This window comes from uncultured Butyricimonas sp., assembly GCF_959596855.1.
GTDB lineage: Bacteria > Bacteroidota > Bacteroidia > Bacteroidales > Marinifilaceae > Butyricimonas > Butyricimonas muris.
Window position 1 is genome coordinate 230686 of sequence record NZ_CAUFYA010000001.1, and the last position, 57671, is coordinate 288356.

Annotated in this window: 50 protein-coding genes, 1 tRNA gene and 1 riboswitch (2 of these 52 only partly in view); of the genes, 28 read left to right on the plus strand and 23 right to left on the minus strand. The window is 43.3% G+C overall.

Annotated features, from left to right (window positions below; all coding sequences use genetic code 11):
• A protein-coding gene (locus tag Q5866_RS00865; RefSeq protein ID WP_303178149.1) for a glycosyltransferase crosses the window boundary here: on the plus strand, positions 1-600 show its 3' portion. The gene continues 129 nt to the left of window position 1, outside the view; only the last 600 of its 729 coding nucleotides appear in the window; the start codon falls outside the window, past its left edge; its stop codon occupies positions 598-600.
• A complete protein-coding gene (locus tag Q5866_RS00870; RefSeq protein ID WP_186974874.1) occupies positions 597-1208 on the plus strand; it encodes a lipid-A-disaccharide synthase N-terminal domain-containing protein in 612 nt (203 codons plus the stop codon). Before Q5866_RS00865 ends, Q5866_RS00870 begins: the two co-directional genes overlap by 4 nt.
• On the opposite strand, the gene Q5866_RS00875 is transcribed toward Q5866_RS00870, so the two are convergent.
• From Q5866_RS00875 to Q5866_RS00885, 3 genes are all read right to left on the minus strand, one after another.
• Positions 1158-2768 (minus strand): glycosyltransferase family 39 protein, encoded by a 1611-nt coding sequence (locus tag Q5866_RS00875; protein ID WP_303178151.1) that lies wholly within the window; start codon positions 2766-2768, stop codon positions 1158-1160. The genes Q5866_RS00870 and Q5866_RS00875 overlap by 51 nt on opposite strands.
• A 79-nt stretch (positions 2769-2847) precedes the next feature.
• The gene (locus Q5866_RS00880; protein ID WP_303178152.1) at positions 2848-3969 is read right to left on the minus strand and encodes a nucleoside recognition domain-containing protein; all 1122 of its coding nucleotides are present in this window, start codon (positions 3967-3969) and stop codon (positions 2848-2850) included.
• A 32-nt stretch (positions 3970-4001) separates the two neighbouring features.
• Complete coding sequence (locus Q5866_RS00885) at positions 4002-5012, minus strand: porin (RefSeq protein WP_186974871.1); 1011 nt, start codon at positions 5010-5012, stop codon at positions 4002-4004.
• Positions 5013-5196: 184 nt separating this feature from the next.
• Between Q5866_RS00885 and Q5866_RS00890 the strand changes: the two genes are divergently transcribed.
• The gene (locus tag Q5866_RS00890; protein WP_303178154.1) at positions 5197-6846 is read left to right on the plus strand and encodes a glycosyltransferase family 39 protein; all 1650 of its coding nucleotides are present in this window, start codon (positions 5197-5199) and stop codon (positions 6844-6846) included.
• Between the two features lie 186 nt (positions 6847-7032).
• Here the strand turns inward: Q5866_RS00890 and tsf are convergent, their stop codons facing one another.
• The 9 genes from tsf to Q5866_RS00935 all read right to left on the minus strand — a co-directional run bounded on the left by tsf (position 7033) and on the right by Q5866_RS00935 (position 17955).
• Positions 7033-7851 carry a translation elongation factor Ts gene (gene tsf, locus Q5866_RS00895; RefSeq protein ID WP_099291323.1) on the minus strand — a complete coding sequence of 273 codons (819 nt, stop codon included), beginning with the start codon at positions 7849-7851 and terminating at the stop codon, positions 7033-7035.
• Positions 7852-7958: 107 nt separating this feature from the next.
• Positions 7959-8738, minus strand: coding sequence for a 30S ribosomal protein S2 (gene rpsB / locus Q5866_RS00900; RefSeq protein ID WP_303178156.1), 780 nt, complete (start codon positions 8736-8738; stop codon positions 7959-7961).
• Between the two features lie 92 nt (positions 8739-8830).
• Positions 8831-9217: a 30S ribosomal protein S9 gene (gene rpsI, locus Q5866_RS00905; protein ID WP_099291321.1), complete on the minus strand. Its 387-nt coding sequence runs from the start codon at positions 9215-9217 to the stop codon at positions 8831-8833.
• Positions 9218-9223: 6 nt separating this feature from the next.
• Complete coding sequence (gene rplM, locus Q5866_RS00910) at positions 9224-9679, minus strand: 50S ribosomal protein L13 (RefSeq protein WP_099291320.1); 456 nt, start codon at positions 9677-9679, stop codon at positions 9224-9226.
• 361 nt (positions 9680-10040) lie between these two features.
• Positions 10041-11048 (minus strand): hypothetical protein, encoded by a 1008-nt coding sequence (locus Q5866_RS00915; RefSeq protein WP_303178158.1) that lies wholly within the window; start codon positions 11046-11048, stop codon positions 10041-10043.
• Positions 11049-11112: 64 nt separating this feature from the next.
• On the minus strand, positions 11113-12717 hold the full coding sequence (locus Q5866_RS00920) for a thiol-activated cytolysin family protein (protein ID WP_099291318.1): 1605 nt from the start codon (positions 12715-12717) through the stop codon (positions 11113-11115).
• Between the two features lie 39 nt (positions 12718-12756).
• Positions 12757-13857, minus strand: a complete 1101-nt coding sequence (locus tag Q5866_RS00925) for a thiol-activated cytolysin family protein (protein WP_255301926.1) — start codon at positions 13855-13857, stop codon at positions 12757-12759.
• Between the two features lie 332 nt (positions 13858-14189).
• Positions 14190-14391: riboswitch (cobalamin riboswitch) on the minus strand.
• 510 nt (positions 14392-14901) lie between these two features.
• On the minus strand, positions 14902-15708 hold the full coding sequence (locus tag Q5866_RS00930; protein WP_303178161.1) for a DUF4249 family protein: 807 nt from the start codon (positions 15706-15708) through the stop codon (positions 14902-14904).
• Between the two features lie 6 nt (positions 15709-15714).
• Positions 15715-17955, minus strand: a complete 2241-nt coding sequence (locus Q5866_RS00935; protein ID WP_303178162.1) for a TonB-dependent receptor — start codon at positions 17953-17955, stop codon at positions 15715-15717.
• Between the two features lie 117 nt (positions 17956-18072).
• Between Q5866_RS00935 and hemW the strand changes: the two genes are divergently transcribed.
• The 4 genes from hemW to Q5866_RS00955 all read left to right on the plus strand — a co-directional run bounded on the left by hemW (position 18073) and on the right by Q5866_RS00955 (position 22955).
• Complete coding sequence (hemW, locus tag Q5866_RS00940) at positions 18073-19194, plus strand: radical SAM family heme chaperone HemW (protein WP_303178164.1); 1122 nt, start codon at positions 18073-18075, stop codon at positions 19192-19194.
• 184 nt (positions 19195-19378) lie between these two features.
• Positions 19379-20824 carry an asparagine--tRNA ligase gene (asnS, locus tag Q5866_RS00945; RefSeq protein ID WP_303178166.1) on the plus strand — a complete coding sequence of 482 codons (1446 nt, stop codon included), beginning with the start codon at positions 19379-19381 and terminating at the stop codon, positions 20822-20824.
• Between the two features lie 16 nt (positions 20825-20840).
• Positions 20841-22331 (plus strand): RNA polymerase factor sigma-54, encoded by a 1491-nt coding sequence (gene rpoN, locus Q5866_RS00950; protein ID WP_099291313.1) that lies wholly within the window; start codon positions 20841-20843, stop codon positions 22329-22331.
• Between the two features lie 18 nt (positions 22332-22349).
• Entirely contained in the window at positions 22350-22955 is a 606-nt protein-coding gene (locus Q5866_RS00955) for a phosphatase PAP2 family protein (RefSeq protein ID WP_222621127.1), read from the plus strand.
• On the opposite strand, the gene Q5866_RS00960 is transcribed toward Q5866_RS00955, so the two are convergent.
• Both Q5866_RS00960 and Q5866_RS00965 read right to left on the minus strand, forming a co-directional pair.
• Positions 22942-23403: an SPOR domain-containing protein gene (locus Q5866_RS00960; protein WP_303178168.1), complete on the minus strand. Its 462-nt coding sequence runs from the start codon at positions 23401-23403 to the stop codon at positions 22942-22944. The two genes, Q5866_RS00955 and Q5866_RS00960, sit on opposite strands and share 14 nt — an antisense overlap.
• 10 nt (positions 23404-23413) lie before the next feature.
• Entirely contained in the window at positions 23414-23818 is a 405-nt protein-coding gene (locus Q5866_RS00965; RefSeq protein WP_303178170.1) for an SPOR domain-containing protein, read from the minus strand.
• Positions 23819-23931: 113 nt separating this feature from the next.
• Here Q5866_RS00965 and Q5866_RS00970 point away from each other — a divergent pair, with 113 nt between their 5' ends.
• Complete coding sequence (locus Q5866_RS00970; RefSeq protein WP_099291310.1) at positions 23932-24735, plus strand: peptidylprolyl isomerase; 804 nt, start codon at positions 23932-23934, stop codon at positions 24733-24735.
• Between the two features lie 203 nt (positions 24736-24938).
• Here Q5866_RS00970 and mutS read toward each other — a convergent pair whose 3' ends face one another.
• Positions 24939-27557: a DNA mismatch repair protein MutS gene (gene mutS, locus Q5866_RS00975; protein WP_303178172.1), complete on the minus strand. Its 2619-nt coding sequence runs from the start codon at positions 27555-27557 to the stop codon at positions 24939-24941.
• Positions 27558-27772: 215 nt separating this feature from the next.
• Between mutS and deoC the strand changes: the two genes are divergently transcribed.
• Positions 27773-28657 (plus strand): deoxyribose-phosphate aldolase, encoded by an 885-nt coding sequence (gene deoC, locus Q5866_RS00980; RefSeq protein WP_227216959.1) that lies wholly within the window; start codon positions 27773-27775, stop codon positions 28655-28657.
• Here the strand turns inward: deoC and Q5866_RS00985 are convergent.
• Complete coding sequence (locus Q5866_RS00985) at positions 28654-29367, minus strand: RDD family protein (RefSeq protein ID WP_303178175.1); 714 nt, start codon at positions 29365-29367, stop codon at positions 28654-28656. The two genes, deoC and Q5866_RS00985, sit on opposite strands and share 4 nt — an antisense overlap.
• Positions 29368-29455: 88 nt before the next feature.
• Here Q5866_RS00985 and Q5866_RS00990 point away from each other — a divergent pair, with 88 nt between their 5' ends.
• Genes Q5866_RS00990 through Q5866_RS01015 form a run of 6 tightly spaced genes read left to right on the plus strand, consistent with a single transcriptional unit; the run spans position 29456 to position 35420 of the window.
• Entirely contained in the window at positions 29456-30415 is a 960-nt protein-coding gene (locus Q5866_RS00990; protein WP_303178177.1) for a stage II sporulation protein M, read from the plus strand.
• Positions 30402-31283 (plus strand): hypothetical protein, encoded by an 882-nt coding sequence (locus Q5866_RS00995; protein WP_303178178.1) that lies wholly within the window; start codon positions 30402-30404, stop codon positions 31281-31283. Before Q5866_RS00990 ends, Q5866_RS00995 begins: the two co-directional genes overlap by 14 nt.
• The gene (locus tag Q5866_RS01000; protein ID WP_303178180.1) at positions 31267-31953 is read left to right on the plus strand and encodes a DUF4129 domain-containing protein; all 687 of its coding nucleotides are present in this window, start codon (positions 31267-31269) and stop codon (positions 31951-31953) included. Before Q5866_RS00995 ends, Q5866_RS01000 begins: the two co-directional genes overlap by 17 nt.
• On the plus strand, positions 31950-33107 hold the full coding sequence (locus tag Q5866_RS01005) for a hypothetical protein (protein ID WP_303178182.1): 1158 nt from the start codon (positions 31950-31952) through the stop codon (positions 33105-33107). Before Q5866_RS01000 ends, Q5866_RS01005 begins: the two co-directional genes overlap by 4 nt.
• Before the next feature lie 4 nt (positions 33108-33111).
• Positions 33112-34089: a MoxR family ATPase gene (locus Q5866_RS01010; protein ID WP_303178184.1), complete on the plus strand. Its 978-nt coding sequence runs from the start codon at positions 33112-33114 to the stop codon at positions 34087-34089.
• On the plus strand, positions 34089-35420 hold the full coding sequence (locus tag Q5866_RS01015) for a DUF58 domain-containing protein (protein WP_303178186.1): 1332 nt from the start codon (positions 34089-34091) through the stop codon (positions 35418-35420). The genes Q5866_RS01010 and Q5866_RS01015 overlap by 1 nt, the downstream gene beginning before the upstream one ends.
• A 14-nt stretch (positions 35421-35434) precedes the next feature.
• Here the strand turns inward: Q5866_RS01015 and Q5866_RS01020 are convergent, their stop codons facing one another.
• From Q5866_RS01020 to Q5866_RS01035, 4 genes are all read right to left on the minus strand, one after another.
• Positions 35435-37795 (minus strand): RND family transporter, encoded by a 2361-nt coding sequence (locus Q5866_RS01020; protein WP_303178187.1) that lies wholly within the window; start codon positions 37793-37795, stop codon positions 35435-35437.
• A 50-nt stretch (positions 37796-37845) separates the two neighbouring features.
• Positions 37846-38175: a nucleotide pyrophosphohydrolase gene (locus Q5866_RS01025; protein WP_186974856.1), complete on the minus strand. Its 330-nt coding sequence runs from the start codon at positions 38173-38175 to the stop codon at positions 37846-37848.
• Between the two features lie 58 nt (positions 38176-38233).
• Positions 38234-38686: a D-aminoacyl-tRNA deacylase gene (gene dtd, locus Q5866_RS01030; protein ID WP_303178190.1), complete on the minus strand. Its 453-nt coding sequence runs from the start codon at positions 38684-38686 to the stop codon at positions 38234-38236.
• An 85-nt stretch (positions 38687-38771) separates the two neighbouring features.
• Positions 38772-39995 (minus strand): PLP-dependent aminotransferase family protein, encoded by a 1224-nt coding sequence (locus tag Q5866_RS01035; RefSeq protein ID WP_099291296.1) that lies wholly within the window; start codon positions 39993-39995, stop codon positions 38772-38774.
• Positions 39996-40330: 335 nt separating this feature from the next.
• Between Q5866_RS01035 and Q5866_RS01040 the strand changes: the two genes are divergently transcribed.
• Together Q5866_RS01040 and Q5866_RS01045 are read left to right on the plus strand one after the other, a co-directional pair.
• Positions 40331-41407, plus strand: a complete 1077-nt coding sequence (locus Q5866_RS01040; protein ID WP_303178192.1) for a hypothetical protein — start codon at positions 40331-40333, stop codon at positions 41405-41407.
• Positions 41408-41655: 248 nt separating this feature from the next.
• Positions 41656-41727, plus strand: a tRNA-Arg gene (locus Q5866_RS01045).
• A 40-nt stretch (positions 41728-41767) separates the two neighbouring features.
• Here the strand turns inward: Q5866_RS01045 and Q5866_RS01050 are convergent.
• Positions 41768-42319 (minus strand): RNA polymerase sigma factor, encoded by a 552-nt coding sequence (locus Q5866_RS01050; protein ID WP_099291294.1) that lies wholly within the window; start codon positions 42317-42319, stop codon positions 41768-41770.
• Between the two features lie 122 nt (positions 42320-42441).
• Between Q5866_RS01050 and Q5866_RS01055 the strand changes: the two genes are divergently transcribed.
• The 10 genes from Q5866_RS01055 to Q5866_RS01100 all read left to right on the plus strand — a co-directional run bounded on the left by Q5866_RS01055 (position 42442) and on the right by Q5866_RS01100 (position 56173).
• Positions 42442-43602 carry a FecR family protein gene (locus tag Q5866_RS01055; RefSeq protein ID WP_303178195.1) on the plus strand — a complete coding sequence of 387 codons (1161 nt, stop codon included), beginning with the start codon at positions 42442-42444 and terminating at the stop codon, positions 43600-43602.
• A gap of 85 nt (positions 43603-43687) precedes the next feature.
• Entirely contained in the window at positions 43688-47071 is a 3384-nt protein-coding gene (locus tag Q5866_RS01060; protein WP_303178197.1) for a SusC/RagA family TonB-linked outer membrane protein, read from the plus strand.
• Positions 47072-47095: 24 nt separating this feature from the next.
• Positions 47096-48592, plus strand: a complete 1497-nt coding sequence (locus Q5866_RS01065) for a RagB/SusD family nutrient uptake outer membrane protein (RefSeq protein WP_186974852.1) — start codon at positions 47096-47098, stop codon at positions 48590-48592.
• Positions 48593-48598: 6 nt separating this feature from the next.
• On the plus strand, positions 48599-49411 hold the full coding sequence (locus Q5866_RS01070) for a DUF4843 domain-containing protein (RefSeq protein WP_303178200.1): 813 nt from the start codon (positions 48599-48601) through the stop codon (positions 49409-49411).
• A gap of 19 nt (positions 49412-49430) precedes the next feature.
• A complete protein-coding gene (locus Q5866_RS01075; RefSeq protein ID WP_292264921.1) occupies positions 49431-50954 on the plus strand; it encodes a PKD-like family lipoprotein in 1524 nt (507 codons plus the stop codon).
• 30 nt (positions 50955-50984) lie between these two features.
• Positions 50985-52091 carry a thioredoxin domain-containing protein gene (locus Q5866_RS01080; RefSeq protein ID WP_303178202.1) on the plus strand — a complete coding sequence of 369 codons (1107 nt, stop codon included), beginning with the start codon at positions 50985-50987 and terminating at the stop codon, positions 52089-52091.
• A 152-nt stretch (positions 52092-52243) separates the two neighbouring features.
• Positions 52244-53218 (plus strand): polyprenyl synthetase family protein, encoded by a 975-nt coding sequence (locus Q5866_RS01085; RefSeq protein ID WP_227216990.1) that lies wholly within the window; start codon positions 52244-52246, stop codon positions 53216-53218.
• Between the two features lie 13 nt (positions 53219-53231).
• Positions 53232-53678 carry a dCMP deaminase family protein gene (locus Q5866_RS01090; protein WP_099291286.1) on the plus strand — a complete coding sequence of 149 codons (447 nt, stop codon included), beginning with the start codon at positions 53232-53234 and terminating at the stop codon, positions 53676-53678.
• Between the two features lie 2 nt (positions 53679-53680).
• Positions 53681-55276 carry a S41 family peptidase gene (locus Q5866_RS01095; protein WP_303178206.1) on the plus strand — a complete coding sequence of 532 codons (1596 nt, stop codon included), beginning with the start codon at positions 53681-53683 and terminating at the stop codon, positions 55274-55276.
• 3 nt (positions 55277-55279) lie between these two features.
• On the plus strand, positions 55280-56173 hold the full coding sequence (locus Q5866_RS01100) for a DNA/RNA non-specific endonuclease (protein WP_303178208.1): 894 nt from the start codon (positions 55280-55282) through the stop codon (positions 56171-56173).
• 11 nt (positions 56174-56184) lie between these two features.
• On the opposite strand, the gene Q5866_RS01105 is transcribed toward Q5866_RS01100, so the two are convergent.
• Both Q5866_RS01105 and Q5866_RS01110 read right to left on the minus strand, forming a co-directional pair.
• Complete coding sequence (locus Q5866_RS01105; protein WP_292265648.1) at positions 56185-56676, minus strand: TlpA disulfide reductase family protein; 492 nt, start codon at positions 56674-56676, stop codon at positions 56185-56187.
• Between the two features lie 49 nt (positions 56677-56725).
• The gene (locus Q5866_RS01110) at positions 56726-56932 is read right to left on the minus strand and encodes a hypothetical protein (RefSeq protein WP_099291282.1); all 207 of its coding nucleotides are present in this window, start codon (positions 56930-56932) and stop codon (positions 56726-56728) included.
• A gap of 152 nt (positions 56933-57084) precedes the next feature.
• On the opposite strand from Q5866_RS01110, the gene Q5866_RS01115 reads away from it, so the two are divergent.
• Positions 57085-57671 carry the 5' portion of a tRNA-dihydrouridine synthase family protein gene (locus Q5866_RS01115; RefSeq protein WP_303178211.1) on the plus strand. It continues 376 nt past the right edge of the window, so the window shows 587 of its 963 coding nt (coding positions 1-587); the start codon lies at positions 57085-57087; its stop codon lies beyond the right edge, outside the window.

Here is a 57671-nt window from a genome sequence, read left to right on the forward strand (position 1 = left end):
TTTGTAAACGACGGCTCAAAAGATGATAGTGAACGCCTTATCCGGGAGGTTTGCGGTAGAAACGAGGGATTTTTCTTTTTGAATCTCGCTAAAAACGGGGGATTGAGTGCTGCCATGAAAGCGGGGATAGACAATTCTTTTTCCAAGTGGGTGGGATACATCGATGCCGATTTGCAAACGACACCCGAGGATTTTAATAGCCTGTTGGAACACGCGGACGAGTTCGAGATGGTGATGGGCATCCGTACCGGACGGAAAGACAGTTTCGTCAAAAATATGTCTTCCCGTATCGCCAACGGGTTCCGCCGAATGATGACGCATGACGGGGTGGAGGATACCGGATGCCCGTTGAAAGTGTTGCGCACCGATTACGCGAAACGGATTCCTTTCTTTACCGGGATGCATCGTTTCCTGCCGGCACTGATACAGTTGCAGCACGGGCGGGTAAAACAAGTTCCCGTGCGCCATTTCCCGCGTATCGCCGGAAAATCAAAATATAACTTGGCTAACCGCTTGGTCGGTCCTTTCAAAGATTGTTTTGCTTACCGTTGGATGAGGAAACGTTATATTAACTATCAAGTGGCTGAAAACAATCTATGATTTACGTTGTCGGATTTCTCGCTCAAATTTTCTTTTCCGCCCGGATATTACTGCAATGGATATTGTCCGAGCGGGCTAAAAAAGTAATCTCCCCGGCGATATTCTGGCAATTGAGCATATTGGGTTCTTATCTGTTATTCATCTATGGCTGGTTGAGGGATGACTTCGCTATTATTTTCGGACAAATCATATCCTATTATATTTACATCTGGAACCTGAACAAAAAACACCAGTGGAAATGGTTGCCTCTGGTTTTGCGTACAGTGCTTTTGCTTACGCCCGTTGCGGCAATCATTTACATGATAGAAGACGCGAGCGCGTTTGTCGACCAGTTCTTCCGGAACGAGAAAATTCCTTTGTGGTTATTGCTTTACGGTTCGATGGGACAGATTATATTTACCCTTCGTTTCGTTTACCAGTGGATTTATTCCAAGCGCAAAGACGAATCCCTACTCCCGCTTGGTTTCTGGGTAATCAGCTTATTCGGTTCATTGATTATTGTTTCATACGCCATTTATCGGCACGACCCGGTCTTGATACTTGGGCAATCCACGGGTTTACTGGCTTACGGTCGCAACATTTGGCTCTCCCGCAAGGGTAGTTGCTAATTGTTCGCCTTGTGACGGGTGTACCAGATAAAAGATTCCTATTTTCTCGTAATGTACGGTTTCAAGCCATGTCATTATAGCTTCCGAACGAGCCACATCCCGTTCTTTTAGGAAAATCATGCAATCCCCTTGCTCGTACACCTTGAACAAAGAATCCTCGTCCGATATCTTTATCGGGTCTTCATGTAGATAAACATCCATATTTTCCCCGCTACGGAAACGGTAGTAATAATAGTGGTCGATATCTTCCTCTTCGCAAATTTCATGAGCTTTTTCAGCCATTTCGGATAATCCTATATTTGAATTGAGCCGCGGCAGGGCAAAGCCCCCGACAAACAATGTTCCCAATATCCCTAAGGCGGCAGTGTTTATCGCTTGGTATAATTTTTTCTTCACTAGCAGCGAGAAAGCGAATAGACTGAAGACGAAAAGTACACCTATCGCCATGAAAATAAATATGGAGTGCGGGTACTCGAACTTGTTATGGATTGCCAAAGCGACAACGGGGGCAATCATGAACGCGACGACCGGGATATACACTGCGAAAGCAATCCGTTTTTCTTTTATTTTAGGGAGCAACAATACAGTCAGATAAGTGAAAAACGGGAACAGGGGTAACATATAAATATCGAGCTTTGCGCTGAACATGGATAAAAGCACGAAAGACGAAACAATTACGGTCAGGAAAAACTTCTCCTTGTCCGTGGTGAGCAGTTTTTTACGGAGGGCAATAATGATGGTTGCTATATATAAAAGTGACCAAGGGGCAATGGAGTACCAAATCGTGATTCCGTAATACCAGAATGCCTCTTTATGATGGAATGAATCAATAGCCCGGTTGACGGTCTGGTTAAAAAGCAGGTTATTGAGATAGGCGTTTCCGCCTTCTATATACACGCACCCGAACCATATGGCACATAACCCCAGAAGAATACCCCACGCGCTCCATCCCAGATAACGCCCGAACTGCCGGATTTCTTTTTTCACGATTAGGAATACCGTGATTGAAACGACGGGAACGATAAACCCGACAGGCCCTTTCGAGAAAATAGCCAAGAAGATATAAATTGGTAGCAAAAAACGGTCAATCGGTCGTCCTTTGCCGGAATATTGTTTGTAGAACGTGTACAAAGCCAGCAAGATAAACATGCACATCAGCATATCCATGCGCAACACAAGCCCGGAGCCGATAAAGAATGCGCTCGTGTAAAGCATCAATGAAGCGTTCCACCTTGACCGGGGGGTAGTATCCTCTTCCACCCATTTGTTCATCACGTGAATGGAAACCAGTGCCGGGATGATTGAAAACAGGGAAAGCACCAGCATGTGATATTCGCCGAAAATCCATTTACACAGCATGATAAACCAGAAATACAAGGGTGGTTTATCCGCGTATACTTCTCCTTGGTTATAGAAAGTGAAGAAATGCCCCTCTCGTAAAGCCTCGTCCGCGATGCTCAAGTATTTTAACTCGTTGTTGGGCGTAAAATCCCGAAACAACAACACGGGTAAAACCAAGGCGAATAACAAAAAATATGGATACGGCTTTATATTTTTCATGTCTGTTCGCGTAAGTAATATACGTGTTACGGGAAAGCTAACGAAAAGGTTCTCACAACCTTTTCGTTAGCTTTTCATATTACAATAATTGGAAAAGTACATAAACCCAATGCGCGATAACACCGGCAACAAGTCCGCCGATAGTGTGTGCGACGATGGCCTTTGATGTTAGCTGGCGGAATCCCAGGGAATCCAGCATAGCGGTATGGGTACTTAAATAACCGCTCCAGCACATCCCGATAGCGGTAAACACGGCAATAGCGTTACCGTCAATCCAGCCTTGAGCCGCGAAATTAGGTACAAGACCTAGGGCTGCGCCCACAGCTCCAAGGGCTGTGATGGGGAATGCAACAAGGTGGGGGTCCTCGAAACCGAAAAGCCACTCGAAAAGAATATTTACTTTACCCGCCAGATAGGGAAGAAGTTCCGTTCCTTGATAAGCGGCTCCGGTGTATCCTTCTGCGGACGGTCCGAAAGTTAATATCATCACGAACGTGGAGATAACCAATACCCCCGGGATAATGGCGATACCGATATCTACTCCCGAGCGTCCCCCGTCAAGCAAGGCGTCCAAAATACGCAAGAAAAGAGTTTTATTCGAATTATCCGTATTTTCCTCCACTTCCACGATTTCAGTTATCGCGCTTTCATCTTTGAAATGGGGATGCGATTTCAGGATGAAACGTTGCATAAGGCGGGTGGAAACGATACAACCGCAAAACGCCCCGAACAAACCGATGAAAGGTGCGGAGTAATACCCTTGACCAATCATGAAAACGATAACAAGCAATCCCATGCCGAAAGCGGTTCCGAAATTGGTAAGAGATATCAATTGGTATTTCTTGAAATAACTGCCGAAACGAACATCTTTTGCCAGAGAAATAATAGCGGGATTATCCGACAAGAATGTCAACACGGCGCCCAACGAGGCAGTTCCCGGTAAATTGAACAAAGGCTTCATCAAAGGACGCAAGATTTTTTCCAAAAGTTTCACGACACCGAACTCCACGAAAATACGTCCTAGGGCACCCGTGATGACACAGATTCCCATTAAATAGAAGACCGTATTCAATAATAAATCATGAGCGGTATTCATGATTGTGTTGAGCATGTGCGGGATTTCCATCACGGACGCGATGTAATAAAAAATTCCAACCACGATAATTAGGCATGGAATCCCGGTGGGAATAAATTTCTTCATGTTTTTACAGGATTAATAAATAGAGGGTTGAGTTATTTTTTAATGAAATTAATTCTCCAAGTTAAACCCACGCTAAGCTGCATGTCATCGGGTTGTAAAGTCCCGGAAGCGTTACGGCCCGCGTAATAGGAATAATAAGCGTGCAACCGTACATCGCGGGTACGTGCGGGAAATACCTCGATACCGCCGCCCACGTTCGTGATTTCCGTACCGGGAAGCACGCACAAATCACCTGCACTCTTGTTCTTGTTCACATCGTGAGAGGCATTTACCCGTAAAATCACGTGTTCCCCAATCTCTCGCGTGATACTCCCTATAATAGAGAAATCCTTGAATAAATCACCGTCTTTCACTTGTGCGCCCGTGGTGCGACCCATCAAATCGATATTGAAAGTGGTTTTGCCCGATTTGAATTGGTTTCCTAGAGCGAGATAACCGATAAACTTGTGAGGTAAATACTCGACCAAGTTCGCAGAATAAATCGTGTTCCAGCAATCCCGGTTCCCGTACCACACGAAATTTAAAGCGTAAATATCCCGGTTCCCTTCAATCTGGAATGGAGATTGGCACAATTGAAGCGTGAACAAATCCTTGTTATTGTCAAGCGCGTAGGATGCACTCGCCCCGAATTGATAACAGGAAATATTGTTACAAAACTCGGATAAAGTATAAATATCGATAGGGGCAAGGTCATACTCGTATCCGCCGATACCCACGATTTGTTTTCCCGCGGAAAGACTCCAGTTTTTATTAATCGCGTAATTGAGATAAACGTAATCGATAGAATTAAAAAAAGAACTTTCCGTGTTAGCTTTGTTCAATCGTTGGCGGTAAGCGTAGGAAAATCCCTCGCCGAACGAGCCGTTTATTTTCAAATTAACCATACTTCCCCGGAAACCGTTCTCGGATGCAGGGGCGGAACCCAAGTTATGGTGATAATCAACTCGTGCTTCTCCCGACAAATTAATCGTGTTTTTTTCTTGAGCACACACACTCAATATACCTGATACAGAGAGTAAAAAGAATACAAATATTTTTTTCATAAACTAAATTGATTTTAGGCGGCAAAGATAAATCAACTTTATCGTAAAAGCAATATTAGATTTTGAATTATCTGTGCAAAAAGCGTTTTGGTGCCTTTGTTTGATAATTTGGGTAGGATACAATATAAAATAATTTTATTGTTTTAAATTTGCGTCTTAAACGCAAGTGTAATTCAAAAAGATTATGCAGAGAAACTATATACATTACCTCTTTATTCTTATCGTTTGTTGTTTCGCTTTTTTCGTGAATAACGGGGCTGTTTATGAAGATATTATGGAGTCCCGTAATTTGGTTACGGCTCACGAGATGATAGAGTACGACAATTGGTTGGTACCCACCATGAACGGGGAATTGCGTTTGGAGAAACCGCCTCTGCCCACTTGGGTGGCCGCGGGAATAGAATATCTTCAGCCGGACAACATCTCTATGCAACGTGCTGCTGCCGGAATCATGGCAACTTTGATGGTGTTTTTCCTTTATTTCTTCGCTTCCGCGTTAAGCGGCAATCGGATGTTGGGATTACTCTCCGCGGTGGTATTGGCGACGTGCTTCAATGTCATCATGGCGGGACGCGTGGCGACATGGGACATCTATTGCCATAGTTTTATGCTGGGAGCGATACTCTTCTTTTATAAAGGAATTGTCAGTCGGCGAACAAGCTGGGGTATGTTTATATGGGCGGGAACATTCCTCGGGTTGTCCTTCCTCGGGAAAGGTCCGGTAGCCTTTTACGCCTTATTGCTTCCTTTCCTGATTAGCTATATTGCCGTGTACCGTCCGTCGTTCAAGAGAAAGGGATTGCCGATAGTGGTCATGCTGCTGGTCTTTGCCGCGGTTAGCCTCTGGTGGTACTTGTATCTGATTATATTCCACAAGGACATAACCATGTTCGTGTGGGCAAAAGAATCGACGGCGTGGATGGAGAGAAATGTCCGCCCGTGGTATTATTATTGGCAATTCTTCGCGGAATCCGGTATATGGTCGTTATTCCTGTTGACCGGATTGTGTTGGCCTTGGCTGAAACGGAAAGTGACAATGAAAAAGGAATACGCCTTTGCCGTGGTATGGACCTTAGTGACCTTGGTATTGCTCTCCCTTTTCCCGGAGAAGAAAACCCGTTATCTCCTGCCGATACTCATCCCTGCCTCCATGGTCGTGGCGCATTACGTGGTGTATATATTTGTAGCTACGAAAGAGAAAACGCTTACCGCCGGCGACCGTGTCGTCTTCCGGGTAAACGCGTTCCTCCCGGCATTGATAGCCCTCGGGATGCCCGTGGCGATATACTTTTTGTTTTACGCCAAAGGGCAGATGGGACTGACACTCTTTATCATTGTTACCCTCCTTTTCCTTGTTGCCGCTTATTCTATTTTCGCGGGAGGGGTAAGGATGAAATCGATGAAAGTCTTCACGGGAGTTGTGTTATTGCTGATTTTAGTGGAAACACTGCTTATGCCTCGTGTCGCCAATATGTTCAATAACACCGAAATCAAGAGCATCTCGGCAGTGCGGGAAATCGAGGAAGTGAATCATATCCCTTTTTATTACCCGTCGGACGAGGAATTACGGATTGAATTGGTGTACGAGGCGGGACGTCGCATCTTACCTTGGGACATCGAGAACGACACCACCCTGCTGGACTCTCTCCCTATCGTGTTGGTTTCCGGCAAACCCGCTGCGGAAATATTACCTCCCGGCATGGCAGAACGGGTAAACCTGCATTTTATCGACATGTACGACAACAACACCCGCCCCAAATCGGACAAGAAACGTTATTCCCCGAAATTCGTGCGCTACGTGACGATTCTGGAAAAGAAAGAAGCTGGCAAATGATTTTTCTCTTGTCGAGTTCCTCTCGAGAGTAAAGGCTTCCTGTTTCTGCTATGTTTCCATGCTTCCAAGTACGTGTCATGTCTTTTGAAAATCCAAACCGAATGCGCGGGAATCATGCCACGATGCGGGTAAAAAAAACAGGCCTATCGCTAAGCCTGTTTCCTATTTCGAGTGATTTGTCGCTTATCAAACATTCAGCGTGTAACGCAAGAATGAAGTAACGGTCAAATCTTTGTCAACACTCTTCAAGTAATCTCTTACAGACATTTTACCGTCTTGCTCGAAAACTTGGTTCAGCAAAGTAGACTCTTGGAAGAATTTGTTCAAGCGACCTTGAGCGATTTTCTCCAACATGTTTTCCGGTTTACCCTCTTCACGAGCTTTCTCGCGACCGATTTCGAATTCATGGTCAATGATATTCTGTGGGATACCGTCTTTGTCTACAGCAACAGGAGCCATAGCCGCTACTTGCATGGCGATGTTTTTCATCACTTGGGCGTCAGCCGTTTTATTGAAACCGACAACGGTAGCCAACATGTTTCCCGGGTGAATGTAAACAACGCAATCTTCTGCTTTCAAGCAACCGTAGTAGCTTAATTCCAGTTTCTCGCCGATAACTCCGGTTTGTTCAGCAATCTGGTCAGCGATGCTTCTACCGTCCAGTTGGATAGCTAACAAATCCTCCGTGGTGGCGGGCATATTGGCTAAAGCGGCGTCAAGGATGCGAGTCGTGAAACCGATAAATCCTTCATTTTTGGCAACGAAGTCGGTTTCGCAGTTTAATGAAACCATAACTGCATTCTTCCCGTCGGTTTTGGCTAAAACGCAACCTTCTTTTGCATCTCTGTCTGCACGTTTGCTTGCCACAACAAGACCTTTCTTGCGGATGATATCAACGGCTTTGTCGAAATCACCTTCGGCCTCTTGGAGCGCGTGCTTGCAGTCCATCATTCCGGCGTTTGTTGCTTTACGCAACTTCATCACGTCTGCTGCTTTTATTTCCATATTCTTTAAATTTCAATTGTTAGTTGAAGATTTTAGATTATGGAGTTTGAATCAAAAATTTGGAATGATTTCAATCTAAAATCCAAAATCTAAAATCTAAAATTAATTTATTCTTCAGTAGCGGCTTTTTCCTCTACCACTTCCTCTTGAGCTTCCGCTCTGTCGGCGCCTTTCTTGTCACCTTCTTTTTCTCTCTCTGCTTTTCTTTCGCTCAGACCTTCCTTGATAGCTGAAGATACTTTGTCGATAATCAAAGAGATAGAAGTAGAAGCGTCGTCATTTGCCGGGATTACGAAATCAATTCCCTCGGGGCTTGAGTTCGTGTCCACGATAGCGAATACCGGGATACCAAGCGTGTTGGCTTCTTTTACCGCGATATATTCCTTCATCACGTCAACCACGAAAAGAGCGGCCGGAAGACGGGTCAGGTCAGCGATGCTGCCCAAGTTCTTTTCCAATTTTGCTCTTTGACGAGATATCTGGAGTCTTTCCCGTTTTGAAAGGTGAGAGAAAGTACCGTCTTTTTCCATTTTGTCAATGGTGGTCATTTTCTTCACGGCCTTACGGATAGTCGGGAAGTTGGTCAACATTCCGCCCGGCCATCTTTCAGTCACGAACGGCATATTGATATTTGAAATTTTTTCAGCAACAATGTCCTTAGCCTGTTTCTTTGTTGCAACAAACAGAATTCTTCTGCCTGACTTGGCTATTTGTTTCAAGGCTGCACTTGCCTTGTCCAACATGATAGCGGTTTTGTTCAGGTCAATAATGTGGATATCATTACGCTCCATGAAGATATACGGAGCCATTTTAGGATTCCATTTACGGGTAAGGTGTCCGAAGTGACAACCTGCATTTAATAATTCGTCGAAATTCGTATTTGACATTTGTGTCATTTTTAAAGTTTACATTCTTAAATTTTATCAATCGCCGGGTAGTTCTCTCGAGAAGTCCCGCCAATTTAGATACTAAACTCTGATTAACGTTTAGAGAACTGGAATCTCTTACGTGCGCCCGGACGTCCCGGTTTCTTACGCTCAACTTCGCGCGGGTCTCTGGTCATGAAGCCTGCCGCTCTCAGTTTGGATTTGTCTTCTGCGTTGATTTTCACCAATGCTCTGGCAATTCCCAAACGTAAAGCTTCTGCCTGTCCGTTAAAACCGCCTCCAACAAGGTTTACTTTGATATCGTATTGTCCGGCAACGCCTAATAATTCAAGCGGTTGTTTCACTACATACTGGAGGGTAGGCAACGTGAAATACTCTTCCAAGCTCTTTTTGTTGATTGTAATATTGCCTTTTCCTTCGTTAAGATAGACGCGGGCTACCGCTGTTTTTCTTCTACCTACTGCATTTACTACTTCCATACCTTGTTATTTAAGTGTATTTATATCAATTACTTTAGGCTGTTGTGACTCATGATTGTGCTCCGGTCCCACGAACAGGTGCATGTTCTTGAATACAGCTCTACCAAGGCGGTTTTTGGGGAGCATACCTCTTACCGCATGCTCGAGTATTCTCTCGGGGAAACGAACCATCTCTTGTGCGGGAGTTGAAATACGTTGTCCTCCGGGATACTGCGTGTGTCTCCGATATTCTTTATCGGTCATTTTCTTTCCGGTGAAGATTACTTTCTCCACGTTTACAATGATAACATTGTCACCGCAATCCACGTGCGGGGTGTAGCTGGGTTTGTATTTGCCTCTCAATAGTTTCGCAACTTTAGCGGCAAGACGACCCACAACTTGATTCTCAGCGTCAATCACAATCCACTCTTTTTGCGCGGTGGCTTTGTTGACGAAAGTTGTTTTGTAACTAATCTGATCCACTTCTTTTTAAATTATTAATTAAACTTCTGTTTGTATTTCTTCATGGACGCTCTGGCGTTCTTTTTTCCGGTTGAAAATAACGAGGTTTATCGGGCAAACTTTTAGCTTTCAACGGAATCCGAAGCTTCACGGGGAGCATGGCTAAGGTATTCCTCGCGAATTTTCGAGCATTCCACTCCAAAATGAGGGGCAAAATTACACAAAAAACTTTGAACTCCAAAACATTCCGTGAAAATTCGAGAGCGGGAAGATTTAATCCATTTTTTATATTCTACAAAGAAAAGATATCTTGATCAATAAGTAAATTAAGTCTCCAATAATGAATAAAGTTTTTGCCTTTTATCTTGTTATTCTAGTGAATTTATGGCAATGCTATGCTAAAAGATACATTGCAAGGGCTATGATCATTACAATTAGCAAAAGTTGCATAAATAGGGACTGCGTGAATATTCGTATTTAAAAGTTTATTATAAAACCAATATATTGGATTATTCAGATCTCCTGTTTTTTTTATTTCCTTTGAATTTATATCTATTATGGATATATTCCAATCTTTTATAACATTCTGTTCCTTAACAGTTAAATTGTTTTTATTTTTTATTGAACCAATAAAAGTGTTCATCTCACTAAGAGATAAATCAGCTTCAATCAACATTATTTTAAGATCTCCAAACATTATTGATGATATATATACATGTTCATCCTTGTTCTCTTCTGCAAAATTCAAAGGAGTTGAAGGGATGTCCATGTCAAGACTAAACAATTCGCGTTCTAAAACGATGGCGATCCCATTCTTTTTGCTCATGGAAATTTTATCGTACCTTTCTCCTGTTAATATACTATCTAGGTGTATTCCCAAATAGGAAAATTGCAAAAAAAGTTCTTTATAAGAATTATATCTAAAACCATTATCATATTTGAATGATACAATTTGTTGACTATCATTTTCTCGTTGATAATCCTTTATTATCAAGTTCATGTTTTCTTTTGATGGTATTTGAGAGTAATGATAGCATTTTTTGTTGGTACTAAATGATAAAGAAATTGAATTGCAATCTACATTATCCACTACTTTCACATTTGGAAATTGTTTTAAATTGCTATCAATAATTGCTCCGATATAGATATTTACTTCGTTATTTGGGATTACAAATAATTTTTCACTTTGTACAAAAAGACTATGTCCTTTTTGATCTGGCCAAAGGCTATCGTGCATTAGCAGCAGCGAGGAGGGAAGATAATCACTCCAAACTATTTCAGATAAATTCGTGGAGTCAATCTTTATTATAGGGTCTTCGTGCTCAAGATTGTTGTGACAAGCGCTTAGTCCTATTTTTATTAAAATTATAACAAAGAATAATCTATTCATATCTTTTAGTTTAAGAAGCTGTTTCCATTATGGGAAACAGCTTTTCATTGAACAAATTTAATTACTAATAGTTTTCTTCTGGCCAAACATCATATTTGTATCTTGAATCCAAAGCGATAGGTTTTAATATTTTGTAATAATCCCCTTCAGTTAATTGACATCCCCATTCTTTGAACCAAGTATATTGACCAAATAGAACATCTGGGTCATAGTTTTCTTCAAGTTGTAAACACATTTGTTTGAATAATAATATGGAATTCTCTTTATATGTATTTTGTATAAAACCTTCTTCTTCAACTTTAAATTCATCATCAATTAGATCATCCCATTTAGCATCTTGACAACGTTGGTAGCGATAAACTTGTCTGTATTTAAATTTAATAAAAGAAGCGGGTTCGGTTCGAGTTGTTGCTGCTAAATCTGAATAGAAAGCAATATATACATCTCCATTTTTCCAACCTTGTCTATAATTACTCCAAGGTTTTCCATCCATGTTTCGGTACTCGATCCTTGCATAAACAGGATCAGACGAAACATTAATTTTAAATTTAATCTTTACAGGTGCGTTATCACTTAAATAAGCAAAGCTACAATAAATCGGAACTCCTGGAGTCATAGAATTAAATGTACCTCCTTCGGATATATGGCGAATAAAATCTTGATATCCGTTTACTGTCTGTGCGCCTGATTGTCCGTCCCCTCCTATTAGATAAACTCGCATAGTAGCTGAACTCAACATGCGCTTCGCTTCGTCCGTTAATGTACTTGATTTCTTGTAGAAAATTGTTTTAAAGGCTTGCTCGATAATCTTGTGTGCTTCTGTATATGTATAATCCGTTTCTATTGCCAATATCCCCATTCTCCCATAAGTAATAGATGCCGCATACACGGGAGAATACCCACCTGTCTGCTCCGAAGTTAAATGACCGTTAATTAAACTTCCTGATGACGGAATATCCATGTCTATAGTAAAATTGCGCTGAACAAATCTTACATATAAACCTGTTTTTTTAGATATCTTTTGTACTTTCTCTGAAGAAGATGAAGTGTTGCTAAAAAATAATGCACTAGTTTTTGCATTGGAGCCAAATGCCATCCTTAACTCGTCGTAAGAAGTAAATTGATCGATATTAAAATTTAGTGATGAATTCTGGGAGCCAATTCCTTCTTGTTGCAAAACATCATTTACAAAACTTCTCGTAGCAGATAGTGAGGGTTTTTCAATAGTTCCCACAACTTTTTTAGCAGGAAATGACACAGAGACAGTTATTGGATTAATCGTTGTGCTAATTGGAGTGTAGTTACAATCAGAAATTGTATTCCCCTTTAACAAAGAACCCGGGAAAATATATCTTTGAAGATTTGGCAAGATTATTGATTCGTCTGCTTGAGCATAAATAGTCCTTCCGAAGTCATTTTTCCACAAGCTATCTTTGAGAATCTCTGTTGCACGAGAAAGATTATTTTGTCCAAAGGGTTTTATATTACCATTTTCCCACTTTTCTATTGCCATTTCTGGCATATAGTTATGAGTATTAACATTAATTATTTCCTCGGGGAATTTAGGAAGATTAAATGCAGGATTATTATCATTAATCTCCAACGAGTGTTTTTCACAAGCACTAAAAAATAATAGTGATATAATGGATATAAATAGTATATTTTTCATATCTTTTCGATTTTGTGTATAAATTCATTCTTGAAAATTCTATTTTGGAATATTAATCCTAAATTTTGTGTAAACAGGAGAATTATCAATTAAATAACTTGCGGTAAAAGCAATAGGAACGCCTGGAACCTCAGGAGAATAATAACCTCCATTAATTATATATTTCTTAAAAGCGGCGAATCCTTCAACAGATTCTGCAACACCACTTCCATCTCCTCCAACCATATAAATTTTTATATTAGATTCATCTATGATTTTTTTATAATTACTGGAAATACTAATATCTCCATTAATTATTTTGGCATCAAATGCAGCTTTTACTGCTAACCTAACTTCATTATAACTATAATTTGATTCCATAGTTATAATTCCCATTCGCCCATAAGTTATCGAACTAATATAAACAGGGGAATAGCCTGTTAGAGAATTTATATCATCGTTGTTCAAAAGTAAATTTCCATCGTATGGAATATCCATGTCCATTGTGAAATTTTTCTGAATAAATTTAGCAATTAAGCCTGTTCTTTGAGATATTTTCCCTTTTGCCGCATCTACAGTTATATTGAGAATGCTGGCAACATTAATATTAGATGCAAAATTTAACTTCAATTCGTCGTAATAGGTGAATTGATTCATATCATAACTGAAAGACACTATTTGTTTCCCGGACATACCATTATTATTCATAGTGTTAACAATAGATTGTCTCATTGCAGAAAGAGAAGGTCTTTCTATCTCATCAATTACAAATTTAGCTGGAAACGAGTATGAAATAGTAATAGGTTCCACTTTATTGGTTAATGCCTGATACTTTTGGGTTTCTAAAGACTCTCCTTTTAATAGTGCTCCTAAATAAATATATCTTTCTAACCCTTGTAGTGATGTGATTTCATCTGTTTCATATATTAAAGTATGGCCAGTTGCTTCAGGCCATAAACTATCTTTAAGGAAGGATAATGCCCTTGAGTTTGAGTTGTATTGGTCTGTATTACCCGCCACTATGTCGATAGGGGTTTGTGGATATTTTATTAGTGCATGAGTATTTTTTTTCTTTTCTAAAATAAGCTTATCGTCTTTTGAACAAGAAATTATGAAAGTAAGCATCGTAATGGATGCCAATAAAATATTTATAGATTTCATATCATTAGTTTTTATATTGTACGACTTGTTTATTTATAATAATGATTGTTTTTCACAAACAAACTTCAAGTATTTCTTTTTACATTCGTGCCTCCTTTCTTATCTTAGAAAGAGCGGACGTTGCCTATGCCATTTCGAGGGGTGTTTGGCAACGTCTTTTCTTTATTAAACTTACTTTTATTTAGCCATAATAAAGTATAACTTATTAATATATAGGCAGGTAATACGACAGTGTCGTTTGTGTTTAACAATATAAACTTTATTTCTAGGAAATCTTGATGTTTTATCAATAAGATAAAAACTTATTGTACCACCCCGTTCTCCGCAGGAGATAAATCTATATTGTTGGAGGCAGGTCTTCTGACTTATCCTTTCCTAGAGTCTTCCCATTCATGAATGAACAGTGACGTAGTTCTAGGAAGTCAACTTCAAATTGAAGTTAGGACTTACAGCTGCGGGAACAGTTACCGAATTACACGGTATTCCCTTTTAATCTTTATCTAAGATAAAAGAACCTCTTTCCTATGATATTAATAAATTGCTATATTTTTATGACAATTTATTTTTAAGAACTCTTGGCAAAGATAAATAATATTTCTTTGAATATATCCCTTTGTTGTGTGATTTTTCTATTGAATATGAAAAATATTTTAGAATATGTCAAGTTGAAATTTGATTTTTTCAACAGATGATGAATAGAGAGTAATCCAAACATTTTGAAAATTTTGGGTGTAATATCATGGGGCGGGAAGGGAATCCGGAGAAGTACTTTATGTCGAGAACGGGATGAGGTTCTCCTCAAAAACTATATAAATTCAGTTTGAATTCCGTATCAATTCCGGTTTACTTCCGATTATAAAGTTTTTACTAAGCTTTTAGTAAGCTATTAAAACGCTATTACAATATAGGGTTTTAATAGCGTTTTAATAGGGAACTAATAGCGTTTTACACGGAAGTGAACCGGAATTCATACGGGAATGATACAGTATTCGGGTAGGATTTATTACTGTTTATCAGTCTTATTGGTACTGAAGTCTTCAGTTGTTAATTGAATTTCTCTTTTGGAATGTATTTATTGTCTTTCGTGTAGCACGTGAAGATGCCCAAAGCTCCTTGTATGTTACCGACGAGGGGAACGGGAGTGGTGATACTTCCTTGGTTGGCGCTGTTCGCCTCGTAAAGGGAAATCTGGTAATTATAGCATGCCTCGGTGATACGCATCAACGTGATAAAAACAGCGTCGGCTTGCTCTATCTGCGGGCATTTTATCGTTTTTTCGATGGATGTTCCCGGGGTATGGTCGGACAGATCCATGTAGATGGTTTCTTTTTTCAATATCGGGTCATCCTGAGCGCTCTTTCGGGCTTGCATACTGAAAATATAGTAGTTTTGCCTCGGGTTCCGGGATGTCGGGAATGTAATTGACACGGAATTGGTTGTTTGGGAAACCGTGTAAGAAGAAATTTCAATAGCCTCGGGAACGGCTGTTTTAGCTGTAATGTGTTCGTCCTCGGGTGTAAGGATGCTCAGGAAGAGAGAGTCTATCCCGTAATTCTCCATGCGGGTCATGTGTTGGTAATTGCCTAGAAAGGAAGGGGCTCCCGGCACGGGTACCAGTTGAATGACGCTGTCGGCTTTGATAGATACATCCAAGTCAACGACGGCTCCCGGGTCAATCATTTCGGTAAGAGGTAAAATCTTTGCCGCGTTTAGAATATAAGGTTCTCCGGGGATGCAATAACATTCGATAAAATATCCGGAGATGGCTCCCATGTCTTTGATCGGGAGTTCCTCTTCGGGCATACAGGAGAACAGCCCTGCCAATATGAATATGGAGATGATTTTCCTCATTCGTTTTTACCAATTAATGCGCAGTGAAAGGTAAGGAATAAATGGTAACATTACCTTGGATTTTGGGATAATTTTTGTTAAGTTACGGGTGGTTTCCGATTGAAAATAAACAAACGAGGGGTTGGATTGGTTGTACACGTTGTATGCCCCGATGCTTAATTTGTAAAAGGTTTTCTTGCCGCTGAATTTGTAATCCAGACTGGCGTCCAGCCTGTGGTTGTCCGGTAATTTGTAATTATAACGGTCCGTGTACACGGGAATCAGAACCGGATTTTCCCCTGTCTGGATTTCCGTGATGTTTTGTGCCACGACCATCCCTTTCGGGAATGTCGTGTACACGCCCGACGAGAATGTCCATAGCGTGTTCAGCAGGAAACGGGGTGAAATTTCATAAGACAGGTTCAGTACGACGTTGTGTTTCACGTCATACGGGGGAAAAAAGGATCGCCCGTTGTTGATTTCGGCAAACTTGCGTTTGGATTCCGAGAGCGTGTAGTTGGCACGTGCATACAGGGCATGGTGGTTTAACGTGAGGTCAAACTCCATGCCTTTGGCATATCCCTTGCCTTGAATCAGGTTGTCGGTCAAGGCGGAGTATTCCGTCTGGATATCCGAGGCGAAGTCTTTCACGTTACGCATGTCTTTGTAAAACAGTCCGGCATAAAAAGAAAGGGTTTGCCCGATCTCTTGGTTTACGCCGATCGAGTACTGGTGGCAGATCGCGGGTTTCGTGTTTTTTGCCAGCGGGTACCAGATGTCGATAGGGGTTTTTACCGTGAAATAAGGGTACAGGCTCAGATACTGCACCGTTTTCGCGTAGTCAGCCCACAGGGTGGTTTTGTTATTTGTATAGCTGATCTTTGCCCGGGGGGAGAACGTGTGAGCTCGGGTATCCCCGTGGTAATACTGGTAATTGCCCCCGATATTTAACGTGAAGTTGTGATTTAACCGGTAGTTTATATCCATGTAAATCTCGTATAGATTAAAATCCCTGTCGGAACTTTTTATCAGAAGGTTTTCACGTTCGTTTGATTTGTTCGCCGTTTCAAAACGCGAATACTCGAATTTGCTCCCTGTGTTTATATTTATTTTGTCGGAGAGTTTACGGTTGTAGGAAATTTGTCCCAGTAAAGCGTAATGGCGGTTGCCGCCGCCCATGGGGATGCTGCCGAAGGCGTCGCCCTCGCTGTACGTGTTTTTACCACCGAATTGGAAATCCCATTGTTCTTTGGAAGTGGGGGTATAGGAAGCGTTGATGTTGCCGGAAAACGTGTGCCAGTCGAATATGTATTGCACGTGTTCGCTGATCTTCATTTTCATGTGGTCGATGGAGAAGAGCCCGAAAGCGGAGGCTTTCCACTTGTCCGAAAGACGTGAATCTATACTCGCGGTAATATCACTGAAAGAGTACTCCGGCATATAGTTAGGATTTTGTTCGTTGTCCATTGACCGGTTGTAGAGTTTGGAGATATGCTGCAAATAAGAGGTACGGGCGGAAACGGCAAACGAGGTGTGATTCTTTATGATCGGTCCTTTGGCTTTAAGAGCGGATGACACGAGTCCTATGGTGACTTCCCCCTCGTGTTTGTATTTGTTGCCCGGATCGGGACGCATGTTTATATAAGAGGAGAGAAAGCTGTTGTATCGGGCGGGGAAGCCGCTTTTGAAAAGGGTGGAATTTCCCAGAATGTAAGGGTCGAAAGTGGAAAGTACCCCGGTAAGGTGATCCGGGTAGGCTATCACCATGTTGTTGATTAAAAAGCCGTTCTCGTTACTGTTTCCCCCGCGGACGTAAATGCCGGAGTTCAGCGCGTTGGTGGTCACGATGCCGGGCATCGTGGCAAGGTATTTCAAAACGTCCTGTTCTCCCAGTATCGCGGGTATCCGTTCAATATTTTTTATGGACGAGAGGATACGTCCGCTTGCCGGCACGGCTTTTACCACTACTTCTTTCAGGTTGTTTTGCTTGTTTCGTAACGTGACGACGAAAGGAGCATCACTTTTCGTTAGTTTGTAGGTTTCGCTCTTGTAGTTGACATGCGAAAATTCCAAGGTACAGGGGATCGTGCATTCCAGTTGGAAAAAGCCTAGCGAGTCGGTGGTGGTGCCGTTTTTATTCTCCATGCAATAGATATTTACCCCACTCACGGGTTCTCCCGAGTTCGCGATGACTTTTCCCATGACAAGCGTTTGTGCCTCAAGGGAAAAAGAGATAAGGGTGAACAGGATAACGAACCATCTAGCCATACATGCAACCATTTGTATTTCCGAAACATTACAAATGTAGTAAACAAATTAACAGGATCATGGTTGAGCGTGTGAATAAATGTTGTTATTTTGCAGATTAACAGTAAAACTCATGTCATGGGAATATATGTACACGTGCCTTTTTGCCGGAGTAAGTGTTTTTATTGCGGTTTTTATTCGGTGGCTTCTCTGAAATTGAAAGAGGCTTATCTGGACGCGATTGAGCGGGAGATAGCGTTGCGGCGGGGGTATTTGCCGGGTAAGGATGTGAGTACGGTTTATTTCGGCGGGGGAACTCCGTCCTATCTGGAGCGGGGGGAGTTGCAACGGATAGTGGATGCGTTGGAAATGCATTATGATATTTTGCCGGGAGCGGAACGGACTATCGAGTTGAACCCGGAGGATTTGACAAGGGAGCGGTTGGCGGGTATCCGGGAGATGGGTTTTAATCGTTTAAGCATTGGTGTACAGTCGTTTTCTGACGTTCATTTGAAGCGAATAAACCGGACGCACACGGGGCGGCAGGCAATCGAGGGGGTGCGATTGGCGGCATCTTTGGGGTTTGATAATATCAGTGTGGATTTAATTATCGGGTTGCCCGGACAGACGGACGAGGAGTTGATGCATGATGTTGATATTGTAAATAGTTTGCCTGTAAAGCATTTGTCGGTTTACATATTAAGTGTTGATTCAAATACGGTTTTCGAGGTGATGGTGAGGCAGGGGAAGTTTAAGCCGGAGGATGAGGAGGTGATGGCTTGTCGTTATGACAGGGTGTGCAAGCGTTTGAAAAGTATTGGTTTCGAGCATTATGAAATATCTAATTTCGCGCGGGAGGGGAGATATTCGATTCATAACACGTCCTATTGGCAGCAAAAGCCTTATATCGGTTTCGGTCCTTCGGCTCACTCGTATGATTTGTATTCCAGACAATGGAACACGGCGAATTTGAAAACCTATATAGAGAGTTTAAATAATGGATTGTTATCTTTTGAAAAAGAGGAATTAACGGATGTTGATTTGTATAACGAGTACGTGATGACGAATTTGCGGACGATGTGGGGGATAGATAAGTTGGATGCGGATAAGAAGTTCGGGAAGTTTTGGAGGGAAGTCGGGATGTCGTTACAAAAGTATTTGGACTCCGGCGATTTGGTAGAGCGGGATGGGAAAATCCGGATTACGGAATCCGGTTGGGTGATATCGGATGCTATTTTGAGTGATTTGTTTATAGCCTAGTGATGGGGCGAACGGGAGATTTCGGGTTCTGTGATGGAAGAATCTAAGAGAGAATTCTAAGTTTGGCAAGCAATTTGTACAGCACCGAAAGGGTCTATAAGTTATTTTTTAAGGGTTTTGACTGTGCCGTAGTGGAAAAAATACTATTTTTGCAGTGTAAGTTTAATATTTAAATGTTTTTCAGATGAAAACAAGTAGAATGTCAGTCAAAGAACTGTTGCAATCAACGGATTGCGGTATTGAGGTTGAGGTTAAAGGATGGGTAAGAACCAAACGCGGTAATAAACAAGTGAATTTTATCGCGTTGAATGACGGCTCTACGATAAATAATATACAGGTGGTGGTTGACATGGAGAAGACCCCGGAAGAGGTGATGAAGAAGGTGACAACGGGTGCGGCTGTTCACGTGAAGGGGTTGCTCGTGGAGAGTGCCGGAAGTGGACAGGCTCGTGAGATTCAGGCTTCGGAGGTGATCGTGATGGGAGAGGCCGATCCAGATAAGTACCCGATTCAACCGAAAAAGCATAGCTTGGAGTTCTTGCGGGAAGTGGCGCATTTACGTTTCCGCACGAATATTTTCGGTGCGGTGTTCCGTATTCGCCACGCGATGGCTTACGCTATCCACAAGTATTTTAACGATCATGGTTTTTATTATTTGCATACGCCGTTGATCACGGCTTCCGATTGCGAGGGGGCGGGAGAGATGTTCCGGGTAACAACGCTTGATCCGGTTAACCCGCCATTGATGGAAGACGGGAGTGTTGATTTTAAGCAGGATTTCTTCGGGAAAGCCACGAACTTGACAGTGAGCGGACAGTTGGAAGGGGAGTTGGGGGCTATGTCCTTGGGACGTATTTACACGTTCGGACCTACTTTCCGGGCTGAAAATTCCAATACTACGCGGCATTTGTCGGAGTTCTGGATGATCGAGCCGGAAGTGGCTTTCTATGATATTAATGATAACATGGATTTGGCGGAGGATTTCTTGAAATACTTGATCCGTTACGCTTTGGATAACTGTATGGATGACTTGCAATTCTTGAGTAAGCGTTTGCAAGAGGAAGAGAAGGACAAGAAAGCGGAAGAGCGTTCCATGGAGTTGATAGAGAAGTTGCAATTCGTGCTGACTCATGATTTCGAGCGGGTGACCTACACGGAAGCTATCGATATATTGATGAACAGCAAGCCGAATAAGAATGGTAAGTTCCAGTATCCGGTGACGGGCTGGGGCGTGGATTTGCAAAGTGAGCACGAGCGCTATCTGGTGGAGAAGCACTTCAAGAAGCCGGTGATTTTGACGGGATACCCGAAGGAGATCAAGGCTTTCTACATGAAGCAAAACCCGGACGGCAAGACCGTGGCGGCGATGGACGTGCTTTTCCCGCAGATTGGGGAGATTATCGGTGGGTCGCAACGTGAGGAGAATTACGATAAGTTGGTTACCCGTATGCAGGAAGTCGGGATTCCGGAGTCCAGCATGTGGTGGTATTTGGATACAAGACGTTTCGGTTCGGCGGAGCATAGTGGTTTCGGGCTTGGATTCGAGCGATTGTTGCTGTTCGTGACCGGAATGGGAAATATCCGTGACGTGATCCCGTTCCCGCGTGCGCCGAAGAATGCTGAATTTTAATTTTTAGGATAAAGGGATGCTCAAGCAGAGTTTACAACAGAAGTTGGGGTTGAAAATCAATCCGTTGCAAATCCAGCTGATAAAGCTGCTTGAGCTTCCCACGTATCAATTGGAACAACGGATAAAGGAGGAGTTGGAGTCGAATCCTCTTTTGGAAGAGGGAGAAGAGAAGCCGGAACCGGAGGTGGATTTCAAAGAGGGGGATGATGAGGTGGATTACGAAGAGAATGCGCATGAAGAAGAGGAATATAATTCCGCGGATGATGAATTTTCTTTGGATGATTATATTAGTGACGATGATGATATTCCGGATTACAGGCTGAGTTCCTCGAATGCATCCAAGGATGATGATGCCCGCGAGTTCGTGCTTTCGGGCGGGATTTCGTTCCGCGAGAATCTGGTGCAACAGTTGGGCACGCAGCATTTGCGTGAGCTGGATCGAAAAATTTGCGAGTATATTATCGGTAATATTGACGACGACGGTTATTTGCGCCGGGACGTGGAGAATATCGTGGATGATTTGGCTTTCGGCGCGGGTATCGAGGTGGACGACGCGAAGATCGAATCCCTGTTGAAGGTCGTGCAGCAATTTGACCCGCCGGGTGTAGGGGCGAGGGATTTACGCGAGTGTCTGTTGTTGCAGGTGAAACGCCGTTTGTCGGAAGGGGCTTCCCCCGCGTTGGTGGATGCCCGTATTATTCTGGAGGATTATTTCGAGGAATTTTCCAAGAAGCATTACGAGAAGATTTCCAAGCGGATGAAGATTTCGGATGCCGAGCTGAAAGAGGCGGTGGACGAGATATTGAAATTGAACCCGAAACCGGGTGGACAGATTTCCGATTCGTCCGTGCCGGGTGCGGAAAAGATTATACCGGATTTTAATCTGGATATCGTGGACGGGGAGTTACAACTTAGTTTGAACACGGGAGATATTCCCGAGTTGCGGTTGAATAAGTCTTACGTCAATATGCTGGAGGATTACCAGAAGCATTCCAATTCACGGGAGAAAAAAGATGTGGTTTCTTTCGTGAAATACAAGTTGAGTTCAGCCCGTTCGTTTATCGATGCCGTGCAGCAGCGGAATAACACGTTGATGCTGACGATGACGGCTATCGTGCAGTTCCAGAAACAATTTTTCATGACGGGGGACGAGAGTAAGTTGAAACCGATGATCTTGCGGGATATTGCTGATATCACGGGATTGGATGTTTCGACGATATCGCGTGTTTCCAATTCAAAATATATACAGACATGGTTTGGTATATATTCTTTGAAACAGTTCTTTTCAGGGAGTATGCCGACGAGTAGCGGAGAGGAAGTGAGTACAGGGGAAATTAAAAATGTGCTTAAGGATATTGTAGAAAGTGAGGATAAGCGTAAGCCGTACACGGATGACGAATTGGTGGATATGATGAAAGACAAGGGATACCAGATCGCCCGGAGGACGATCGCCAAGTACCGCCAATTGCTGGATATTCCGGTTGCCCGACTTCGTCGAGAAGTTTAAAATGAATGTTTTTTTAATATGAGAATTTTTGCATGGTGTGTGTCGGTACTTTTTCACCCGTTGTTGTTGCCGATGTATATGTTATTTATCACGTTTAATTCGGACACGATTTTCTCGGGGATTCCGGTTTACACGCAACGTATGTCTTATATGTTGACTTTACTGGGAGTGACGATGCTGCCGTTGTTGAGCCTTCCGTTGTTGAAATGGCTTGGGTTAATAGGTAATTATCGGTTAATACATAAGCAAGACAGGGTGTTTCCCGTGCTGGCTACTGTCGTGGGGGCTTTTTTGGTGTTTTATCTGTCCCGGAATCTGCCGTTTTCCAATATCGTGCGGGAGTTGTACTTGATTATGGTGATTCTGCTTTCCGGGTTTATGATCGTGACGATGCGCTGGAAGATGAGTATGCATATGACCGCGATAGGGGCTTTGTGTGCTTTTGTCTTTACGTTGGGGACGAAGTATTTCGGGGAGGTGGTAAACCTGTTGCCTTTTCTGATTCTGATTGCCGGGGTTCTGGCTTTTTCAAGGCTATACTTGAAACGACACACTCCCGCCCAGATTTATGCCGGGTTCTTTTATGGCGTAATCGTGGTGAGCGTACTGTTTAATAAAGGGTAATCCAGATATCATCCTGTTTCAAGCGGCGAGCCAGTTCGTCCCTTTGCCTTGTGGCTTCCTGTTTGTCGGGATTGTTCGCTATACTTACCCGGTAGCGTTGGTCTTTCGTGATGATTCGCGCGTCGGTGTATCCCTGTGCTTTTAACCGGGCGACATCTTCCCGTGCGAGGCTCTCGCGGGGATGGCTTGCCACGATGATGTGGTAGCTTTTTGTCGGTGTTGCAGGTTTTTTCGTTGTTGTCGTTTGAGGTGTCGCGGAAGGTTGTGCTTCCGCCGGCGGCACGGGTGTTTCTTCCGTACTTTTGGCGGCGGCTGTTGCCTTGGCGGGAGTCACGCTCAGTTCTCGCTTGACATTAACGGTTGTCAGGTTTTTAGGATTCATTTTATCGCGTTGACAACCGACGAGGGTGAGCAACGCGATAAATGACAGGAATAACACGAATTTCATAGTCGTTCAATTATTTGACAGGATGTATCCATGCTTCTTCATTGCCGGGAATCTTGTGGAGTTGCCGAGCAGCGGCAACGGCCTCTTTGTGAGTGGCGTATCCCTCGTAAGCGACCAGATACAGGTTTTCAAAATAGGGCATGACTAACGCGTTTGGGTATCCTTCTTTCTGAAGTTTCTCGCGTAGGCGGTCCGCGTTGCTTTTGTATTCAAAACATCCGGCGATAAGGAAATAAGCGGGAGCTTCTTTTACGGAGGTCGTTTTTGGCTCTTCCTTGTTTATATAAACAGTGTCCCGGATGATAACCGTTTCTTTCTGAACAGTCTGAACGGTTTCTTTTTTAGTGGTTTTCTCCGTGCATGAGGAGAAAAAAGCGACTAGAACAGCAATCGTGAGAAATAAATATGCTTTCATACTTCGTGAAATTTATAATTTATCATGCCAAGATACGAACAAATTTATTGTTAATAAAGTATTTTCCTCTATTTTTGCGTGGAAAGTAAGAATTTCTAATTTAACTACCGATTATGAATAAGATTATTGGCGTTTTGTTGCTTTTGGTGATGGTTTCTTCCTGTAAGGAGGAGGCTGAACCTGTCGTGAAAATTTCCACGAATTATGGTGATATCCGGATTCGTTTGTACGAGAATACTCCCAAACACCGGGATAATTTTTTGAAGTTGGTGAAAGAGAATTTCTATGACAGTTTGTTGTTTCACAGGGTGATAAACCACTTTATGATTCAAGGTGGTGACCCCACGTCCAAGAATGCAGCGCCGGACGTGATGTTGGGCGAAGGGGATGTCGGCTATCGGGTGGACGCGGAATTCCGTGTGCCGGAATATTTTCACAAGAAGGGAGCGCTTGCTGCGGCTCGTGAAGGCGACCAAGTAAACCCGGAACGCGGTTCCAGCGGGGCACAATTCTATATCGTTCAAGGGCGGGTTTATGAACCGGAAGAGTTGGAAACCATGGTGCAAAGTATTAACGGAAGACGTAAACTGGCATTGTATAACCAATTAAAGATGAAATATGTAAGCGAATTGGAGCGTTTGCAGGAAGCGAACGACACTGCCGGTCTTGCTACCTTGTCGGAGAAATTGACGCAAGAGTGTGACAGTCTGTTCGCCGACGAGGAATTGGTATTGTCCGAAGAACAGAAAAAGGCTTACACGACGGTTGGCGGTACGCCGCATTTGGACGGGCAATACACGGTTTTCGGGGAGGTGATCGAGGGATTGGACGTGGTAGATAAAATTGCAGCCGTGAAAACGGGAAGTGCCGATCGCCCGGAGAAGGATGTGGTGATTTATAGCGTGAGGAAGGAGTAAGAATAGATTATATAATATAATGGATTAAGGAGGGCGTGTCAAAACACGCCCTCTCGTCCATAAAGTCTGAAAGTGTCAAAAGTCATTTTTAACTCCCTCCCCCCTTCGGGGTATTGAGCCCGGAAACCGGTCTCGAGGTGGCTGCGAAGCAGACGGAGGAGTTTTAGAAGGGAATGGACTTTTGACACATTCTTTTATCTCTTTTAGATACCCGTGATTTTCTTGATCTCGTTCAATTTGTTCAAGGCTTCCAAGGGGGTTAAGCTGTTGATGTCGAGTCCCGCGATTTCGTCACGGATTTGGAGTAACACCGGGTCTTCCAACTGGAAGAAACTTAATTGAATACCTTCCCGTTCGTTGCCGATGTTGGCTACATTTTTTTGTATGTTTCCGTTGGAATTACGGTCATTTTCAAGTTGTTTCAGTATCTCGGACGAGCGTTTGATGACGGATTGGGGCAGTCCTGCCATTTTACCGACTTGGATTCCGAAGGAGTGGTTGGAGCCGCCCTTGACCAACTTGCGGAGAAATACGATCTTGTTGCTGATTTCTTTCACCGACACGTTGAAGTTCTTGATCTTTGGGAAGGAACTTTCCATTTCGTTCAGTTCGTGATAGTGGGTGGCAAATAGTGTTTTAGCTCTATTTTTGGGATTCTCGTGCAGGAATTCCACGATAGCCCAAGCGATGGAAATTCCGTCGTAAGTAGAGGTACCCCGTCCCAGCTCGTCGAAGAGGACAAGACTGCGGTCGGAGATGTTGTTTAGTATGTTTGCCGCCTCGTTCATCTCGACCATGAAGGTGGATTCCCCGAGGGAAATATTGTCAGAGGCTCCTACACGGGTGAAAATCTTGTCGACATACCCGATTTTGGCAGATGCGGCGGGGACGAAACATCCGGCTTGTGCCATGATGACGATGAGTGCCGTTTGCCGCAAGAGGGCGGATTTACCTGCCATGTTGGGTCCGGTGATGATAATGATTTGTTGTTTCTCGTTATCCAGATAAAGATCGTTGTCGATGTAATTTTCTCCCGGGGGTAATTGTTTCTCGATCACGGGATGGCGTCCGGCTTTGATGTCGATAACGAATGATTCGTTGATTTCCGGGCGATGGTAGTCGTTAGTTATGGCAACGTTGGCAAACGAGATTAAAGCATCAATATGCGATATGATCCGGGCATCCTGTTGGATAGGGCGGATATATGTCGTTGCCTTTGCCATGAGTTCGTTGTAGATGTCGCTTTCCAGTGTTTGAATCCGTTCTTCGGCACCCAGTATCTTTTCCTCGTATTCTTTTAATTCCGGGGTGATGTAACGTTCGGCATTGACGAGCGTCTGTTTGCGGATCCATGTTTCGGGAACTTTGTGCGTGTGGATTCTGGTGACCTCGATATAGTACCCGAACACGTTGTTGAAGCTGATTTTCAGCGTGGGGATTCCGGTATTTTCGATTTCCCGTTGCTGCATTTTCAACAAGAGTTCTTTCCCGTGGGAAGAGATATTCCGCAATTCGTCCAGTTCCGCGTTCACGCCTTCGGCGATCACGTTGCCCTTGCTTAGTAAAGCGGGGGCGTCTTCCCGGATGTCTTTTTCTATTCTTTGGTATAATTCTTCGCAATCATCCAGTCGTTCCACCCATTTGCATAGAATCTCGTTGCCCGTAGACAAGGCTTGTTCTTTTAACGGTTTAATGGCTTGTAATGCAACTTTTAGTTGAACTATTTCCCGGGGGGAGATACGTCCGACGGCAATTTTAGAAGCAAGACGTTCCAGATCGCCGATGGTGCGAAGTATTTGTTCCAGTTCCAAGCGTTCGTTCTCGTGGTTCACGAAACATTCCACGATGTCAAGACGTTCGTTGATCTCTGCCGGATTTTTCAAGGGCATACAGAGCCAGCGGCGTAATGTACGTCCGCCCATGGGGGTGATGGTTCTGTCGATAATGTCTGCCAAGGAACGTCCGCCCTCGTGAAGCGTGTCCAGAATTTCGAGATTGCGCAACGTGAACCGGTCGAGCAATACGCAGGTCGATTCGTCGATACGGGAGATCGAGGTGATATGTCCGACAAGCTCGTGTTTGGTTGCATCAAGATAGTAAAGTACGGCTCCGGCGGCAGAGATACCGCAATCCATTTTGTCGATCCCGAATCCTTTCAGGGTGGTGACCTCGAAATGTTTTTTCAATCGGTCGGCTGAAGATTCGGTTTCAAAGAACCATTCTTCTATGGGGTACGTGTAATATTTAGAACCGAAGATTTCGTTGAAACGGGTTTCCGAGCCTTTGGGGTAAAGAACTTCCTTGGGCTGGAAACTGTTTAGTATCTTGTCCATGGTTGCCGGGGTGCCTTCCGTCGTGAGAAATTCTCCCGTGGAAAGATCCAGAAGGGAGAGGCCGGCTTTGGTCTTGGTAAAATAAACGGCAGCGAGAAAAACGTTATTTTTGTTGTCAATGGTGTTCTCGTTGTAGGAAACACCGGGTGTTACCAATTCGATAACGCCTCTTTTCACGAGTTTCTTGGTTTTCTTGGGATCTTCCAATTGTTCGCAAATGGCTACACGTTGCCCCGCACGCACGAGTTTCGGGAGGTAGTTGTCTATGGCGTGATACGGGAAGCCTGCCAGTTCGACGTCACCGGGAGAGCCGTGGGAACGTTTCGTCAGGGTGATGCCTAGAATTTTAGCGGTGAGCTTGGCGTCTTCGCCGAAGGTTTCGTAAAAGTCACCCATACGATATAACAGGATCGCGTCGGGATATTTTGCCTTTGCCGAATAATATTGCTGCATTAACGGGGTCGTTTGTTCTTCTGTTTTGGTTGCCATATATTTTATTATCTTTAGCTTATAGATTACGGTTGAATTTCACCTTCCAAAATTAATTATTTTGGGCGAGATTTACTTTAAAACCTCACAAACATTGTGTAAATTTGCCTTGGCTTTAGGAAACGAACAAGGGTTATTGCCATAACCCAGTGGTGTTTTTTTCGTATGAAGGAAGATGGAGGTAGGGGAGGAGCCTAAGTAATAAATTAAAGTATATGGAGAATATAGTGGAAACATTGGCGGCTTACGGGTATTCAAATTTGGAAGATCGTATCGAATTTGAGTTGGACGGCGTGATTGAAAAAGAAATCGCTCCGGCTTATTGCAACGAGAATTTCGAGTTGTGCGTTTCTTGTATGGATTACACGACGTTGAAAGTGACTGACTCCGAAAAGTCCGTGACTGCTTTTGTGACAGAACTTTTAAAGAAAATCAAGAAGAATACGTTGCCGGACGTGGCTTCTGTTTGCGTTTTTCCCCGTTTCGCTCCAGTCGTGAAAGCAGGGTTGGCGGGTACGCCGATCAAAACGACCGTGGTAGGGGCTTGTTTTCCTGCCGCGCAGACATTTCTCGATGTGAAGTTGGCCGAATGTAAGGAGGCTATTGCCGCCGGGGCAGACGAGATTGACGTGGTTATTCCCGTGGGGGAGGTGCTGGAACGCAATTACGAACAAGTTTATAAAGAGTTGGTTGCTATTCGGGAAGCGTGTGCCGGAGTCGTGCTGAAAGTGATTCTCGAAACAGGAGAATTGAAGACGATAGAAAGTATATTCAATGCTTCTCTGCTCGGGGCATACGCTGGGGCGGATTTTATCAAGACGTCAACGGGAAAGGTGCCTATGAATGCTACCCCGGAGGCGGTTTACGTGATTTGTGAGGCTTTGCGCCAATTCCATGTTCAAACAGGGAAAATGGTCGGAATAAAGGTAGCCGGGGGTATCACGAAAGTGCAAAACGCTATTCGTTATTTGACAATCGTGAAACACGTGCTGGGTGAAGCATGGATTAGTCCGAAGTATTTCAGAATAGGAACGTCACAATTATTGGAAGACGTACTGAAAGAGATAAAGACGGTAGCGGCTAAAGACGCGAGTCTTTAGTCATTGCCATTTGCCAAGCGCGTGTAATCTTTTAAAATGGTTTTTACAAAGTCGAGAGGTACCATATCGGTTTCAATACCTGTTACCTCTTTAATTTTTTTTGCCAAAGGGGCAAGTAAGCTGTAATTTTTGTTTCTGTTTACTTCACGAAGTATGTCTTTGATGATTTTGATATCCTTGTCGGAAAGGAGAGCGGCTTGTTGAAACACGACCTCGTATTCCTCCGGGGCATCGTACTGGCTCATCTGTTTTAACGTGACGCTTCTCTCGTGACGAATTACGGTTGTCCCCGCTGCCAGATCTCCAAGACGTTGCGTGTGTTTGGAAACAATGATGGATATAAGGGCGACGGCTCCGCTGGAAATGGTGATGTCAACCAAACGGAATACCCAACGGAGCATACAATCCCAGAATGTGAGTTTTTTACCGTTTAGTTTGACTACTTGAAGACGCATGGTAAATTTTCCGAGGCTACGCCCGTTGAACGCGTATTCACAAATTAAATGATAGAGAGATAATAGAAATACAAGAATGAATATCGCCCAGTCCATGTCTATGAAAGTACTCAATGCGCCTAACACGAAAGCACCCATGAATAGCAACCCGAACAGGAATGCAAAGTCTATAATGGTGGCTAAAACACGGTCTATAACTCCCGCGGGAGTGTAATTGATAGCTACATTATGGGCGGTATTGATAGAGATGTTCATGTTTTATGGAAATATTTTCACAAAAATACAGTTTTTCTCTCGAAATGCATTAATTTTAGCACAGTAAAAAACGTGTGGAAAACGGATTATGAAAGAATCGCGGTTTGTAAATAGGAATAAATCAAAATGGGCGGAAATGGAGAACGTGGGACGTTTGAACACGGATACGCTTGCCTCTAATTACGTGATTTTGTCTGATGATCTTTCTTATGCCAAAACTTTTTACCCGGGAAGCGACGTGGAGAAGTATCTGAATCAGTTAATATCTGTTTACCAGATTAATATATACGGCAAGGGTGAACAGTCCGAGAGTAGAGGGATGTTGACATTCTGGGGACACGAGTTTCCCTTGTTGCTTTACCGGGAACGACGGACTTTATTGTTCGCGTTGCTTCTCTTTTTGTTCTCGGCATTAATCGGGGTGTTTTCCACGGCACATGACGAGAGTTTCGTGCGTTCTATTTTGGGAGATGCTTACGTGGAAAGAACGATCAGTAATATTGAGAATGGGACGCCAATGGGTATTTATGCTTCCGGGGACGAGTTGGATATGTTCGTGATGATTACCACGAACAATATAAAAGTGTCGTTTGTCGCCTTTGTTTTCGGTATTCTTTTCTCGGCGGGGACTTTGTGGATTCTTTTCACGAATGGTTTGATGGTCGGGGCTTTCCAGTATTTTTTCTTCCAACAGGGATTGCTGTTACATTCGGTTCTTTCGGTCTGGGCACACGGGACATTCGAAATTACCTCTATTATTATAGCCGGAGGAGCCGGGTTGGTTATGGGGAATAGTTTCTTGTTTCCGGGCACTTACCGACGGATGTATTCATTTAAAGAGGGTGCGTTGCGGGGTATAAAGATTGTCACGGGATTGATTCCTTTCTTCGTGATTGCCGGATGGATTGAAAGTTTTATCACGAGATATGCCGATAGTTATCCTGTCGTGGGAGCCGCGGCGATTATCCTTTCGCTGGGTGGCGTGATCGGTTATTTTATTGTTTATCCTTATTACTTACATAAAAACGAATTGCATGGAAAAGATTAATTTGAGCGTGGAACGTTCTTTTTCGGACTTGATAACAGCAACTATAAATTTTATGAAACAGGAGTTCGTGCCTTTTATTCGGGCTTTCGCGGTGATCGGGTTTCCGGTAATTCTGTTGGTTGTGTTTTTAATGAAGGATTTGTTATTGGGTGCGCTTGATATGACTTATAATCCGCAACAATATCTGGGAACGACGGATGCTTTCGGGAATATGATGATTAATTCCATGATGACGGGACTTTTTGCCATGATTATGGTGGCGTGGGTGCAACTGTTCTCCATTTGTTATCTTCGGGTATATTGGGATCATTACCGGGGAGGGGTGGAGGAACGGATTACGATTAACGAGGTATTTGCCATGATGATGAGAAAACTAGGAATCTTTATCGTATGGTCGCTTTTTTATATGATTATCGTGGTTGTGGGATGTCTTTTTCTGATTGTACCGGGGATTTATTTTGGGGTGGCTTTGACTTTCGGGACTTATTTGATTATTATCAAGGACAACGGCTTTGATGCCTTGATGTCTAGGGCTATGGCGATCACGAAGGGGAACTGGTGGCGAACTGTCGGTTATGCCGTGGTTTTGCAGTTATTGGTGGGAGTTGTTGCTTATGTATTCAGTATACCTTATATGGCATTGACCGTAACTTCAGCGTTTACGGGGGAAATGCCGGGAATTTACGAGGTGACGTTCACGCTGTTACTTTCTTACTTGGGAAAATACACGCTACACACGATTGTGTTTATCGGGCTGGGGATGTTCTTCTTCTCCCGGTCGGAAGAGATGGAACATACGACATTGTTGAGCCGGATAGATGAATTGGGAACTCGACCTGAAAATAAAACGGATGAGATGGCTGACTAGATATATTATTCTGTTTGTACTGGTTTGCTGCCGGGGAACGATGCTGGCGGAAGAGGTGACGCGTTCCCCCGGTGCCAATTTTCTGGAAAAATATAGAAATGACGCTAATTTCGATTACGAGAGGGATATGTCTGCCGCTCCCGGGTTGTGGGATTGGATTAAACGTTGGATTTTGGAACGGTTGTTCCGGATGAAATGGTCTGATTCTTCTTCACAGGTCATGGATATCGTGTTATATATTATCTTGATTCTTTTGGCGGGCGGTTTGATCATTTTACTTATAAAATATCGGAAGAGTTTGGTTTTCAGAAAGAGGGGAGAGGGACTTTTTGCCGCGGATACGGGAGATTATAACGGGGAGCAGGACGGGGATACTTTTTCCCGGATGTTGGTAAAGGCGGAGCAGGAAAAAGATTACACGCTCGCTGTCCGGGTAAGTTATTCCGGGTTGCTTCAAATTTTAGATGAGAAGCAGGTGATTCGTTGGGAAGCTTCCAAAACCAATCGGGACTATGTTTACGAGATACGTGACCGGGAATGGAGCCGGACTTTTGAAGATCTAAGCCGTATATTCGATCACGTTTGTTACGGGGAATTTCCGGTCGACGAAGAGGCATACCGGAATATCCGGCAATATTTTATAGACTTCAGAAAGGAGGTGGAGAAATGAAGCGTAGGCAGAATTTGTGGATCATCCTTCTCGTGGTAGCGCTAATGACGGTCTACACGATTTACGAGGCAAATAAGCCGCAACCCGTGGATTGGAGTATGAATTTCTCGGTGGATAAGAAAGGACCTTTCGGGACTTATATCATGAAAGACGCCTTGCCGTATATGTTCCCAGAAGGAAAGACAACGGTTTCACGGGTTTCCCCGCGAGAGAGATTGCGTCTGAAAGATAGTGATGAACCGGAAGTATATTTCTTCGTGAACCGATATTTTAAAAATGCGAATGGAGAGGCTGATATTCTGTTGGATTACGTGGGAGGGGGAAACACGCTTTTTCTTTCGGCAGAATATATACCGGATACGTTGTTATCTGTCGCGGGAGTAAAAGAAGTACAGGATTTTCGGGAAGGGAATGATTACATCCGCGGGTTTGGAAAGGCATATCCTTTCCGGGTAAAACACCGGTATTTTAAATTGGAAAAATCATTTGCCGGGGAAATACTGGGATACGTGGATACGGTAACGATGCCGAATTTTATCCGTCTGCCTTATGGTGAAGGGGTGCTTTACCTGCACGTGAATCCGGTCGCTTTCACGAATCTTTATTTGTTGGATTCTTTGGCGGGCGATTATTACCAGAAGGCACTGTCTTTTCTCCCTGCCGATCTGAACGCGATTTGGGACGAGTACCAGAAAAACGAGCGCAAGGGACAGGCTACTCCTTTCCGGGTACTTCTTCAATATCCGGCATTGAAATGGGCGTATATATTATTGTTGCTGGGTGGCATTTTGTACGTGTTGTTCCGTTCAAAGCGGGAGCAACGGTACATTCCTGTCATTCGTCCCCCGGAGAACAGAACGTTGGAATTTGTCGGGGTGGTGAGTTCCCTGTATTATAAACACCGGGATCACGTGGCGATTGCTAATAAACGGATAGATTGTTTCTTGGAGGAAATCCGGTATTACTATAAGTTACGGACAGATGAATTAAACGCCGAGTTCGCGGTATTATTGGCGGAACGTTCGGGAGTACCGAAAGAGGAAACGGAGAAGTTGGTGAACTTGATTTTGTTGATCCGGAAGACAGAACACGTGAACGAAGAGAAGTTACGAGAATTAGTGAAATATATAGAGTTGTTTAAAACTAAAAGATAAAAGCATGGAAGACCAGATAAATTTTGAGTCCAGAATTGACTTCACGAGTCTGCACGAGAAGGTTGCCCGGATTCGGGAACAAATGGGCAAAGTGATTGTCGGACAGCGGGAAGTGGCGGATTTGTTGTTGACGGCGATGTTGGCTGACGGACATATTCTGATCGAGGGGGTACCCGGTATCGCCAAAACATTCATGGTGAAGGTCATGTCCCGGATGCTGGACGTGAATTTTAACCGGATACAGTTTACGCCGGATTTGATGCCGAGCGATATTTTGGGGACCTCGGTATTTATTCCCGCGACAGGACGTTTCGAGTACCGGAAAGGACCGATATTTACCAATCTTGTTCTCGTGGACGAGATCAACCGTGCCCCGGCAAAGACTCAAGCGGCTTTGTTCGAGGTGATGGAAGAGCGGCAGATCACGAATGACGGGGTAGAATACAAGATGGACTACCCGTTTATCGTGGTCGGTACCCAGAATCCGATCGAGCACGAGGGGACCTATCGGTTGCCGGAAGCACAATTAGACCGTTTCCTGTTCAAGATAAACGTGACTTACCCGTCCGCGGAGGAAGAGGTTGAGGTGCTTGAATTGCATGACCGTGGAGCAATCAAGGCTTGGAACACGCTGGAACCCGTGCTGAATGTCAATATGTTGCGGGAGTTGAGGGAATCCGTGTCTCAAGTGGTGGTTGATCCGAAGATCAAAACGTTTATCGTGAATATCGTTTACGCTACCCGCAAGAGTGGCTGGTTGTATTTGGGGGCTTCTCCGCGTGCTTCTATCGCTTTGATGAATGGAGCAAAGGCTTTCGCGGCCATCCAAGGAAGAGATTTTGTGACCCCGGATGACGTGTTGCAACTGGTGGCTCCCGTGTTGCGGCACAGGGTGCAGCTGTCTTCCGAGAAAGAGTTGGAAGGTGTGACAGTCGATCAGGTTATACAACAAATCGTTTCTAAAATAGAAGTACCAAGATAGTGCGAGTATTTAAAGATACATATCTGACCGGGCGTTTTTTCACCTGTTTGCTGTTGGGCATTTTTGCCCTCGTGATGGCTTATGTCTTTCCTTTACTATTGATATGGGTGGCGGGGGCTTTGCTCATGTACGCGGTGATGGTGTTATTGGAGTTGATAACCTTGTACCGTTATAAACAAGGATTCGAGGCTTCCCGTGTTGTTTCGGACAAGCTTTCTAACGGGGAGGAAAATCCCGTTCGTGTCGAGGTTCGGAATCGTTATCCCGTGGGGGTGCATTGCCGTTTGATAGACGAGATTCCTGTAGAGTTCCAGAATCGGCATATTTCTTTCTCTTTAAATATGATGCCCGGCGAGCAGCAGGGAATAAATTATACTTTGCGCCCAACCAAACGGGGCGCATACGGGTTCGGCAAGGTTCGGGCTTTTATATCTACCCGTTTGTCGCTGGTGGAAAGGCGTTACTCTTTTGATTTGGAACGGGAGGTTGCCGTTTACCCGTCGTTTATGATGATGCACCGGTACGAGTTAATGGCTTACGGGAATTATCACCCGGAGAATGGTGCAATGCGTACCCGTGCGTTGGGGGGAAATATGGCGTTCGAACAGATCAAGCCTTACGTGGTGGGGGATGATCCCCGTACCGTGAACTGGAAAGCCACGGCAAAGCATAACCATTTAATGGTAAATACTTACACGGAGGAACGCTCGCAACAGATTTATTGCCTCGCGGATAAAGGTCGTACCATGCAATCCCCCTTTAACGGGATGACGATGCTGGATCATGCAATTAATATTATTCTGACATTGTCCAACGTGATATTGAAAAAAGGTGATCGGGCAGGATTGATCTCGTTTTCCAATACTTCCCGGAATTGTGTGAAAGCGGATAATCGGGTGGGACAATTGAATAGAATCAGTGAATCCCTCTATCGGTTGGAAACACATTATCAAGAGTCGGATTTCGAGAAATTATATATTTCGGTTGTCCGACAAATCCCGACACGTAGTCTGTTAATCCTTTTTACCAATTTCGACACCGTAACCGGAATGCAGCGTCATCTTTCGGCTTTGCGACGACTGGCGAGCCGACATTTGGTATTGATTGTTTTATTTGAAAACTCGGAGCTGAATAAAGCTTTGGAACGTCCTGTACGTGGTGTCAAAGATGTCTATTTCGAAACCATTGCCGCCGGATTTGCCATGGAGAAACGACAAATGGTGCGGGAATTGAGCCAAATGGGTATCCGAGTGATTCTTTCCAAACCGGAAGCCCTCACCGTGAACAGTATCAATAGTTATTTGGATTTGAAGGAGCGGAAGCTGATATGATGCTTCCGCATTCTCTATTTTTCTTTCGTTTCCTCTTCCGAGAAGATATCAATTTTTGGGTCTTGGAATGTTTTGTTCGTGGTGTGTTTATCCAGCGTCAGCAAGAGTGACGGGAGGAGGATCAAGTTGGAAAGCATGGCGGCGAGCAAGGTGATCGATACTAGGATTCCCAGTGCGACGGTTCCCCCGAAATCGGAAAGGGCGAAGATGCCGAAGCCGAAGAACAGGATGATAGCGTTGTATATCATACTTTGTCCCGCTTCTTTCAAGGCCAACACTGCGGAGGAACGGATACTCCAGTTCGTTCCCTGCAATTCCTGACGGTATTTGGCCAGATAGTGAATGGTTCCGTCTACCGAGATTCCAAAGGCAATACTGAATACCAGTATCGTGGATGCTTTGATGGGGATTCCGAAATACCCCATGATGGCAGCCGTGATGATTTGCGGGATAATATTGGGGAGCAATGCCACGAGTACCATACGTTTGCTCTTGAACATCCACGCCATAAAGAGGGCAATCAGAAGAATGGCCAAGGCAAGTGAGGTAAAAAGGTTGAATACAAGATATTGGGTTCCTTTAAAGAAAATGATACTTGAACCTGTCACTTTCACCGTGTAACGATCACTTGGAAAATACTTCTCCGCGATTTCATACAGTTTAATTTCTTTTTCCTGCATTTTCTTGGTGCCGATGTCTTTAATCCGGAAACTTAACCGCGTTCGCTGGAGAGTGGAGTCAATAAATGAATTGGCTTGGTTACCAAGTTCTCCCGTGGATTGTGAAGCGTATTTCAGGATGAAATTCTTCGTCATATTGGTCGGAAGTTTGTAATAAGTCGGTTTGCCGTTATAAAAGGCTTGATTGGCAAACTTGATTACTTCCACGATAGAAATAGGCTTGGATACATCTTCATCTTCGGCTAATTCTTTGGAGAGTCTATCCAGTTTTTCGAGATTAGGTAAATTTAAAACCTGCTTTGGTTTTTTGAAATCGACAGTTACTTCCAACGGCATCAGTCCGTCAAAATTCTTTTCAAAAAAGGAAAGGTCTTGACGAATAGGATCTGTTTCTTTCAAATCATCCACCATATAGCCGGTAGATTTTATCATGGATATCCCTATTCCACCTAGAATGACTATCACGATAGCTATGGCGTAAACTACGTTTCGGCGATTTAGAATAAGTTGGATGACACGATCTATTGTATTATTTACTAATTTGTTATGCAGATGTTTGATTTGTTTGCTATCCGGGGCAGGCATAAAACTGAATCCACAGGGAATCATGATGAGGCACACGAAGTAAACAAAGGCGATACCGATAGATGCCGTGATACCGAACTCTACCAGAATTTGGCTGGAAGTCACGATAAACGTGGCAAATCCGGCAGCCGTTGTCAAGTTACTCAAGAAAGAAGCGTTTCCGATTCTTTGAATCATGCGTTGCAATGCCTTGATTTTGTTACCGTGTCGATCGTATTCCGCGTGGAATTTGTTAATCATGAATACCAGATTCGGTATACAGATCACGATTAATAATGGTGGAAGCATGGCGGTCAGCAGAGTAATTTTAATCCCCAGCATAGCCATGACGCCGACCGTCCAACTCACGCAAATCAGTACAATCAACAAGCAGAAGCCGATAATCCGGAACGACCGGAAAAACAGGTACAAGATGCACGTGGTAATCAGCAAGGACAAGAAAATGAACATGTACATTTCTCCCTTGATATTCTCGGCATTGATTACCCGGATGTAAGGCATCCCCGAATAATGCATCTGTATGTTATATTTCTTTGAATACTCTTCCGTGATTTCCAACACATCCTTTACCAGTCCTACCCGTGCCGGAGAATTCATCACATCGGCGGAAACCGAAATCATCATCCCGTAAATATCTTTCGCCTTGTTAAAAAGCGTCCCGTCGTAGAAGGGTAAGTTTTCAATAATATTGACAAGGCTGTCCAGTTCCTTCTGATCTTTGATACGATTCGGAAAAATGGGATGAATCTCGAATTTTTTGTTGAGAGTGTCCTTTTGCAAGTTATATGAATGCGTAATATCCACTAGGGCAATGACTCCATGCAAAGCCTTTAAACTATCACACATGGCAATCCAGTCATTCAACTTATCCAACTGGTAGAAGTTCGAATCTTGAACGGCAAAAACCATTACATTGCCTTCTTGACCGAATTTCTCGTGAAAATCAATGTAATCCAGATAGGCGCTATCTGTGGCTGGTAGCAAATTGGCATATTCGTAAGACATTTCCACTTTTGGAATTTGGAATCCCATGAAGATGGTTATGATCAAGATCCCTGTAATAAAGGCAATCCGGTTACGAAGAAGAATCCCTGCTATCTTAGTCCACATGATATATTTTATTGTTTACGCATTTGTAGGCAAAAGTAGGATAAATGTGGTTAATCTTTAAAGAGTTTGGGATTTTTTTTGTGCCGATTAGCATCTCTTGCTGTTTTTTTGGCAAAATTATTGTTTATGGCCTCGTTCAAATCCACCCCTGTTTGATTTGCCAGACACACCAAGACCCACAACACGTCGCTTAGTTCTTCGGCCAAATTATCTACTTCTCCTTCTTTATAGGATTGTTCCCCGTACTTCCTTGCTATCACCCGGGCTAATTCCCCGACTTCTTCCACGAGAATCGTCATGTTCGTCAACTCGCTGAAGTATCTGACTCCATGCGTCTTGATCCATGCGTCTACTGCTGTTTGTAATTCCGCAACATCCAAAGTGTTATAATTTTAAAAGTGAATTAATTTGAAAGTCCCAAAAATAGTCATTTCATTTTTAAATTTTGGATTTGCTATCAATAATAATAGTCACCGGACCATCATTGATGAGTTCTACTTTCATATCTGCACCGAATTGACCGGTTTGCACCGGTTTATGAAGTTCTTGGCTTAATACCGAGACAAATTTTTCGTACAAGGGAATCGAGATTGCCGGTGGAGCGGCGTCAATATACGATGGACGATTGCCTTTTTTCGTGCGAGCCATCAGTGTGAATTGGCTGACGGCGAGGATTTCACCACTCGTTTCTAAGATGGATTTGTTCATTACTCCGTTTTCGTCATCGAAAATACGAAGGTTCACTATTTTGGAAGAGAGCCACGCGATGTCTTCATCCGTGTCGTCAGCTTGAATGCCCACCAATATAAGCATTCCTTTTCCTATGGAAGAAAACAATTGTTGCTCGATCGTGACGCTGGCACGTGTAACTCTTTGAATAACTATTTTCATTTAAATTTGAGTTTTAAAATTTAGAGTGAAATATATGAATTTTGTTCATATACTCCACTCTAAACTTTAAATTTTAAATTCTAAATTATTTATGTCTTGCGTACAATTCTTTGATAGATTCGGCAAGTCTTCTCACACCTTCGATGTTCATTTCCTCGCTCATGTACGAGAAGTTGATACGCATGGTGTTTTTGCCTTTACCGTTCACGAAGAACACGGTTCCGAGAACGAATGCCACGTTTTTCTCGATGGCGATCTGGAACAATTCTTCAGCGTCGTATCCTTCCGGCAAGTTCAAGAACAAGAACAAACCACCTTCCGGACGAGTCCATGTAACACCTTCCGGCATGTATTTTTCGAAAGCACCTAACATGGCCTCCAGTTTCTTGCGATACATTTCAACGATATTCTTTACGTTGGCATCGAAGTAGTTCTTCTGGAAGAATTTCACCGTGATTTTTTGCAAGAACGCGGAAGTACAAAGGTCTGTATTTTGTTTTGCTTTCACGAAGTTGTCGATTACCATCGGGTGAGCGAGAACCCAACCCATACGGAATCCCGGTAAGAAAATTTTAGAGAAAGTTCCCAACGTGATCACGTTACCTTCACCCTTGTCCAGATCATACAACATACGTTGCGGTTTACCCGTGAAGCGTAATTCGCGGTAAGGGCTATCCTCGATAATCAAGATGTCGTATTTCTTGGCAATGCTCAGGATTTCCATTCTTCTGGCCTCCGGCATAGTCATACCGGCGGGATTCTGGAAGTCCGGAATCAGATAAATAAATTTCGGTTTTTCACCTTTAGCCTTCATTTCAGCCAAAGTTTTTTCCAATTCCACGGCACTCATACCTTGTTCATCTTGAGGGATTCCTACGCCAACGCCGCCGTAAGAGTTGAATGCACCTAAAGCACCAAGATAAGAGGGCAATTCGCAAATATATTTATCTCCGCGATTCAAGAAAAGTTTACCAACAGAGTCCAATCCTTGTTGAGAAGAAGTGGTCATCGTGATATTTTCTTTGGTAACAAAACTTAATCCTTGGTCACGATAACGTTGAGCCAGAATTTCCAATAATTCCGGAACACCTTCGGTTGAACCGTATTGACAAGCGGCAGCACCATCCGTGGCGATTACTTCCGCGGAAATCTCCTGTAATTGTTCTAACGGGAAAGATTCTTTGGCGGGAAGTCCCCCGGCGAAAGAAATGATTTCCGGTTTTTGAGTTAACTTTAATAACTCCCTGATAGCAGAGCGCTTCATTCCTTTGGCGCTGTCTGATAGAATTTCTTTGTAGTCGCTAACCATGTTTATCTGTTTTAAAGTGAATATACGCTGTTATGTATTTGTGTTGCGAAGTTAATAATAAGTTTTTGAAATAAAATTTTTCATATCAATTTTTTAATAAAATCGATTGCAAAACTTTCAATTTCGATGTTTTAAGGCTGTTTTAGTAATAATTTAATTTTTAGACAAGCGGAGATAACGAGTGATACACACGGGAATAAAGGTTATTAGTGTCAGCTGTGTGTTTTAAAATATAACAAAATAGCATACTTTTCGACAATTACATCTTAAAAGTGACTCCGGTAAAGAAATAAAATTCATACCTTTGTCTCAGGTAATTAATTAAAAAGGTGTGTATGAGAAAAGTTTTATCTGTTTTGGTAGCCGGAGTAATGTTCGGAGCCTGTTCCGACGGCTTAAAAAGTGACCTTACAAAGGAGGATGTTTCTCGTTTTATTACAACGGAAGAATTTAATGTTCCGGTGAAGGACGGGAAAGTAACTATAGTAACCGTGGGAGAAGATACGGTAGCCATTGGGTATTCGGAGTTTCCGATACTTGTTCCTAAAGGCGTGCAGGCAAAAGTTTCTTACGTGGATAAGAATGAAGATCTTGGGGGAAGAAGTTTGTCCAGAGGTTTTGATGATAAATTCCCGAATATTGTAGGAGAAAATCAATTCCGATTGTTTCAAGTGATTTGTTTCGAGGATTCTTGGGTGGGTGACTATGATTATAATGATCTCGTGATTCACGTGAAATACCAGCAATCGGGAAACATCTTTGGCTTCGGGGTACAACCGGTTGCGTTAGGTTCTACAAAAGAGATAAAGTTGGGATGTGACGTTTATAAAGGAAGTAAGCAAATCTTCAGTGGCCTGATCACGAAAGACAAGACTTGCCGAAAACAAATGTTCAATTACGGGAAAGAGCAGGATGACAAAGAGTATGAGGGGTTTCTCAATGTCATGTTCAATGAAGTAAATTTTGACCGGAATAGAACCTTTCTCGGTTCCACGATAAGAAGTTGGGATATATCCAAGATTAACGGGGAAGGGGCTATGAGAGTAGAATGGTTTATTGAAGTGGACGGTGGGACTCGAATATACGCTTTATCCGTGAATCACTTGAAAGAATCTTTGGATAAGGATAAATTGCCTTACGGTTTGGTGATTACCGAAACGGGAATGCAATATAAAGACAAAAACAATCAAGTGTGTGGTAAAGATTGGTTTAATTACCCGCAAGAGATGAAACATATAAAAGACGTGTATCCCGAAATTTGGGAATGGATGAACGGGAAGGGTGAATTTGACGGGAAGATTTATGAAAACGGACGAGAGATTTGTCCGGAAGGTGCTTTTAATGCTAATGAACTGGGAGTGTACGTGATAGAAGATGATTCCGGTGTATTGAACAACGGACGGCAGAATTAGGGGAGATTTGTCGGAAAATGATTGCACGATGATGGAGAACTTGGTGAGGATCTTTTTTCATAGCAAAGCTATCGGCAATTTGGCTGGTAGCTTTTTTTATACTTGAACGGATTTATATATGTATTTGAGGCTTTTCGAAAAAAATGACTTGAAAAGTTGTATTGGAGAGTTGAATCTGCGGATTTGTGAATTGAAAATATTATTTGGAACTAACGTTTTTTTCGATTAGTTTTGCAATTCGATTAGGAGCCCCTGTAGTTCAACGGATAGAACGGAAGTTTCCTAAACTTTAAATGGCAGTTCGATTCTGCCCGGGGGTACGGTTAGACTTGATGGTGTTTTGCTGTCAAGTCTTTCTTTTTAAAATCCAAAGATGATAAATTGTAAGTTTTTGCGCAGGATTGCGATAGCCCGTTTATAATGTGTTTTTGCGGTTGATTCGGCGATATCCAGCTCTTTGGCGATAGAAGGGAGAGTCTTGTGTTCTACTGCGTGTTTTAATAGCACCTCTTTTTGTTTTTCCGGTAATTGGGTGAGGATTTGATTCAAACGGCGATGCAGATTTTCGTCCGGTTCTTCGTCCGGGAGGTTAGAAAAGAGAATGGCTTCGATCATCTTGTCTTGGTTATTGTCGTGAATTTTAAGATCACGGATATATTTCAGACAAGCGTTTTTGACAATCGTGAGCAAGTAAGCGATGATATTACGGTTTTCATTGTATTTGTCCAAGTTGCACCATAACGTGAAGAAGGCTTCCTGTACAAGATTTTCCGCTTCATCCCAGTCGTAAAGGTAACGCATGGCGTAATGTTGGAATTTTGAGAAATATTCCAAGTACATGACACGAAAGGCTTCTTCATCTCGCCTTTTGATTCTTTTTCCAAGTTCATTGATATTTATTTCTTCGTTCATGTGAAATGGATTTTGATTACAAATTTATTTATATTCTCGATTCTTTGACAAAAAAGATAAAAATATTGTCCCCCGTTTTGGAGTTGTGTGGATATTATACTTGAAAATTGAAACACGGATATATGAAACAGGATGAATACATAGATTGGAGTTTACTCGTGCGGAGCATGAACGGGGAGCTGTCAGAAGAGGAAAAAGCATCTTTTGAAGAATGGATGACAGACTGGAAGCATCGGGAGTATTATGAACGGATGGTTGCCGAATGGAATGAGGATGTGGTACACGAAACGAATATGCCGAGAGTCATGTTGCGATTGGATAGCATGTTGAAAGAGCAGAAACGACAACGGCGTTTGACTTTACGTCGGAAATGGTTGGGTTGGAGTGCTGCGGTTGTGTTATTACTGGGTATCGGGGGAATATTTATGATAGAGAATCGGGCAATAGAGGAGGAAAATGTAACGGTTGCAGAGATTACCCCGGGGGAGAGCAAAGCAATTCTAGTACTGGCTGACGGGACGAATGTAAACTTGGATAAAACGACAGACACGGCTCGATTGGCGATAGGGGTGGCGGAAATTATACGAAACGAGGGAAAAATCACTTTCATGGGGGATGGGGAGGCAGGTGAGTTGGCGTACAACACGGTTATTATTCCCAAGGGGGGTGAGTATCATGTGGTATTGAGTGACAAGAGTGAGATTTGGCTGAATGCGGATTCGGAATTAAAATTCCCCGTGAATCTTAAGGGACGGGAACGTCGGGTGATTCTTTCGGGAGAAGCGTATTTTAAGGTGGCGCATGATACGGAACGTCCGTTTGTGGTGGAAACAGATTTGGGAAATGTAAGGGTTTACGGGACGGAATTCAATGTGAAGAGGTACATGGGGGAAAAGGAGATAAAAACTACTTTGGTGGAGGGAAGCGTGGGATTTTGCAAGAAGGACGACAAGGAGAATTATATAAAAATCAAACCGGGGTTCCAGATCAGTTATGAAAATGGCGGGAATCCGGTTGTTCAGGAAGTGAAGGTTGATAACGAGATTGCTTGGAAAAGTAAACAATTCCGTTTCGAACGTTGTCCTTTGAATGAGATCATGAATGATGTCATGCGTTGGTACAACGTGGATATCTCGTTTAGTGATGAGACGTTGAAAAAGTTGTATTTCACGGGGACATTGAATCGTTATGCCAAAATTGAAACTTTATTACGCTTTTTTGAAGAAGGGTGTGATATTAAGTTTGAGATAAAAGGCCGGAGTATTGTGGTTATGAAAAGATAAAAAAGTACGAGTCGTAAGTTTGGCGACCTAAACTCGTACCTCTAACAAGTTTCACATTAATGTTAACATGTAAACAATCAAAAGTATGAAAAAAAATCGGTTTGACAGGCAAGGTATTCCTGTTAATTTAAGAAAAATGTTTTCGGGCATGAAATTACGCGTTGTTTTCATTCTGTTATTAACGTTTACTGTTTCGAGTGCCATTTTGGCGCAATCGAAAACAGTAACGTTGAACGTGAAATCGGAACCGCTGAGTGATGTTCTGATTTATATTAAGGATGCGACGGGAGTACAGATTATTTTTAACGAGAATCAATTGGAAAAAGTGATGTGTGGTCCTGTGTCATTGAAAGATGTTTCGGTAAAAGAGGCTATTGATGCTGTGTTGAAAGGGAAGGGTTTCTTTTGCGAGGTGCTTGACGGAGTTTATGTTATAAAACGAGAAACGAAAAAAGAAGAGGTGAAGAAGTTGACGATTACCGGGAAGGTGGTCGACGTGCAGAATAATCCGCTTCCGGGAGTGACCGTGCGTATCAAGGGTACGACGTTGGGTGTTGCCACGGATGTTGATGGAAATTATTCTATCACGTTGACGGCCGGACAGGAGAAACCGGTGCTGGTCTTTTCGTTTGTCGGCATGACTTCGAAAGAGGTCGTATATGCAGACAAGGATGTAATTAACGTGACATTGGAAGATGAGACCTCAGAGATTGATGAGGTCGTGGTTACCGGTATCTTCAAGAAAGCGAAAGAAAGTTATACGGGGGCCGTTTCAAGCATTACTTCAGAGCAATTGAAAATGTACAAGGGACAAAACGTGTTGCAGACATTAAAAAATATTGATGCATCGTTGAATTTTATGGTGAATAATGCGGTCGGAAGTAACCCGAACGCTATTCCTCAAATCAATATCCGGGGTAATTCTTCATTGCCCGTGAGCGTGCAGGAGTATAACGAGAGTGCATCTAATGCTGTTAATACTCCCTTGATTATCATGGATGGTTTCGAGATCACGCTGGAGAAATTGATGGACTATAATGATGATGAGATTGAATCGATCAACATATTGAAGGATGCGGCGGCCACGGCTATTTACGGTTCAAGGGGATCGAACGGTGTGATCGTGGTAATTACCAAACAACCGGAGGCAGGTAAATTGAGGATTAACGCGGAGATTGGGATGGATATCGAGGCGCCGGATTTAAGTTCTTATGACCTGTTAAATGCTGCAGAGAAGCTTCAGTTGGAAAAGATGTCCGGGTTGTACGAGTCTTCTTTACCGGGAAATGACGTGAGATACACGGAAAGATATAACAAGCGTTTGAAGGCTGTACTTGCAGGGGTTGACACGGATTGGTTGAGTAAGCCTTTACACACGGGCGTGGGATCTCATTATAATTTGCGAATGGAAGGGGGAAGTGAACAATTTCGGTGGAGCGGTTCTTTGGCGTATAAAAATGTAGTCGGGGCGATGAAAGGTTCTTCCCGGCGTAATTTCAATGGTTCGATCACGTTGATGTATACGATTGATAATTTGATTTTCAAGAATTACACGTCTTACGGGATGAATCGGGGACGCGAAAGCAGGTATGGTTCGTTCAGTACTTATGCAGAACAACAGCCGTATGATGCGCCGTATGATGAGAACGGTAATCTCGTGCGTTATTTTGACGGTTTTCGTTATAGTGATCTGGATAGGCAGAATCCGTTGTATGATGCCTCGTTAAATTCTTTTGATAAAACGGGATATCAATCATTGACTAATAATTTCTCGATCGAGTGGAATATTATGGAAGGATTGATGCTGAGGGGGCAATTAGGTATTTCCAGCACGGATAATAGTAGTGATTATTTCTTACCGGCAGAGCATTCTTATTTCACAACCGGGGATAAAAAAGCGGAATATGCCACGGATGAAGGTTTTTTTCGTAGAGGGTTATATCGCTACGGAACCGGGAAAGAGTATAGTTACAGCGGAAATGTCACGATGACGTATAATAGAACTTTTGCGGAAAAACATCTTTTGTCCGTGGGTATTGATTGGTCATTGGCGGAGACTCAATCTCGTTCGTATAGTTTTGAGTTGGAAGGATTCTCGAGTGAAGATATGAGTTTTCTGGGGAATGCCCGACAATATATGAAAGACGGGATTCCTAACGGATTGAAAACAAGTACCCGCCGTTTCGGGTTGACCGGGAACGTGAATTATATTTATGACGGTCGTTATTACGTGGATTTGGCTTACCGGGTTGACGGTAGTTCCACGTTCGGGAGTGACAAGAAGTATGCCCCGTTCTGGAGTTCCGGTATCGGATGGAATTTGCATAACGAGTCTTTCTTGCAAGGTCATCCGGTAATAACCATGCTGAGGTTGAAGGGGTCTTACGGTGAAACAGGTTCGCAGCAGGGGTCATCTACCGGGGCATCGACAACTTACAAGTATTCCACGGATAACAAGTATATGAATTGGAACGGGGCGATTCTGCAAGGATGGGGAAATCCGAGGTTAACGTGGCAAAAAACGAACGAGTTGAATGTAGGCATGGAAGTTGGTTTGTGGGCAGGGCGTTTGAAAGGTGAATTGAACGTGTACACGAAAAAGACTGCAAATCTTCTTTCCAGTATGGATTTGCCATTGTCCATGGGTTACTCTTCTTATATCGCGAATGTTGGGGAGGTGAAGAATAATGGTTGGGAGTTGGCTTTGAGCGGGTATGCTATTCGTGATTATGAGCGGGAGGTTACTTTGATGTTTAGCGGGCAATTGGTATATAATAAGAATCGTATCACGAAACTTTCGGAGGCGATTAAGGCGCAGAATGAATTGTATTTACAAGAGGACGTGGACGTGAGCAACTTGTTCTACGAGGGACGCCCGCAAAACGCTATTTATGCTGTTCGTTCTTTGGGGATTGACCCAAGTACGGGTAACGAGATTTTTCTTGATAAGGACGGAAATATCACGGATACTTGGAAGCCGTCGGATAAGGTGTATTTGGGTGCGAAAGAGCAGAAATACCGGGGGAACGGTAGTATCCTGTTCATGTGGAAAGGGTTGACGGTGAATGTTGCCTGTTCTTATTACTGGGGAGGTAAAGCGTATAATGAAACTTTGTTGAACAAGGTGGAGGTGACAAAAAATACCTTGACTAGCCAAAATGTGGACGCCCGTGTGCTAAAAGCCCGGTGGTTTCAAGCGGGTGACGTGACGTTCTTCAAGCAACTGAGTAATACCCAAACTCGTGCGACATCCCGTTTCGTGATGAATGATAACGTGTTCGAGATATCTTCTGTCGGGATACAATATCGTTGGGATTCTCCTTGGGTTCAGAAATATACTCGTGCCGGTTCTATCACTTTTGGCGTGAATATGTCTGATATTCTGCATTTGTCATCCATTAAAATGGAGCGCGGAACCAGTTACCCGTATGCTCGTAATATTCAAGGATATATTAAGTTCTTATTCTAACATGTAATATTAAAAACTGTATTTATGAAAAGATTATATATCATAACGGTAGTCATGGCTTTGTTTTCCGTTTCCTGTAATGATTGGTTGGATGTGCGGCCGGACACGGAACAGAAAGACAAAGACTTGTTTACCACGTACAAGGGATTTCAGGATGCTCTCACGGGTTGTTACATGAGTTTAGCCGGTCAAGATATTTATGGGGAGAGATTGACAATGTCTAATATCGAATCATTGGCAAATCTTTGGTATCAATTCCGTAATTCGACTCGTTACGAGGATAATGATTTGATGGAACATAATTACACGAGTGATTATTCTAAGGCCGCGATCAAAACGATATATGCCGGGTTGTTTAACGTGATTGCTCAGGCTAATATGATTATTAAGTACGCCGAGAAAAATGGTGATGTCATCGAAGATCCGGCGGCTCGTGCCGTGATTACGGGAGAGGCTTACGCCATCCGTGCTTTTTGTCAGTTGGATGTGCTTCGCTTGTTCGGGCAGATGCCGCAAGGAGCAAGCCAACAAGTTGAATTACCCTATTCTGAAACTACCTCTATTGACGAAATGCCTGCTTACTATGGTTTCGATGCTTACGTGGCAAAACTAGAAAGCGATTTGGTTAAAGCGGAATCTTTCTTGAAAGATAGTGATCCGGTGTTTCAATATACTTTCTCCAACTTGAATTCTGTAAGCGGGAATGAATTGAATGACAGTTATATGTATTATCGTCAAGCTAGAATGAACTATTGGGCGGTGAAAGCAATTCAAGCTAGAATGTACCTTTATTTGGGAAAAAAAGAAAAGGCTTACGCGTTGGCGAAAGGAATTATAGACGCCAAAGGTGTGGATGGAAAACCTGTCATGACAATGAGTGGCGAAACGGATATCGCAAAAGGGTATAAGACTTGTCCGTCCGAATGCCTGTTGTATCTCAGTAAATATAACGTGAAAACCTACTCGACGGAATTTTTGCTTGGAAATCAGACAGACGTGCAGGTTGGTTCGGGACATTTGGTTGTCTCCCATTCGATGTTGACAGATTTGTACGCGGGACAGAATACGGGTTCGCATAACAGATATTTGAATTGCTGGAACCGGAACGTGAAAGATGCGTCGGCTAGCCTATATGCGGCGATCACGAAGTATTATTTCGCGGATGATGCTGAAAATCAAATGCTGTATTATCAGATTATTCCGATGTTGCGTATGTCCGAAGTTTATTTGATTGCTATGGAAACATCTTCCGATTTGGATGAGATAAACGGGTGGTATACGGATTACATGTTGGCTCATAACGTGGTGTTGAATGAAGCGGGATTTTCTTCCTTGAACGATGTTCCCAAGGAGATCGTGAACGAGTATCGCCGGGAGTTTTATGGAGAGGGGCAGATGTTCTATACCTACAAGAGAACCGGAACGGCAAGTATGCTTTGGGGTAATGGGACGGCTGACGAGAAAGTATATATTCTTCCTTTGCCGGAAACCGAATATAATCCTAATTCTCAAATAAAGTAAATGATTATGAAACAGTTGATAAATATAATGATCGGTTGTATCCTACTTTTGGGGATGAGTTCTTGCGAAAAAGATTTGCCGGTGTATAGTACGTCGGATTGCTGGTTAAATTTCGTTTATTACAATTATGACGGAACTATCGTGGAAACGGAAAAGGTTACGGACGAGATGAGATACGCCTCGTATTCATTCGTGTATGCCGGGGAAGATGTGGACGTTGATACGGTTTGGTTCAAAATATCAACGATGGGTTTCGTGTCGGATGAAGATCGACCGTTGGAGTTGGAGCAGGTTCTTACCGGGCAGAATGATGCGAAAGCGGATGTACATTATGTCGCCTTCACGAATGAAGAGTTGAAAGCGAAATACTACATCATCCCTGCTCGTAAAACGATAACGGAAATTCCGGTGGTTGTAAAAAAGGATCCTTCATTGGAGAATGGAGATGTCACGTTACAATTTACATTCAAGGATAACGGTTATTTTAAACCGGGATATGCGGGATTGACTGTCCGTGTGCTGTCAATCTCTGCAAAATTGACGAAACCTTCGGTATGGGAGGAATATTATTGTGATTATTCATTTGGCCTTTACGGAACAGAAAAACATCGTTTGATGATAGAATGGACAGACGAGAAATGGGATGACGAGTATATCAAGGAACTGATGGAGGGTGACAGTGCTTATGTCGATTATCTGGCAGGATGGTTTGCTCGGAAGTTAGAGGAAGAGAATGCCAAAAGGATAGCGGAAAATAAGGAACCTTACAAAGAAGAAGACGGTACCCCGGTAAGTTTTGAACCGAAATCTTGGAATTGATAATTTAATGGATGATAGTATGAAAAAATATATTTTATTAGCCGTATTGTTTACATTGTTCGGGCTAGTTGCCTGTTACGATGATGATAGTAGTTTGGCAACCAGAGAGATTGGCGATATTGCGATTGATACATTGAAAGATGCTTCAATTATCTCTTATAGTGGAAATAAATTGGAACGGGAACCGAAAATCGAGACAAAATATTCGGAAGAGCAGTTAGCTTACGCGTGGTATATTTATAAAGAGGATCAACAAGAGGGATTCCGGACGAATAAAATCGATTCCGTCAAGAATTTATCGTACGAGATAAATTTGGCGGCCGGGAATTACACGGTTGTGTTTGAAGTGACGGCTAAAGAGAACGGTTATTCAGTTGCGGAAGAGATGAAATTAGCTGTTTCCACGACTTTTTCTCAAGGTTTTTACATCTTGAAAGAAACGGCGGAAGGGAACTCGGAATTGGACGTATATACACAAGACGGTCTTGTTTCAGATCTTTTGACGAACTCGCAAGGGGAACCGTTGATTGGGGCTCCTCGTAATTTGTCCGTGTGTTTCGGGCAGGCTTTTATTGATACGGAAGAGAACGTAATGGCAACGGGCAACACGGTATGTGTTACCACGGAACAGAATAAATTTGCCTGTTTCCGTACGGTGGATATGTTGAAAGTTTTTGATAATTCGAATTTACTTTTCGAGGAAATGGAGGCCGATGAGTCCCCTTATTGTATGGTTAGAAGTCTTTCGAGAATATTTTATTTTTCCAGTAAAGGCATCCGTTCTGCTTCTACCGATGAAAATAGCGGTAAAATGGGCTTCCCCTTGGATAGTGAAAGCAGTAAGCATGTGCAAATAGTGAACGGGGGATTCGGAGGTCATGTATACTGGAATAATAGTAAACATCGTGTCATGACGGTGGATTATAATTGTTCCGGTGTATCGGAAGTTGAGTTCAATACGGAAGTGAATCAAGATAATTTGGAATGCCTGTCGAGTGGACTTAATTACGTGGGAGGAAGTGAGATGATCTATTTCCTGTGTCAGGATAAAACTTCGGGAGTCCGGTATTTGTATTTGCTTTCCGGGGGAAATATCGTGGAGATTAGGCCTTTAAAATCTAATTTGCATTTGGCTCAAGGGGATATTATTGCGGGCAACGGTTTGACGGGAACATTGATTTATTGTGTGCATGATAATAAATTATACGGTTATAATTTTGATGCCGAGAGTGAAATGGAGATTCCGATAACCGGCATCCCGGAAGGAGCTACAATTTCTTATTTCTCCAATCAATATTGGAACATGGGGTTATTCGGGGATACATCGTTGAATTTTGACAACATAGTGGTCGGGACACAGGAAGGTGATAATTATACCGTGTATTTGTATAATATACGCGGAGGACAACCTTACGGGGAACCTATAACAGTTTTCTCCGGCGAAGGCAAACTGAGAAGTGTGCGGTATGTTTGTCAGGCGGCTGTGGATATGACTGCCATGCTGGGACCTATGTATGGATTTGGTCCATGTTTCCCTTATTGATAATAACGTGTAAATAAAAAGACGAATATAATGAAAAAGATTGTTTTGTTGTTGTTTGTTTCTTTGTTGGTCATTTCTGCAACGGCGCAAACGAATTTCCGGGATATTACTTATAAAGAAGCCCTCGCTGCTGCGAAAGACGAGAAAAAACTGGTATTTATCGATTTTTATACCTCTTGGTGTGGTCCGTGTAAAATGATGATGAAAAATATCTTCCCGTTGAAAGAGGTCGGGGATTATTTGAATGATAAGTTCGTGTGTATTAAGATTGATGCTGAAAAAGGAGAGGGACCGGAATTGGCAAAAAAGTACAAGGTAAAAGCGTATCCTACTTTTGTAGCCATAGATGTGGTTGAGAGAGTATTAATGATTAAAGAGGGAGGTTCGGTGGATGGAACTGCTTTTATCATGAGTATTGACCGTCAAATAGACCCCGATAAAACTCCCGAACGAATGCAACAACGTTATGAAAGCGGCGAGCGTACAGCCGAGTTGATTTCTGCCTATGCGGGAATGAAATTGGAACAAGTATACCGGAATCGTCGTCCGGATATGTCTAAAAAAGAAGAGGCTTTTAAAATCGTGCAAGATTATTTTAGCGGGTTGAATGATAAACAAAAGCTGGCCGATGAAAACTTGTTTGTGTATATTTCTTTTACCGAAAGTCCTATGGATGCAATCGCCCGCTATATGATAACTTGTCGGGATAAATTTGCTCCTGCCGTGAAGGATAAAATCTCGGAACAAATCGGGAATTTGTATAAAATGGAAATGCAAAAATATCTGATAGCTCAAATACCTTTTGAACAACAGCAATATGATGTAGTGAAAAGGGAGATTATTGATTTGGGATTGAATAAGGATAATTATTACACGGAAGCATTTCGTTTCATAGAATGCCACGGGAAAGGTGATTTGAATGCTTTTATGACTCTGTGTGAGAAGGAGTATGCTCAGTTGAATGATGACTATAAAGCGTATATCATGTATAATTTTGCGGCTTTGTTTGTGAACGGGGATGAGGTCGTGAAAAAGCGTGCGGCGAAATTCGTGCGGCGGTTATTCATGGAAATGGATGCGACAATGATTATGTTTGTTGCCCAGCAATTAATGCAATTGGAAGGCGGCGGACATTAAGAAGATGCTCTCGAAATCGTTTTTCGTGTATCCCGGTTTTCCTTGTCGGAAGCCGGGATATTTCTGTTAAAAAGATATTTCTGCTTGTTAATGATGCGTTGTTTGCTCTTTTTTTATACTTTAGCGGAACAAATTTGTAAAACGTGAAAGAGATGTACACACTAAATGACTTAAGGGAGATTATAACGAAAGAGTTAGAGAAAAAAGAGTATATGCAAGAGCCGTATTCGTTGTTTGAGCCGATACAGTATATACTGGAAGACGGTGGAAAACGGTTACGTCCGATGCTTACTTTAATGGCTTATAATCTTTACCGGGAAGACATCGAGAAGGTATTGAAATCCGCTATCGGGATAGAAATCTTTCACAATTACACGCTTTTGCACGATGACGTGATGGATGATGCCGAATTGAGAAGAGGACGTCCGACGGTTCACAAGAAGTGGAACAGTAACGTGGCGATATTAAGTGGTGATGCGGCTGCTATTATGGCTTACAAGAGTATAGAGCATTGCGAGGATAAATACTTGCGTCGGGCAATTGACTTTTTCAATCAGGTGGCGCTGGACGTGTGCAAGGGACAGCAGTATGATATGGTGTTCGAAACGAGAAATAACGTGACCGAGGAAGAGTATATCCACATGATTTATTTGAAGACAGCCGTTTTGCTTGCCGGTAGTTTGCGGCACGGGGCGTTGCTTGCCGGGGCTCCGGAACACGAGTACAAAGCGTTGTATGATTTCGGGGGATATCTTGGGTTAGCTTTCCAGTTACAGGATGATTACCTTGACGTGTACGGGGATGTTGCCGAATTCGGGAAAAATATAGGTGGAGATATCGTGGCAAACAAGAAAACTTATATGCTTATCAAGGCGTTGGAGTTGGCTGATCCGGCGACAAAGGAGGAATTGTGGGGATGGATAGAGAAGAAGGATTTTGATCACAAGGAAAAAGTGGAAGCCGTTACACGGATATATGATCGTTTAGGGATAAAAGAAGTCGCTTTTGCGGCAATAGATAAATATTTGGAAAAGAGTCGGGAGATATTGGATAAGATTGAAGTTCCGGCAGAACGAAAAGTCGATTTCTACGAGATGTTGGACGAGATAGGAAGTCGGAAGAAATAAAATAGTGTATTAAATGGAGAAATCTAAACAGCGATTGTTAGACGAGCGTTATTTGAGAATGGCCCGGATATGGGCGGAAAATTCGTATTGCATACGTCGTCAGGTAGGAGCCTTGATCGTGAGGGGCGATGCCATTATTTCGGACGGGTATAACGGGACTCCTTCCGGGTTCGAGAATATATGTGAAGACGAGGACAATAAAACAAAGCCCTACGTGTTGCATGCCGAGGCGAACGCTATCACGAAAGTGGCGAAATCGAATAACAGTAGTTTCGGGGCAACGTTGTACGTGACGGCTTCTCCTTGTATCGAATGCTCGAAGCTGATTATTCAGGCGGGCATCCGACGGGTGGTATATTCGGAACATTACAGGAGCGCGGATGGAATCGAATTACTGCAAAAAGCGGGAATAGAAGTGGAGTATATAGGGTTTGCGGATGATAAAGAGATAAAAGATTAAATATGAACAAGAGTAATTTAAGAGCGTTATTGACACCGATCGTGTTGGCTTTGGCCATCGTGCTCGGTATGATGATAAACAGGTTTTTGCCGGATCGCGGACAAATGTCTGTTGCCGCGGGAGTGTACCCGCAGATGGGCAATAAATTGGATGTGATTTTGGGAATGATACAACACTCGTACGTGGATACGGTGAACATGACAGAGTTGATAGAGAATTCAATCCCGATCATATTGAATGATTTGGATCCTCACACGATATATATTCCCGCGAAAGATATGCAGCGGGCAAATGAAGGAATTATCGGTAATTTCGGGGGTGTAGGCGTGCAGTTCTATAAATATCTGGACACGGTTACGGTCGTGAAAGTCGTTCCCGGCGGACCTTCCGAGAAAGCGGGGATATTGGATGGTGACCGGATTATCCGGGTAGGCGATTCTGTGGTAGCCGGGGTAAACAAGAACACCGACCAGATTATGGCAATGATGAGGGGAGAGTTCGGTTCGAAAGTAGATTTGACCATCGTGAGAAGGGGTGAACCGAAGCCGATCAAGAAGACGGTTACCCGCGGCAGTATCCCGGTAAAAAGTGTTGATGTGGCGTATATGCTCAATGATACAACGGGTTATTTGAAAACCAATACCTTCGGTATGGTTACCTATATGGAGTTTATGAATGCCATGGAGAGCTTGAAGCAGGCGGGGATGAAAAAGATAATCATCGACTTGCGGGAGAACGAGGGCGGAGTGCTGGAAACGGCAATCAAGATGATAAACGAATTTCTGGATGCGGACAAGTTGATTTTGTACACGCAGGGAAACGCCAGAGCCCGTATGGATTTCACGTCCAACGGTCAGGGACGTTACAAGGATATCCGTGTGGATGTGTTGATTAGTGAGTTTAGTGCGTCTGCCAGTGAGATTTTCGCTGGTGCAATACAGGATAACGACCGGGGATTAATTATCGGACGTCGTTCTTTCGGCAAGGGATTGGTACAGGAACAACGCCCGCTATCCGACGGTTCTGCCGTACGGTTGACGGTAGCCCGTTATTATACGCCTTCGGGACGTTCTATTCAGAAACCTTATGACCAAGGGAAAGAGAAATATTACAGCGATATTTACAACCGTATGATGCACGGGGAGTTTTCTCAAAGGGATAGCATCACGTTTGACGAGAATTTGAAATATCAGACTGTTGGCGGACGTACCGTGTATGGCGGTGGCGGAATTATGCCGGATGTCTTTGTGCCGGCTGACACGACCGGGGCTACCCGTTATCTGGCAGCGGTGACGAGAACTCAGTTCTTGTATGATTATACTTTTGATTTCATGGATAGACACCGGAATGAGATGAAGGATTTAAAAGATTACAAGGCTATCCAGCGATACTTGAAGCAGTTCGATCTGGTAAACGAAATGGCGAATTATGCTGCCCGCCGTGGATTGAAGCGGACTGACAAGGAGATAAAAGAGTCTTACCAGATTTTGAGAACACGGATAGAGGCTTATATCGGTCGTCACGCTTTGGATGATATCGGTTTCTACCCGATAATCGGTCAGATTGATAATACCTTACAGGAAGCGATTAAACAATAGACAATGATGAATATTTTACACGGGAGGCTGATAGGCCTCCTGTTTCTGTTTTGCACGCTGGGTGGTTTCGCGCAAAACCGTTATATTCCCTCGGGGGAGGGAATGTTGGTTGAATATACCTATTATTGTTTGGGTTTTGACAAAGAGCATAAACAGGCGAATTGGGTGTATTACGAGTTGGAAGCCAAGAATCTCACGGGGAAGGCGAGCCGGAAAGATAATTTTCGGGTAGACCCGAAACTAGATACATGGAGTGCCACGTTAGCCGATTACAAGGGAAGCGGGTATGACCGGGGGCATTTGTGTCCTGCTGCTGATATGTCGTTTAACGCGAAAGCGATGAGCGAAACGTTTTACATGTCGAATATGTCGCCGCAAGTGCCGATGTTTAACCGGGGTATCTGGAAGAAGTTGGAGGAACACGTTCGGGAACGGGCAAAGCGGGAAAAACTGTACGTGGTAACCGGACCGATTTTCAAGAGTAACAAGGGGAAGATAGGCAAAGGAAAAGTGACCGTTCCCGGTTACTATTACAAATTATTTTACTCCCCGTCGAGGCAGCAGATGATAGCTTACGTGTTGCCGAACGAGGAGAGTCGGCGCCCGATAAACAGTTTCGCGGTACCCGTGTCGAAAGTGGAGAAAATGACCGGTATTGATTTCTTCCCGCAACTACCGGATGATCTGGAAAAGTTGTTGGAAGCGGATACCCTTTCGCATCTGGAACATATGCCCAAGCAACCCGGTAAATCATATCCCCCGACCCGGAAAGAACAAATTATCGCCGTGGCGGGAGCCGTGCTCTTGTTCTTGCTCGTGTATTTCCTGATCAAACACCGGGGTGGGAAAAAGAAGAAAAAGAAAAAAGCCAAGAAACCTCTCAAGAAAAAGAAATAAGCCTTTCGGGCTTATTTCTTTTTCAACAAATCATCAATCACTTTTGTCATTTCCTCGAACTCTTTCGGTTCGTACAGGCGGGTGAGATAGACAATCTTCCCCTCTTTGTCTATGATAACGTTCCGGGTGACGCCTGCGCCTTGTGCGGCAAAAGAATAAAAGGCTTTACCTTCCGGATCGAGCAGGAGAGGGTAAGTGATACCTGTTTCTTTGGCAAATTTTTTGACCACTTCTTTCGATTCCTTAAGATCAATGCCGTATAAAACGAAGTCGGGATTATCCTTGTGTTTCAGCCAAATATCTTTTTCGATAAAGGGCATTTCTTTTCGGCATACGCCACACCAGCTGGCAGTGAATTGAAGCATAACAATTTTCCCTTTCAGGTCTTTCAATTGTTTCTTTGTGCCGTCAGGAAAGATTAATTCGATATCAGGTGCTTTGTCGCCTACTTTCACGATGTATCCTCTATCGTCTTCCGGGGCTTGAACCCAAGCGCAGGTCATGAATAATAATAAAATTAGAGTCAGGTGTTTCATATTGGATCATGTTTGATTAATATCGTTTCAGACTTTTCGGGCTACCGCTCCACGAGCATCCCAAGCAATAGAGAATTGTCGTGTCGAATCCCTCCAGAGAGTCATTTTCATTTACCGGAACAACCTCGTAATCGGTTGTCACTTGCACCAGACATGGATTGCCTTGTGCGTCTTTCACGTGAAAACGGCGTATGCCGCATTGTGGACAAAGTAAAAATCGCATATTCTAAAATTTGAGACATAGTTACTGATTATTATTGATAGTTGTACGGGGTACGAGGGAAAAATTGTTACTTTTATCAGATTCTTTTCATATACGGGAAGAAAGACTGTATATTTGTCGTAACAAGATGATAGTAGTTAGTGGGTTTTGATATGGAAAAACAGAAGAAATATAAAATACATTTTGCACCCGTGCAGGGGCATACCGATTGGACGTACCGGAACCTGCACGAGAAATACTTCGGGGGAGTGGACGCCTATTATACCCCGTTTATCCGGGTTGAAAAAGGGGATAGTTTCCGGTCGAGAGATATGAAGGATTGTGATCCCGAATTAAATACCGTGCAGAGATTGATCCCGCAGGTGTTGGGGGGCGACCCGATGGAATTGGATGTATCTCTGGAGATGTTGGAAGAGAGAGGCTTCACGGGGGTGGATATCAACATGGGATGTCCTTTCCCGATGATTGCGAGGCGGGGGAAAGGAGCGGGCGTGTTGTCCGACCCGAAGCGGGTACGGGAGCTGATGGAAGTTGTGAAGGAATACCCGGGGATGCAGTGTTCCGTGAAAATGCGTTTGGGATGGGAGAATCCTGAAGAATGTCTGTCATTGCTTCCTGTTTTGAATGACACTCCTTTAGCTGCCGTTATCCTGCACGCTCGTGTCGGTACGCAGGAATACAAGGGAGAGGTTAACCCGGATGCGTTTGAGGCATTTTATAATCAATGTAAACATCCCTT

Coding starts and splice junctions, on each gene's coding strand:
- Q5866_RS01095 (WP_303178206.1), top strand. CDS start 53,681: ATGAACAAGAGTAATTTAAGAGCGTTATTGACACCGATCGTGTTGGCT.
- mutS (WP_303178172.1), bottom strand. CDS start 27,557: ATGGCAACCAAAACAGAAGAACAAACGACCCCGTTAATGCAGCAATAT.
- Q5866_RS01040 (WP_303178192.1), top strand. CDS start 40,331: ATGAGAAAAGTTTTATCTGTTTTGGTAGCCGGAGTAATGTTCGGAGCC.
- Q5866_RS01005 (WP_303178182.1), top strand. CDS start 31,950: ATGAAGCGTAGGCAGAATTTGTGGATCATCCTTCTCGTGGTAGCGCTA.
- dtd (WP_303178190.1), bottom strand. CDS start 38,686: ATGAAAATAGTTATTCAAAGAGTTACACGTGCCAGCGTCACGATCGAG.
- Q5866_RS00955 (WP_222621127.1), top strand. CDS start 22,350: ATGAGAATTTTTGCATGGTGTGTGTCGGTACTTTTTCACCCGTTGTTG.
- Q5866_RS00935 (WP_303178162.1), bottom strand. CDS start 17,955: ATGGCTAGATGGTTCGTTATCCTGTTCACCCTTATCTCTTTTTCCCTT.
- Q5866_RS00960 (WP_303178168.1), bottom strand. CDS start 23,403: ATGAAATTCGTGTTATTCCTGTCATTTATCGCGTTGCTCACCCTCGTC.
- deoC (WP_227216959.1), top strand. CDS start 27,773: ATGGAGAATATAGTGGAAACATTGGCGGCTTACGGGTATTCAAATTTG.
- Q5866_RS00970 (WP_099291310.1), top strand. CDS start 23,932: ATGAATAAGATTATTGGCGTTTTGTTGCTTTTGGTGATGGTTTCTTCC.
- asnS (WP_303178166.1), top strand. CDS start 19,379: ATGAAAACAAGTAGAATGTCAGTCAAAGAACTGTTGCAATCAACGGAT.
- Q5866_RS01000 (WP_303178180.1), top strand. CDS start 31,267: ATGAGATGGCTGACTAGATATATTATTCTGTTTGTACTGGTTTGCTGC.
- rpoN (WP_099291313.1), top strand. CDS start 20,841: ATGCTCAAGCAGAGTTTACAACAGAAGTTGGGGTTGAAAATCAATCCG.
- Q5866_RS01010 (WP_303178184.1), top strand. CDS start 33,112: ATGGAAGACCAGATAAATTTTGAGTCCAGAATTGACTTCACGAGTCTG.
- Q5866_RS00875 (WP_303178151.1), bottom strand. CDS start 2,768: ATGAAAAATATAAAGCCGTATCCATATTTTTTGTTATTCGCCTTGGTT.
- Q5866_RS00990 (WP_303178177.1), top strand. CDS start 29,456: ATGAAAGAATCGCGGTTTGTAAATAGGAATAAATCAAAATGGGCGGAA.
- hemW (WP_303178164.1), top strand. CDS start 18,073: ATGGGAATATATGTACACGTGCCTTTTTGCCGGAGTAAGTGTTTTTAT.
- Q5866_RS01055 (WP_303178195.1), top strand. CDS start 42,442: ATGAAACAGGATGAATACATAGATTGGAGTTTACTCGTGCGGAGCATG.
- Q5866_RS00870 (WP_186974874.1), top strand. CDS start 597: ATGATTTACGTTGTCGGATTTCTCGCTCAAATTTTCTTTTCCGCCCGG.
- Q5866_RS00995 (WP_303178178.1), top strand. CDS start 30,402: ATGGAAAAGATTAATTTGAGCGTGGAACGTTCTTTTTCGGACTTGATA.
- Q5866_RS01090 (WP_099291286.1), top strand. CDS start 53,232: ATGGAGAAATCTAAACAGCGATTGTTAGACGAGCGTTATTTGAGAATG.
- Q5866_RS01085 (WP_227216990.1), top strand. CDS start 52,244: ATGTACACACTAAATGACTTAAGGGAGATTATAACGAAAGAGTTAGAG.
- tsf (WP_099291323.1), bottom strand. CDS start 7,851: ATGGAAATAAAAGCAGCAGACGTGATGAAGTTGCGTAAAGCAACAAAC.
- Q5866_RS00965 (WP_303178170.1), bottom strand. CDS start 23,818: ATGAAAGCATATTTATTTCTCACGATTGCTGTTCTAGTCGCTTTTTTC.
- Q5866_RS01100 (WP_303178208.1), top strand. CDS start 55,280: ATGATGAATATTTTACACGGGAGGCTGATAGGCCTCCTGTTTCTGTTT.
- Q5866_RS01060 (WP_303178197.1), top strand. CDS start 43,688: ATGAAAAAAAATCGGTTTGACAGGCAAGGTATTCCTGTTAATTTAAGA.
- Q5866_RS00925 (WP_255301926.1), bottom strand. CDS start 13,857: ATGAAATCTATAAATATTTTATTGGCATCCATTACGATGCTTACTTTC.
- Q5866_RS01020 (WP_303178187.1), bottom strand. CDS start 37,795: ATGTGGACTAAGATAGCAGGGATTCTTCTTCGTAACCGGATTGCCTTT.
- Q5866_RS00985 (WP_303178175.1), bottom strand. CDS start 29,367: ATGAACATCTCTATCAATACCGCCCATAATGTAGCTATCAATTACACT.
- Q5866_RS01050 (WP_099291294.1), bottom strand. CDS start 42,319: ATGAACGAAGAAATAAATATCAATGAACTTGGAAAAAGAATCAAAAGG.
- Q5866_RS01065 (WP_186974852.1), top strand. CDS start 47,096: ATGAAAAGATTATATATCATAACGGTAGTCATGGCTTTGTTTTCCGTT.
- Q5866_RS00890 (WP_303178154.1), top strand. CDS start 5,197: ATGCAGAGAAACTATATACATTACCTCTTTATTCTTATCGTTTGTTGT.
- Q5866_RS01035 (WP_099291296.1), bottom strand. CDS start 39,995: ATGGTTAGCGACTACAAAGAAATTCTATCAGACAGCGCCAAAGGAATG.
- Q5866_RS01070 (WP_303178200.1), top strand. CDS start 48,599: ATGAAACAGTTGATAAATATAATGATCGGTTGTATCCTACTTTTGGGG.
- Q5866_RS01110 (WP_099291282.1), bottom strand. CDS start 56,932: ATGCGATTTTTACTTTGTCCACAATGCGGCATACGCCGTTTTCACGTG.
- Q5866_RS00885 (WP_186974871.1), bottom strand. CDS start 5,012: ATGAAAAAAATATTTGTATTCTTTTTACTCTCTGTATCAGGTATATTG.
- rpsB (WP_303178156.1), bottom strand. CDS start 8,738: ATGTCAAATACGAATTTCGACGAATTATTAAATGCAGGTTGTCACTTC.
- Q5866_RS00880 (WP_303178152.1), bottom strand. CDS start 3,969: ATGAAGAAATTTATTCCCACCGGGATTCCATGCCTAATTATCGTGGTT.
- Q5866_RS01080 (WP_303178202.1), top strand. CDS start 50,985: ATGAAAAAGATTGTTTTGTTGTTGTTTGTTTCTTTGTTGGTCATTTCT.
- Q5866_RS00915 (WP_303178158.1), bottom strand. CDS start 11,048: ATGAATAGATTATTCTTTGTTATAATTTTAATAAAAATAGGACTAAGC.
- Q5866_RS01075 (WP_292264921.1), top strand. CDS start 49,431: ATGAAAAAATATATTTTATTAGCCGTATTGTTTACATTGTTCGGGCTA.
- Q5866_RS00930 (WP_303178161.1), bottom strand. CDS start 15,708: ATGAGGAAAATCATCTCCATATTCATATTGGCAGGGCTGTTCTCCTGT.
- rpsI (WP_099291321.1), bottom strand. CDS start 9,217: ATGGAAGTAGTAAATGCAGTAGGTAGAAGAAAAACAGCGGTAGCCCGC.
- Q5866_RS00920 (WP_099291318.1), bottom strand. CDS start 12,717: ATGAAAAATATACTATTTATATCCATTATATCACTATTATTTTTTAGT.
- Q5866_RS01105 (WP_292265648.1), bottom strand. CDS start 56,676: ATGACCTGCGCTTGGGTTCAAGCCCCGGAAGACGATAGAGGATACATC.